This window comes from Sphingomonas ginsenosidimutans (assembly GCF_002374835.1).
In the GTDB taxonomy this organism is placed as follows: Bacteria; Pseudomonadota; Alphaproteobacteria; order Sphingomonadales; family Sphingomonadaceae; genus Sphingomonas; species Sphingomonas ginsenosidimutans.
Window position 1 is genome coordinate 390,673 of the sequence record NZ_NWVD01000003.1, and the last position, 56,482, is coordinate 447,154.

Consider the following 56,482-nt stretch of genomic DNA (forward strand, 5'->3'; position numbering starts at 1 on the left):
CGTCCAGCGCATTCAGCCGGTCGGGACGGTTCATCGTCACCCATTCGGTCGCGCCGCGCCGCTCCACGACGATCGTCTGCCGCTGCGTCATCATCCTCTCCCAAGACTTCTTTGCTGGGCAAGGTGGCATAACTAAAGTTATCCCGCAACGGCGATGGCGGCACGGCGGCGGATCGGGCACAAGCCGGGGCGCATGGACCATGAATTCTCCCGCGCCTTTCCCCATGGCCGAACCGAGCCGCACCGTCGCGCGATCGCGCAGGAGGCGCCGGTCGCGATCGAGGTCAACGGCCTGGGCTATGCGGTGATGATGGCGACCCCCGCCGACCTTGCCGATTTCGCGACCGGATTCGCGCTGTCCGAACGGATCGTCGCCGATGCGGCGGAGCTGGCGGCGATCGACGTGCATGACACGCCGCGCGGGACGATCGTGCGGCTCGCCGTGCCCCCGGCGCGCGCCGCGGCGGTCGCCGACCGCGTGCGGCGGCGCGCCAGCGACAGTTCGTGCGGGCTGTGCGGGATGGACAATCTCGACGCCATCCACCGCCCGCTGCCGCGCGTCCCCGCCGCGACCGCGCCGATGGCGGCGGTGTTCGCCGCGCTGGCGGCGATGCGCGCGCATCAGCCGCTCAACGTCGCGACCGGCGCCGCCCATGCCGCGATGCTGTGCGCCGCCGACGGCACGATCCGCTGCGCGCGCGAGGATGTCGGCCGCCACAATGCCTTCGACAAATTGATCGGCGCGATGGCGCGGGCTGCGATGGCGTGGGACGGCGGCTTCGCGCTGCTGTCGTCGCGCTGTTCATACGAACTGGTGGAAAAGGCGGCGCTGGCCGCGTGCCCGACGCTGGTCACGGTATCGGCGGCGACCAGTCTGGCGCTGTCGCGCGCCGCCGCGGCGGGGTTGACGCTGGTCAGCCTGGCGCGCGACGACGCGGTGCTGATTGCCGATCCCGTGCGTTAGGTGTGCCATGACCCAGCAACATGACGACCGCCCCGATTTCACCCCCTATCCCGGCCCGGCGGGCGGATGGGGATCGCTCCGCTCGCTGGCGGACATCATCCCGCGGGAGGGCAATCCGGTCGTCACCAGTGCCGAGCTGCTGCGCCAGAACAAGCCCGACGGCTTCGCCTGCGTCAGCTGCGCCTGGGCCAAGCCGAACCCGACGCACACCGCCGAATTCTGCGAGAATGGCGCGAAGGCGACGGCGTGGGAAATCACGTCGCAGCGCGTCACCCCGGCGTTCTTCCGCCGGCACACGCTGACCGAGCTGCGCGGGTGGAGCGACTACCGGCTGGAGGAAGCCGGGCGGCTGACCCATCCGATGCGCTACGACCGCGCGACCGACCGCTATGTCGTCGCGCCGTGGGAGGAGGCGTTCGCCGCGATCGCCGCGCGGCTGAAGCCGCTCGATCCGCGTTCGGTGGTCTTCTACGCCTCGGGTCGTGCCAGCCTGGAAACCTCGTTCCTGTGGCAGCTGATGGCGCGGCTGTACGGCAACCAGAACCTGCCCGACAGTTCGAACATGTGCCACGAATCGACCTCGGTGGGGCTGAAGGCGTCGATCGGCGTGCCGGTGGGCACCGTGAAGATCGAGGATTTCGACCACACCGACTGCATCCTGCACTTCGGGCAGAATGTCGCGACCAACAGCCCGCGGATGCTCCACCAGTTGCGCGGCGTGCACAAGCGCGGCGCACCGATCGTGGTGTTCAACCCGCTGCGCGAACGCGGGCTGGAGCGGTTCACCGATCCGCAGAACCCGATCGAGATGGCGACCGGCGGCGAAACCCCGATCGCGACCCAATATCATCAGGTGATCGCCGGCGGCGATATCGCCGCGATGACCGGCATCGCCAAGTGGCTGATCGACAACGACCGCGTCGACCATGACTTCGTCGCGCGCCACACCCATGGCTATGCCGACTTCGCCGCCAGCGTGCAGGCCGCCGACTGGGCGGATATCGAGCGTGAGTCGGGGCTGACGCGCGCCGCGATCGAGACGGTCGCGGCCACCTATGCGCGCGCCAAGGCGGCGATCGCAATCTATGGCATGGGGCTGACCCAGCATGTGAAGGGCGTCGACAACGTCCGCATGCTCGTCAATCTGATGCTGATGCGCGGCAACATCGGCAAGCCGGGCGCCGGGCTGTGCCCGGTGCGCGGCCACAGCAACGTACAGGGGCAGCGCACCGTCGGCATCACCGAGAAGACCGAGCTGGCCCCGGTCGATGCGCTAAAGGAACGCTACGGCTTCACCCCGCCTACCGAAAAGGGACTGGATACGGTGGAGGCGTGCCGCGGGATCATCGACGGCACGGTGAAGGCATTTCTGTCGCTGGGCGGCAATTTCGCGCGCGCGGTGCCGGAAACCGATCTGGTCGAGGACGGGTGGCAGCGGATGGACCTGTCGGTGCAGATCGCCACCAAGCTCAACCGCAGCCACCTGCTGCCCGCCGCGGGCGACACCTGGCTGCTGCCGTGCCTGGGCCGGATCGAGCGCGATCTTCAGGACAGCGGGCCGCAGCGCGTGACGGTGGAGGATTCGACCAGCGTCATCCACGCCTCGCTGGGGAAGGTCGATCCGGCCAGCCCGCACCTGCTGTCCGAACCCGCGATCGTCGCCGGCATCGCCAGGGCGCTGCTGCCCGCCAATCCGGCGGTGAAATGGGACGAATGGGTCGGCGACTATGCGCTGATCCGCGACGAGATCGCCGCGATCTTCCCGCACTTCTTCGCCCGCTTCAACGAGCGCCTCGCCGAGGAGCCGGCGGGCTTCTGGAAGGGTAACAAGGCATCCGGGCGCGAATGGGACACGCCCAGCGGCAAGGCGGAATTCCTGTCGCCCAAGGAGCTGAACGCCACCGGCTTCGCCGCCGCGGACGGGCGCTACCGCCTGCTGACGCTGCGGTCGAACGACCAGTTCAACACCACCGTCTACGGCTATTCGGACCGGTTCCGCGGGATCAACGGCACGCGGCAGGTGGTGCTGATGAACCGCGACGATATCGCGAAGGCGGGGCTGTCGAGCGGGCAGAAGGTGACGCTGGCGAGCGACGCGGGCGACAATCACGACCGGCGCGTCGGCGACCTGATCGTCGTCGAATACAATGTTCCGCCCGGCTGCATCGCGGCCTATTACCCCGAGTGCAACCCGCTGATCCCGCTGGAACATCATGCGGAGGAAAGCCACGTCCCGGCCGCCAAGTCGGTGCCGGTGCGGATCGTCGCGTAACCACGCCAAGCCTCTTGACGCGCGCGTCACCATAACAGACGTTATCCCTCGATAACCCGACAAGAGGGAGAGGGATGGTGCAGCTTGGCCCCGATATAGCGGCGGTCGTCACCGGGGGCGCGTCCGGGCTCGGGCGCGCCACGGCGGAGGCGCTGATCGCCGCGGGCTGCCGCGTCGCGCTGTTCGATCGCAATGCCGATATCGGCCCCGATGTGGCGCGGGCGATCGGCGCGACATTTTGCCATGTCGACGTCACCGACCAGGCGTCGGTCGATGCCGGTTTCGCCGCGGCGCGCGCCGCCAACGGGCAGGAACGGGTGCTGGTCAATTGCGCCGGCGGCAGCGTCGGCGGCCCGAACAAGACGGTGGCCCGGTCGAAGGACAATGGCGCGATCGTCCCCTATCCGATCGACAATTACCGCGCGACGCTCGAACTCAATCTGGTCGGCACGTTCCGCTGCATCGTCGGCGCGGCGGCGGGGATGATGACGCTGCCGCCGACCGCCGACGGCGATCGCGGCGCGATCGTCAACACCGCCAGCGTCGCGGGGGAGGAAGGGCAGGTCGGCCAGATTTCCTATGCCTCCGCCAAGGCCGGGATCATCGGCATGACCCTGGTCGTCGCACGCGATCTGGCGGCGGAGGCGATCCGCTGCAACACGATCCTGCCCGGCATCTTCGACACCCCGCTGCTGGCGCGCGCCAAGCCGCAGGTGAAGGCGGCGCTGGGCGCGATGGTGCCGTTCCCGAAGCGGCTGGGCCGCGCCGACGAATATGCGCGGCTGGCGCTGGAGATGATCCGCAACCCCTATTTCAATGGCGAGGACGTCCGGCTGGACGGCGCCATCCGCATGCAGCCGAGGTAGCGCCGATGAACTTCGACTATTCCGACGAGCAGAAGATGCTGAAGGAGGAGGCGCGCCGCTTCCTGGGCGCCCGCTGCGACACCGCGGTGGTGCGCGGCGTCCTCGACGATGACGACCGGCATCATGACGACGCGCTGTGGCGCGCGATCGCGGCGCAGGGCTGGCTCGGCGCCGCGATTCCGGAGGCCTATGGCGGGCTGGGGCTGGGCCATGTCGAACTGTGCGCGCTGGCGGAGGAACTGGGCCGCGCGCTCGCGCCGGTGCCGTTCGCCTCCACGGTCTATTTCGTCGCCGAGGCGCTGATGCTGCTGGGCAGCGAGGAACAGAAGACGCGCTGGCTGCCGAAGATCGCGGCGGGCGAGGTCATCGGCGCCTTCGCCACGTCGGAAGGGCCGGGCGCGGTCGCGCCGGGGCGGATCGCGACGCGCGTTGCCGACGGCCGGCTGAGCGGCACCAAGATCCCGGTCACCGACGGGCAGATCGCCGACCTGCTGGTCGTGCTGGCCGACGACGGCCTGTACCTGGTCGAGGGGCCGGTCGCCGCCGAGCCGCTCGCGACGCTCGACCCGACGCGCGCCGCCGCGAGGATCGTGTTCGACAGCGTGCCCGCCGAGCGGCTGGGCGACGAGGACGGCTTCGCCGCGATGCAGGCGGTGTTCGACCGCGCGGCGGTGCTGCTGGCGTTCGAGCAGCTGGGCGGCGCCGATCGCGCGCTGGAAATGGCGAAGGACTATGCGCTCCAGCGGCACGCCTTCGGCCGCGCGATCGGCGGCTATCAGGCGATCAAGCACAAGCTGGCCGACATCTACGTCAAGAACGAGATCGCGCGCTCGAACGCTTATTACGGCGCCTGGGCGCTGGGCAGCGGCGCGGCCGAACTGCCGCTCGCCGCCGCGACCGCGCGCGTCGCCGCCAGCGAGGCCTATTGGTTCGCCGCCAAGGAGAATATCCAGACCCACGGCGGCATCGGCTTCACCTGGGAAGCCGATCCGCAGCTCCACTACCGCCGCTCGCGTCAGCTCGCGCTGGTCGCCGGGGCGCCCGCAGTATGGCGCGAGCGGCTGGTCGCGCAGCTCGAACGCCGCAACGCGGCCTGAAGCGAGGAACGGCACGATGGACTTCAACGATACCGCCGACGAAGCCGAATATCGCGCCCGCGCCCGCGACTGGCTGGCCGCGAACGTCGCCGCGCACAAGGCGATTGACCATGGCGACGACATGGCCGCGGCACGCGCGTGGCAGGCGCGCAAGGCCGCGGCCGGCTATGCGCAGATCACCTGGCCGAAGGAATGGGGCGGGGGCGGCGGCACCCCGATCCAGAGCGTCATCTTCGGACAGGAAGAGGCCAGGCACCCGGTCCAGTACGGCTATTTCACGATCGGGCTGGGGATGTGCATCCCCACCGTCATGGCCTTCGCCGACGATGCGACGAAGCAGCGGTTCGTCGGCCCGGCGCTGCGCGGCGAGGAAATCTGGTCGCAGCTGTTTTCCGAACCCGCCGGCGGATCGGACGTCGCGGCGATCCGCACCCGCGCGGTCCGCGACGGCGACGACTGGGTCGTCAACGGGCAGAAGGTGTGGACGTCGGGCGCGCATTATTCCGACTTCGGCATCGTGCTGGTGCGCACCAACCCCGACGTGCCCAAGCACAAGGGGCTGACGATGTTCTGGCTCGACCTGCGCGCGCCGGGGGTGGAGATCAGGCCGATCCACCAGATGTCGGGCGGCTCGAACTTCAACGAAGTCTATTTCACCGACGTGCGCATCCCCGATTCGCAGCGGCTCGGCGCGGTCGATGCCGGGTGGAAGGTCGCGCTGGTGACGCTGATGAACGAGCGGCTGGCGGTCGGCGGCGGCGGCGGCGCGGGGCCGAAGGAGATATTGAAGCTGGCGCGCGAGGTGGACGGCGCGGACGGCGGCAAGCTGCTCCACGATCCCGCCTTCCGCCAGAAACTGGCCGACTGGTGGGTGCAGGCGGAGGGGCTGCGCAACACGCGGATGCGCACGATCACCGCGCTCAGCCGCGGCCAGACGCCGGGGCCGGAAAGCTCGATCGGGAAGATCATCGCCGCCAACCAGTTGCAGGACATCGGCAACTCAGCGGTCGAGGCGGAGGATCAGTACGGCATCATCGCCGACCCCGCGCTGGCGCCGCTGCGCGGGCTGTTCCAGTCGGCGACGCTCAACGCGCCGGGCCTGCGCATCGCCGGCGGCACCGACGAGATCCTGAAGAACATCATCGCCGAGCGCGTGCTGGGCCTGCCCGGCGAAATCCGCACCGACAAGGATGCGGCGTTTCGTGACCTGCCGGCGTAGCGGGGGCGGAGTGGCTCGTTGCGCGCCATCCGCTCTCCATCCGCCGTCCATCCGTTCGTGCTGAGGAGAGGTTCGACAGGCTCAACGGCTCCTCAGGAGGAACGTAAACGCTCCGGCGCTGGCGAGCGCGCCGCGCGTCAGTTCGTCGTGCTGACCGTCCAGGTCGCGCTGACGATCCCCGGCCGCCGCGCGATATGCGCGACGATCCGGTCGAGGTCGGTGGCCTCCGCGCTGGTCGGCAGCAGCGCGGCGGCCAGTTCGACGGCGGCGTCCGATTCGGTCATCACCTCGATCTCGCGCACCGGATAATCGTGGACCTCCAGCTCCTCGTACAGCAGGTCGCGCGCCATCGATACGCGCTCGGGCGCGCAGACCACGTGGACGCGGTACAGCGCCTCGGTATGGCGTTCGGCGATCGGGCGGCGGTTCACGAAATCGACCAGCGGACGCAGCATCGTATTGCCCGCCAGTACGAAGCCGGCGACCACCGCCGCCTCCGCCAGCCGCCCGACCCCGGCGAACGCGCCGACCGCGGCCGACGTCCACAGCGTCGCGGCGGTGTTGAGGCCGCGCACCTGCGTGCCTTCCTTCATGATGACGCCCGCACCCAGGAAGCCGATGCCCGACACGACATAGGCGATCACCCGTGCGCCGCCGTCCTGCCCGGCGGTCTGCACCCCCAGGTCGACGAACGCCGCCGCGCCCACCGCGACCAGCACGTTGGTGCGCAGCCCCGCGGTGCGTTGCCGCCACTGTCGCTCCAGCCCGATCGCGGTGCCCAGCACGAACGCGGTCGCCAGCGCGCACAGCAGCCGCCAGCTGTCGGTCAGGGGGAAGATCGTCTCCACGGCGCGCGCGGTGCGCCGCGAATGTGACGTTCGCGTGACGCCGGACCCGTTCCCGCCGTCACGACGGGCGCCGGATCGTCAGTTCTGCTTCTTCTCGGCCGGCGCCTGTTCGTCGGCGGCATCGCGGTTGGCGCGCGCGGTCATGCCGGTGACGGAGGCGTCGTCCAGCATCTGCTCGTCGGGCGCGGGCGGCGGCGCCTCGGGCAGCGCGGCGACATTCTCGACCGGAGTCGGCGCGGCGGTGGGCATCGGCTCCGGCGTCGGCGTGGCCTCGGCCGGGGCGATCTCCTCGACCGCCATGTTGGTGTCCGCCGGCGGGGTCTCCGGCTCATCATGGCGCGAACAGCCCGCCAGCGCGGTCGCCGCCAGCACGGTCGCCAGGAAAAGCGGGGTCGAACGCTTGGTCACATGGATTCCTTTGCTCATGTCGTCGCCTGTGCCTGTACCTGCGAACGCCGCTCGATCGTAGCCGCCAGTTTCGCATCCCAGCCATAGGGATCATCCCGGAAGCCGACCTGCCCGTCGGCGCTGGCGAAGGCGGTCCAGTAGAGCAGGTACACCGTGACCGGCTCCGCCATGCGCGCGCGCACCGTCTTGCCGGCCGCGACCGCGGCGTCGATCGCGTCGGGCTGCCATTCGGGGGTGGTCCTCAGCAAGAGCTTGGCCAGTTCGTCGGGCTTTTCCAGCCGGACGCAGCCGTGGCTGGCCAGCCGGTCGAACCGCGAAAAGCCCGATTGCGCGGGCGTGTCGTGCAGGTACACCGCGAAATCGTTGGGGAAATCGAACTTGAACCGGCCCAGCGCGCTGCGCTCCGACGCCTGCTGCAATCTCTTGCTGCCGTCGCCATTGTCGATCACGCGGAAGCCGTTGCGCTTCAGATAGCCGGGGTTGGCGCGTTCCTTGGGCCACAATTCCTTGGTCGCGATCGACGTCGGTACGTTCCATGGCGGGTTGATGACGATGCTGTTGATCTTGGAGATCAGCATCGGCGTCTCGTTCCCCGGACGCCCGGTCACCGCCTTCATCGACATCACCGGCGCATCGCCGTCGAACGCGGTCAGCACCGCCGCGGCGATGTTCACCTGCACGCGCTTCTGGTCCAGCCGCGGCGGCAGCCAGCGCCAGCGTTCCAGATTGGCCATGATCTGGCGGATGCGCCGTTCGACCGGCACGTTGAGCGCAGCCATCGTCTGCGACCCGACGGTGCCAACGGGGTTCAGGCCATAGCGCCGCTGCGCGCGCCGCACCGCGTCGAGCAACGCGGCGTCGAACGTGTCGCCGCTCTTCGCAACCTGCGGGTCCTCCGCCGCCAGCCGCGCGCGCAGCGTGGCGACCGCCGGCCCCCGCGAACCGAAGACGGGCGCGGTCGCCACCACCGGCCAGCCGCCGTCCGCGGCGATCCGGTGATAGCGCGCCAGCCCCGCGACCAGCGCGTCATAGCCGACATAGGGCGGGGGCAGCGCGCGCACCCAGGCCGACAGTCGGTCGTTCGCCACCGCCGCGGCGAAATCGGGCAGCGGATCGTAGGCGGGCGGGCGGATGCCCCAGTCGCGCTGGAAATCCTCCGGCATCAACCGCCCGCTGCGGATCGCGCGTGCATGGTCGAGCGCCGCACGCACCAGCGCCGCGCCGTCCAGCCGGTCGAGGTCGGTGCGCCGGGAATAGCGCAGCCCCTGCGCCACTTCGTCGTCGGCGATCAGCGTCGCCAGCTGCCTCGCCTGCGCCGCAGACAGCGTGGGCAGTGTCACCGGCGCGCGCGCGACCGGCGCCAGCGGGCCGGGCTGAGTGGGGGCGGGCGGGGTGATCGTCGGAACGGGCGCGGGCACCTGCGCCGCCGCCTGCCCCGCGATCGCCGCCGCCGTCACCCCGATCATCGCCTGCCGTGCGAGCCGCGCGATCATCGCCTGCCCCGATCCGTCCACCCTGTCGATCTCCCCGGTCGTCGTCGCGCCCCATATGGCGGTGCACACCCTGCTGGCCAATGAACAAGCGAAAAGAAGCTGCGGTTGCACGGTGGATGTGGTGAAGCGACGTGATGCAGATCAGGCCCGCCACCCCCACCGACGCCGATGCGATCGCCGCGATCCTCCTGCCGGTGTTCCGCGCGGGCGATACCTATGCGATCGAATGCGACATCTCGCGCGACGCCGCGCTCGCTTACTGGATGGCGCCCGCGCACGACGTGTCGGTAGCGGTCGGCGACGATGGCGAACTGCTGGGCACCTTCTACCTGCGCGCGAACCAGCGCGGCGGCGGTGCGCATGTCGCCAATGCCGGTTACGTCACCGCCGCCGCGGCGCGCGGGCGCGGGGTGGCGCGCGCGATGTGCGCGCATTCGCTGGACCGGGCGCGCGCCGCCGGGTTCCGCGCGATGCAGTTCAACTTCGTCGTCGCCACCAACGAACGCGCCGTCGCGCTGTGGCGCGGGTCGGGCTTCGCGGTCGTGGGCACCCTGCCGCGCGCGTTCGACCACCCGCAGCACGGGCTGGTCGATGCGCTGGTGATGTACCGCGATCTGGCACAATAGTTGCCGCGCGCGCGGCCGCGTTCTACGGCTGGGCGATGACCGATACGCTGACCGCCCCCGCTGCCGATTCCGCCCGCGAAACCACCACCGGCGCCGCGCGCCTTGCGCGCCGCATGGAACGCGGCGCGGCGTTCCTGGGCGCGGACGTCGCGATCATGGCGGGCGCGATGTCGTGGGTGTCGGAACGCCATCTGGTCGCGGCGATGTCGAACGCGGGCGGGTTCGGCGTGATCGCGTGCGGCGCGATGACCCCCGAACTGCTCGATGCCGAGATCGCGGGGACGAAGGCGCTGACGACCCGCGCGTTCGGCGTCAACCTCATCACCATGCACCCGCAGCTGACCGATCTGATCGCGGTATGCGCGCGCCACGGCGTCGGGCATGTCGTGCTGGCCGGCGGGCTGCCGCCCAAGGGCTCGCTGGAGGCGATCAAGGCATCGGGCGCGAAGGTCATCTGCTTCGCCCCCACGCTGGCGCTGGCCAAGAAGCTGATCCGGTCGGGCGTCGACGCGCTGGTGATCGAGGGGATGGAGGCCGGCGGCCATATCGGCCCCGTGTCCACCAGCGTGCTGGCGCAGGAAATGCTGCCCGAGATCGCCGATCAGGTGCCGGTGTTCGTCGCCGGCGGGATCGGCCGGGGGGAGGCGATCGCCGGCTATCTCGACATGGGCGCGGCGGGCGTCCAGCTGGGCACGCGCTTCGTCTGCGCGACCGAGAGCATCGCGCACCCCAATTTCAAGAAGGCGTTCATCCGCGCCAGCGCGCGCGACGCGGTCGCCAGCGTGCAGATCGACCCGCGCCTGCCGGTGATCCCGGTGCGCGCGCTCAAGAATGCCGGGTCGGAGCTGTTCACCGCGAAGCAGCGCGAGGTCGCGCAGTCGCTCGACGAGGGCGCGGTCGCGATGGCCGAGGCGCAGTTGCAGATCGAACATTACTGGGCCGGCGCGCTGCGCCGCGCGGTGATCGACGGCGATGTCGAACATGGCAGCGTGATGGCCGGCCAGTCGGTCGGCATGGTGACGAAGGAAGAACCCGTCGCCGACATCATCGCCGCGTTGATGGCGGAGGCCGCCGAGGCGCTGGACCGCCGCACGCGCTGAGCGTCGCGATCCCGGCGTCGAGCCTTCAGTCCATCCTGCAAACCGTCATCCCAGCGAAGGCTGGGATCTCATGCCGGCAGGGCGCCGCAGGAGCCGCGAAAGGCCCCGGCCTTCGCTGGGGCGACGATTCTGGCGACATGCCGGGCGGAAGCACGATCCAACCGCGCGGCATCTCCTTTCCGCATTGCACCATCGGCCGTCGCGGGCCACCTAGGCGCGCATGAGCGCCTCCCTTCCGCCCCCGCCCGCCGATCTGCTGGCCGGCGCCAGCCTGTTCCTCGATTTCGACGGTACGCTGGTCGAGCTGGCCGCCACCCCCGATGCGGTGGCGGTCGCGCCCGAACTGCCCGGTCTGCTCGAACGGCTGGCGGCGCGTCTGCCCGGCGGGGTCGCGATCGTCAGCGGGCGTCCGGTGCATGAGGTGCGCGCGCTGATCGCGCCCGCCGCGCTGGTGATCGCGGGCAGCCACGGGCTGGAGATCGCCGACTCCGACGGCACCGTCCACGCGCCCGATCGCCCCGCCGCGCTAGACGCCGCGCTGGCCGCCGCGCACGACTTGGCCGCTGCGCACGACGGCATGCTGGTGGAGGACAAGCCATTCGGCGTCGGCCTCCACTATCGCCGCGCGCCGCATGCCGGCGATGCCGCCGCCGCGTTTGCCGATAGGCTGGCCGCGCGCCACGGGCTGGTCGTCCAGCATGGCAAGATGGTGGTGGAACTGCGCCTGCCCGGCCGGGACAAGGGCGCGGCGGTCGATCTGTTGATGACGGAACCGGAACGGCGCCACGCGCGTCCTGTGTTCATGGGGGACGACGTGACCGACGAGGCGGGCTTCCATGCCGCGCGTGCGCTGGGTGGCGCCGGCGTGCTGGTCGGTGCGCCGCGCGCGACCGCCGCGTCCTACCGCCTTGCCGGCGTTGCCGACGCGCTCGCCTTTCTTGACGCCGCCACCGCACGGGGGGATGCATGACGACGACGCTGGATCTGTGGCCGATCGGCAATTGCCAGGTCAGCGCGCTGGTCGATCGTGCCGGCCGCTTCGTATGGGGCTGCGTGCCGCGCGTCGATGGCGATCCGTTGTTCTCCGCGCTGCTGGGCGGCGAGGCGCCCGACACCGGCTTCTGGGGGATCGGCCTGGAGGATTCGGTGTCGGTGGAGCAGGAATATATCCGCAACACCCCGATCCTGGTCACCACCCATCGCGACGCGCACGGCGGCGCGATCGAGGTGATCGATTTCTGCCCGCGATTCCAGCGGGAGGGGCGCACCTACCGCCCGGTCGCCTTCGCGCGGATCGTCCGCCCGGTGGCGGGCAGTCCGCGCGTGCGGGTGCAGCTGCGCCCGACCTGCGGCTGGGGCGGGGGGTGCCGCGAACAGATCGGCGGATCGAACCATTTGCGGCTGCTGATGGATACGATCGCGCTGCGGCTGACCACCACCGCGCCGATCGCGATGGTGCAGGGCGAACGCGCGTTCCGCGTCGAACGCCCGCTGCACTTCTTCCTCGGGCCGGACGAAAGCTTCCAGGGCGATCTGGCCGCGACGGTCGACCTGATGCTGTATCGCACGACGCACGAATGGCAGTCGTGGGTGCGCGGGCTGGCCGTCCCGCTGGAATGGCAGGATGTCGTCATCCGCTGCGCGATCACGCTGAAACTGTGCCAGCATGAGGAAACCGGCGCGATCGTCGCGGCGCTGACCACCTCGATCCCCGAACATGCCGGGTCGCAGCGCAACTGGGACTATCGCTTCTGCTGGATCCGCGACGCCTATTACACGGTGCAGGCGCTCAACCGCCTCGGCGCGCTCGACGTGCTGGAGGGCTATCTGGGCTATCTGCGCAACATCGTCGATGCCGCCAGCCATGACGAGCAGCGCGGCGGGCACATCCAGCCGCTGTACGGCGTGCTGGGCGAGGCGCACCTGCCCGAACGGATCGAGACGACGCTGCCCGGCTATCGCGGCATGGGGCCGGTGCGCGTCGGCAACCAGGCGGCCGAACAGATCCAGCACGATGCCTATGGCCAGATCGTGCTGTGTTCGGTCCACGCCTTCTTCGACCAGCGGCTGTTCCGCATCGCGGGGCAGGAGGATTTCGAATCGCTCGAACATGTCGGCGACCGCGCCTGGGCCTATTACGATCAGCCCGACGCCGGCCTGTGGGAGCTGCGCACGCGCCAGAGCGTCCACACCTATTCCTCGGCGATGTGCTGGGCGGCGTGCGACCGGCTGGCAAACGCTGCCGAACGGCTCGGCCTGCCCGAGCGGCGGGCGCTGTGGGCCGGGCGCGCCGACACGATCCGCACGCGCATCGAGGAGGCGGCGTGGCGCGAGGGGACGCGGCGCATGTCCGCGACCTTCGGCGGCGACGACCTGGATGCCAGCGTGCTGCAATTGCTCGACCTGCGCTTCTTCGCCGCCGACGATCCGCGCTTCATCGACACGCTGACCGCGATCGAAACCGGGCTGCGGCGCGGCTCGACGATGCTGCGCTACGATACCGAGGATGATTTCGGCCTGCCCGAAACCGCGTTCAATTTCTGCACCTTCTGGCTGATCGAGGCACTGTTCCTAACCGGGCGCAGCGACGAGGCGCGCGTTTTGTTCGAAGAGATGCTGTCCCGCCGCACCGCCGCGGGGCTGCTGTCGGAGGATATCGATCCGACGACGGGCGAATTGTGGGGCAATTACCCGCAGACCTACTCGCTGGTCGGCATGATCAATTGCGCCGCGATGTTGAGCAAACCATGGAGTAGTATCCGTTGAGCCGCCTGATCGTCATCTCCAACCGGGTCAGCGCCCCCACCGGCTCCACGTCGGGCGCACAGGGCGGGCTGGCGGTGGCGATGGCGGCGGCGCTGCGCGCCAACGGCGGGCTGTGGTTCGGCTGGTCGGGGGAACAGACCGACCAGTTCACCGGCCATATCAACTTCCAGCGCGCGCACGGCGTTACCACCGCGACCGTCGATCTGGAGGAACAGGACGTCCAGGAATATTACGACGGCTACGCCAACCGGACGTTGTGGCCGCTGTTCCACTATCGCATCGACCTGGCCGAATATGAGCGCGATTTCGCCGGCGGCTACCAACGCACGAACCAGCGGTTCGCCGACACGGTGCGTCCGCTGATCGAGGCGGACGATCTGGTGTGGATCCAGGATTACCACATGTTCCCGCTGGGGGCGGAGCTGCGCCAGCGCGGCTGCGACAACCGCATGGGCTTCTTCCTCCACATTCCCTGGCCGCCGCGCCGCCTGCTGGGGACGCTGCCGGGTGCGCGGGCGCTGGTCGAATCGATGTTCGCCTACGACCTGATCGGTTTCCATACCGAGGAATGGCTGGAATCCTTCTGCGACTATGCGCGGCAGGATATGGGCGCGGTGATCGAGGACGGCGTCGCGCGGCTGGGCGACCGTAGCGTCGAATTGATCGCCTGCCCGATCGGGATCGACGCGTCGGCGTTCGCCGACATGTCGAAAAGCGTCAACGCCCGGCTCGCCTATCGCCGGATGCGCGATTCGGCGGACGGGCGCGACATGATCGTCGGGGTCGACCGGCTCGACTATTCGAAGGGGCTGGAGGAGCGATTCCTCGGCTACGAACGCTTCCTGATCGAGCATCCGGAGGAGCGCAAGGAAGTGTTCCTGCTCCAGATCGCGCCGCCCAGCCGCGTCTCGGTCGAAAGCTACCAGCGCATCCGCCAGTCGCTGGAGGGGCTGTCGGGGCGGATCAACGGCGAATATGCCGATGTCGACTGGGTGCCGATCCGCTACGTCAACCAGGGCTATCCGCGCGATCAGCTGGCCGGCATCTACCGCGCGGCGAAGATCGGGCTGGTGACGCCCCTGCGCGACGGCATGAACCTGGTGGCGAAGGAATATGTCGCTGCGCAGGATCCGGAGGATCCCGGCGTGCTGGTGCTGTCGCGCTTCGCCGGTGCGGCGGAACAGATGGGCGATGCGCTGCTGGTCAATCCGTACAGTGCGGAGGAGATGGCCGACGCGATCTGCCAGGCGCTCCGGATGCCGCGCGACGAACGGGTGCGGCGCTGGGAAAAGCTGATGGCCGGGGTGCAGGAACGCGACGTGACGTGGTGGGCGGACCGTTTCCTGGCCGCGCTGCGGCGCGCGGAAGTGGACGCCTGACACCGCCGCGATGACCCGGTCTGCGTCCCCGCATGCACGAGGGGCCGTGCAGGGACGCAGTGGGGGTACCGGCCTTCCCGCCCCCGCTGGAAGGCCGGTGTCTCTAGAGCGCTAGAAGTCGAACCGCGCGGTCACCGACACCGCGCGCCCGTTGAGCAGCCGCCCGCGCACGATCCCGCTCGCGGGGATGCGATCCTCGTCGATCCCGGTCAGCGCCAGCGTGTCGAACAGGTTGGTGGCGTTAAGCGACAGGAGCAGCCGTTCGGCCGGGCGCACCTGGACGAAGGCGTTGGTGGTCACGTAGCCCGGGATCTTCAGCAGGTTGGTGTCCTGCGCATAGGTATCCGTGGTGCCGATGAACACCGCGCCGACCGCGAACCGGTCGGTGCTGACCTGCGGCGTCGCCTGGAAGATCACGCTCGCCTGGTGACGCGGCGTGTTGCCGTTGATGGCCGGGTCCACCCGGTCGCGCACGATCGTGGCGTCGGTGAACGTCGCGCCCGCGGTCAGGCTGAACGCGCCGCGGCGCACGCCCCCTTCGAACTCCAGCCCCTTGGCCTTGTAGTCGCGCGCGATCACCGCGCCGGTGGAGGTGTTGATGTTCGAATCCTGCGCCTCGACATGGAAGCCGGTCAGATTCAGCGTCACGCCCTGGTGGCGGTATTTCACGCCGATCTCGGCCTGCCTGACCGGGTCGTACGCGGCCTGCGGGATCGCCAGCGCGCCGGTGGCATTGTCGATCACGCTGCCGAAGGTGATGCGGTCGGCATTGGCGCGCGCGCCGCGGCTGTAGCGCGCGAACACCGCCAGCGGCTCGGCCACGCGATAGACGACGCCCCCCGAATAGGACAGGTAGCGGTAGCTGTAGTCGACGTATCCCGGCGCGCCCGGGGTCACGCCGACGCGCTGTTCGGGCGGTGAGATGACGCCGTCGCCGTCGATGTCGCGCGCCACCTGCCCGATCCGTCCGCCGCCCAGCTCGACGCCGTAGACGGTGCCCTTCGCGCTGCCGACATCGTAGCGCAGGCTGCCGCCGATCGACACGCGCCCGATCTTGTAATTGGCCGACGCGAACGGCGCGTTGATCGCATAGGCGAGCCGCAGCGTGCGCCGCTGCGTCCCCGACAGCGGGTTGTAGGCATAGATGCCGCCCGCGGTGCGCGCATTGCCGCCCGCATCGACGACGTTGAGCAACGCGGCATCGCCGCCGCCCTTCACCTCGGTCACCGCGACGCCGTACAGGATCGACGTGTCGATCTGCTGGCGCCCGGTGTACAGGCCCGCGGTGGTGGTCAGCACGCCGTCGCCCACGTTCCACACGCGGCTCGCGCGGATGTCGTTGGTGATGCTGCCGACATCCTGCTGCCGGCGGTCGCGGATGTTGTAGATCGCGATCAGTCCGTTGCCGTTGAGCGCGGCGGGATCGGCGATCGCCTGCCCGGCATGGGCGCCGGTGGCATAGCGGAACGACCCGCCCGTCGCGCCCAGCCGGGTCAGCGCGGCGGCGGGGGTCAGATACTGGCTGCTGAACGGCCCGATCAGCCCGCCGGAGCGGCCCGCGGCGCGAAAGCGTTCGGTGATCGTCCAGTCACCCAGCGCGAACTGGCTTTCGACGCCGAACGCGCGTTCCTTGACGTGCTGCCCGTTGCGGATGTCCTCGCGGATCGGCTGGTTGTTCTCGTCCAGCACCAGCACCGATTGCAGGTAGCGGGTCGACAGCGTGTCCTTCGTCGGATCGAACCCGGGCACCGCGGCCAGCGTCGGCGCGTCGTTCGTGCCCGTCACGCGCAGCGGGACCGAATCGTAGAAGGGCGAACGATCGTCCAGATACTTTCCGTAGAGGCGGATATAGCCGCCCGCGAACTGGCGCGTGACATTGGCCTTGATCTGCCCGCCGCGCTGGCCGTCGAAACCGATCCGCCGCGGCCCTTCGCCCTGGCGGTAATAGCCGCCGATGTGGAAGCGCAGCGTCTCGCTCAGCCGGCCGCCGTAATCCACGTCGGCGCGATACTGGTCGAAATCGACCCCGGCGGTCAGCGCGATCGCGCCGCCTTCCTGTTCGCCGGTCTTGCTGATGAAGTTGATGATCCCGCCCGGTGCGTTGCTGGCGAAGGTCGATGCCGAACCGCCGCGGATCGCCTCGACCTGCGCCAGGTTGAGATCCAGGCGCAGGAAGCTGTCGGCGCTGGCGCCGACCACGTCGCCGAATTCCATCACCGGCAGGCCGTCTTCCTGCAGCTGGACGAACTTGGCGCCCGACGATGACAGCGGCAGCCCGCGGATGGTGATGTTGGCGATGCTTTCGCCGTTCGGTGCCTCGGCCAGGATGCCGGGGATGTCGCGCAGCAGCTCGCCGACCGATCGCGGCGCCAGCTTGGCGATCTCCGCCTCGCGCAGGACGCTGGTGGATGTGGCGCTGTCCAGCCGGTCGCGCCCCTTGGCGACGCCGGTGGTGACATTGTCCTGGTCGGCGGCCGGCGCCGGCGCCGCGGTGTCGGCCAGCGCCGGCGTGGCGAGCGCGATAAGCGATACCGCCGCCAGGGCCCGATAGCGGGACATGAGATCCTCCCCCAAAAAGTGCCGGCTCACATCCCGCGGTGAGCCATGGCCGCTGCTTGAGGGCGCATCGATGGAGAATTGTTTAATTGGATGAGGGTGTTAGCCTAAAGTCGTAGGTGCCGGGCCACTTGGGGAGGGCGCCCCCAGCGCGACATCGGCACGCCGCCGGAACAACGCCTGCGGCATTTCCGCCGCGATATACGCCAGCAACCCCTCGCGCACGTCGCAGCGCAGGTCGAACGCGGTCGAGGCATCGCGCGCGGTCATCAACCCGCGCAGCTCGATCGACCCGTCGGGCTTGGTATCGGTCACCTGCAGATTCCAGAACCGCCCGTCCCAGCGCGGATTGGCGGTGACGATCCGCCCCAGCGCCTCGCGCAGCCGCGGCACGTCGGCGGCCGGATCGACATACCAGAACACGCTGCCCAGCAGCGCGCTCGACTGGCGGGTCCAGTTCTGGAAGCTCTGCTCCAGGAATTTCGACACCGGCACCACCAAGCGTCGTTCGTCCCAGATCTTGACGACGACATAGGTCAGCCGGATTTCCTCGATCCGCCCCCATTCGCCGTCGATGATGACGACGTCGTCGATGCGGATCGGCTCGGTGAAGATCATCTGGAACCCGGCGATCAGGTTCTTCAGCGCCGGTTGCGCCGCCGCGCCCACCGCAAGGCCCGCCAGGCCCGCCGACGCCACCAGGGTGACGCCCAGCGTGCGCACCGCCGGGATCGTCATCAGCATCGCGCAGATCGTCACCAGCAGGATCATCGACACGATGATGCGTTGCAGGATGCCCAGCCGCGTGCGCCGCCGCCGCGCGCGCAGATTGTCGGCGACGGTGATGTCGGCGTGGCGGATCATCGCGTCGATCACCGTCCCCGCGCCGACGATCGCCGCCCAGCCCAGCAGCCCCGGCACGATCAGCGCGGCGGCGCGCGCCCACAAGGTCGCGGTCGCGCGGTCGAGGTCGAGCGCGGGCTGCACCGCCGCCAGCGCCACGACGATCATCAGCCAGCGCAACAGCTTGCGGATGCGCTCGACGAACAGCGCCGCGCTGCTCTCCGGCCGTCCGAGCGTCGCGCGACGCGCGGCCCAGACGACGATCCGGTGCGCCACCAGCGCCAGCGCCACCGCGCCCGCCACGTATAGGAAGCCCGAAAGCCAGCCGGGTACGTCGTGCCACCATGCCTGCACGGTCCTGTTCCACCCCGTCATCGCCGCTCCGTCGTTTCGTGGTGCACTGCCGCAAACGTGGCGCGGGGCGGGCGCGTTCCCCATTGACGCTCCCCATACGGTATCATAAGATACCATATCGTTTGAAACCACCTGCCGGGATACGCGCGATGGAGCATATGGACGTCAATCCGATGGGCCTGGACGGGTTCGAATTCTGCGAATTCACCGCCCCCGATACCGCCGCGCTGCGGCGGCAGTTCGAGGCGCTGGGCTTTGTCGCCGCCGCCACCCACCCGACGCGCCGCGTCACCCGCTATGTCCAGGGGCGCACCAACCTGCTGGTGAACGAGGAACCGGGCGGGCAGGCGGCGGCGTTCGCGGCCGAACACGGCCCATCCGCCAACGGCATGGCGTTCCGCGTCGCGGATGCGCAGGCGGCGTTCGACGCGGCGCTGGCGCGCGGCGCGAAGCCGGCCGATGCGGCCACCAGTGCGCTGGGGGAGGGGGCGTATGTCCTCCAGGGGATCGGCGGCTCGCTGCTGTATCTGGTCGATCGCCACGGCGCGGCGGGCAGCGTCTATGACGATTGGGACGAGGTGCCCGGCTGGCGCGCGGCGGCAGCGCGCGAGGGCGTCGGGCTGGACCTGCTCGACCACCTCACCCACAATGTCCGGCGCGGGCAGATGCGCGTCTGGGCCGAATTCTACGGCCAGATCTTCGGGTTCGAGGAACAGAAGTACTTCGATATCAAGGGCAAGGCGACCGGGCTGTTCAGCCAGGCGATGATCGCCCCCGATCGCGCGATCCGCATCCCGCTCAACGAAAGCCAGGACGACAAGAGCCAGATCGAGGAATTCATCCGCGATTACAATGGTGAGGGGATCCAGCACCTCGCCATGACCACCGACGATATCTACGCCACCGTGGAGGCGCTGCGCGCGCGCGGCGTGCGGTTGCAGGACACGATCGAGACCTATTACGAACTGGTCGACAAGCGCGTCCCCGGCCATGGCGAGGATCTGGAGCGGCTGCGCCGCAACCGCATCCTGATCGACGGCGACGTGGAGGAGGAGGGCATCCTGCTCCAGATCTTCACCGAGCCGATGGTCGGCCCGATCTTCTTCGAGATCATCCAGCGCAAGGGCAACGAAGGGTTCGGCAACGGCAATTTCCAGGCGCTGTACGAATCGATCGAGCTGGACCAGATCCGCCGCGGCGTCATCACCGTCGACGCATGATGGGGGGTAACGGGGCAGGTGGAAACGGCCCGCGTCATTTTCGACCAGGGCGTATCCACCTTCTGCTCCGTTCGCCCCGAGGAGCCGTTGAGCTTGTCGAAACGGCATCGCTTCGAGACGAGGCTTCGGCAGGTTCAGCCTCTCCTCAGCACGAACGGGTCGAGGGTGAAGGGAGATCGATACTGGTTCCTGCATGACGGCAACCCGCCGCCGCCGGCGCCCGACGCCATGTCCTACACCGCCGTATCCCGCTATCGTCGCGGCGATGAAAGGGGGCAGGGACGAGGTAGCGAACAGGGCGCGCCGGTGTCGCCCCGGTGTCGCCCCGGTGTCGCGTCCCCGTCGCGTCGCGGTCGCGTTCCGGTCGCATGGCGCGCGAAAACGCGCCGGCGGCTCAACATTGACAACATTCGCGCCGCGCGGCGCGGGCCGATGTCCGCCGCGGGGTGGTGGAAAGGAGAGGAAGCCACAATGACCGTCCACCACCCCGATCCCGATGCCGCGGGCTATATCCCCGGCTTCGGCAATCATGTCTCGACCGAGGCGGTCGCCGGCGCGTTGCCGGTCGGGCGCAACTCGCCGCAACGCCCTGCCTTCGGCCTCTATGCCGAGCAGCTTTCCGGCACCGCCTTCACCGCGCCGCGGCATGAGAACCGTCGTTCGTGGCTGTACCGGACGCGTCCCACCGCCGAACATCCGCCCTATGCCGCCTATTCCGGCGCGGCGCTGTTCGCCCCCGGCGCCGGCCATGCGCCGCTCGCGCCCAACCGGCTGCGCTGGGATCCGCTGCCGCTGCCCGATGCGGGCGTCGACTGGGTCGACGGGATGACGACGATGCTGGTCAACCGCGACCCGGCTGACCTGACGGGCGTGGCGCTCCACATCTATGCCGCGAACCGCGACATGACCGACCGGGTGTTCATGGATGCCGACGGCGAATTGCTGTTCATCCCCGAACAGGGGCGGCTGGAACTGCTGACCGAAATGGGGCGCCTGTCAGTCGCGCCGGGGCAGGTCGCCGGCGTGCCGCGTGGGGTGCGCTTCCGCGTGCTGTTGCCCGATGGCGCGGCGCGCGGCTATGTCGCGGAAAACCACGGCAGCCTGTTCCGCCTGCCCGATCTCGGCCCGATCGGCGCCAATGGCCTGGCCAATCCGCGCGACTTCGAAACCCCGGTGGCGTGGTTCGAGGATCGCGACGAACCCGTCCAGGTGGTCCAGAAGTTCATGGGCGCGCTGTGGACGATGACGCTCGACCACTCACCGCTCGACGTCGTGGCGTGGCACGGCAATCTCGCGCCGTGGCGCTACGACCTGTCGCGCTTCATGGCGATCAACACCGTCAGCTTCGACCATCCCGATCCGTCGATCTTCACCGTGCTGACCTCGCCCAGCGACGTGCCGGGGCGCGCGAACGCCGATTTCGTGATCTTCCCGCCGCGCTGGATGGTGGCGGAAGGGACGTTCCGTCCTCCATGGTTCCACCGCAACGTCATGTCGGAGGCGATGGGCCTCATCACCGGCGAATATGACGCCAAGGCGGACGGCTTCCGCCCGGGCGGGCTGTCGCTCCACAACATGATGAGCGGCCACGGCCCCGACGTCGCGTCGTGGCGCGGCGCGAGCGAGGCGGAACTGAAGCCGGTGAAGCTCGACGGCACGATGGCGTTCATGGTCGAAAGCTGCTGGGCCTATCGCCCCACCGCCACCGCGCTGGACCGCGCACAGCTCGATTACGATGCGGTGTGGAACGATTTCCCGAAGGCGCAGCTGCCCTGAGCGCCGTGGGAAATGAGCGGGTCTTCGCCACACCGGCGGGCGTCGCCCTCGGCCCGCTGGCGCAGATCGCCGACGGCGCGGCGCGCAATTTCGTCCTGCAAATGCGCGCCGGGCGCTTCCACGGTTTCGTGGTGCGGCGCGGCGCGGAGGCGTTCGGCTATGTCGATCGCTGCCCGCACGCCGGCCTGCCGCTGGCGCAGGAACTGGATGATTACGTCGCGGCGGGGCACATCCGCTGCACCTGGCACGGCGCGCTGTTCCGCATCGACGACGGCGCGTGCGTCGCCGGCCCCTGCATCGGCCAGCGGCTGACGCCATGGCCGGTGACGGTGGCCGACGGCACGATCGTCACCGCATGACGACCCGGTCGACACCACGTCGCCCCAGCAAAGGCTCGGGCCTCCGCGTGGTCAGCGCGCCGTCGCCTTCGCCTCCGCCCGGTACCGGTGCAGCAACGGCTCGGTATAGCCGTTGGGCTGCGCGACCCCCTCGAACACCAGCGCCCGCGCCGCGGCAAGCGCGATGCTGTCCCCGGTCAGCGGGCGGTACAGCGGATCGCCGGCATTCTGCGCATCGACCTTCGCCGCCATCCGCCGCAGCGCCGCCTCCGCCTCGTCCGCGCTGGCGACGCCGTGGAGCAGCCAGTTGGCCATGTGCTGCGACGAAATGCGCAGCGTCGCGCGGTCCTCCATCAACCCCACGTCATGGATGTCCGGCACCTTGGAACAGCCGATTCCCTGGTCGATCCACCGCACGACATAGCCCAGGATTCCCTGCGCATTGTTGTCCAGTTCCTCCCGTATGTCCTCGGCCGACCAGTTGCGCCCGCCGGCGACCGGCACGTCGAGCAGCGCGTCGAGCGCCGCAACCGGTTCGGCCCGCCGCGCCGCCTGCCGCGCGAACACGTCGACGCGGTGGTAATGGGTGGCGTGCAGCGTCGCCGCGGTCGGGCTGGGCACCCAGGCGGTGGTCGCGCCGGTCATCGGATGCGCGATCTTCTGCGCCAGCATGTCCGCCATCATGTCGGGCGCCGCCCACATCCCCTTGCCGATCTGCGCCTTGCCTGACAGGCCGCAGGCGAGCCCGATCTGGACGTTGCGGTTCTCGTACGCCTTGATCCAGGCGGCGTTCTTCATCTCGCCCTTGCGGATCATCGCGCCGGCGCGCATCGACGTGTGCATCTCGTCCCCGGTGCGATCCAGGAAACCGGTGTTGATGAACACGATCCGGTCCTTCACCGCATGGATGCACGCCGCCAGATTGGCGGAGGTGCGCCGCTCCTCGTCCATCACCCCCACCTTGATGGTGTGGCGCGGCAGGCCCAGCAAATCCTCGACCCGGTCGAACAGCGTGTTCGTGAACGCCGCCTCTTCGGGGCCGTGCATCTTGGGCTTGACGATATAGATCGACCCCGTCCGGCTGTTGGCGCGCGCGCCGTTCAGGTCGTGCAGCGCGATCAGGCTGGTGACGATCGCGTCGAGGATGCCCTCCGGCGCCTCGCCGCCATCGGCCAGCCGGATCGCCGGATTGGTCATCAGATGCCCGACGTTGCGCACGAACAACAGGCTGCGCCCCGGCAGCGTCAGCGGCGTGCCGTCGGGCGCGACATAGTCGCGATCCGCGTTCAGCCGCCGCGTCATCGTCGCCCCGCCCTTCTCGAACGTTTCGGTCAGATCGCCCTTCATCAGCCCCAGCCAGTTGGCATAGGCCGCGACCTTGTCCACCGCGTCTACCGCCGCGACCGAATCCTCCAGGTCGCAGATCGTGGTCAGCGCCGCTTCGAGGACCACGTCGGCGATCCCGGCCGGATCGTCGCGCCCGATGGGGTGCGCGTGGTCGATCACCACCTCGATATGCAGGCCGTGGTGACGCAGCAGCAGGTTGTCGCCGGCGCGCCCGACCAGCTGCGCCGGATCGGCCAGCACGGGCGTCCCGCCGGTCCAGTCGGCCCAGCTACCCTCGGCCAGCGGCGCCGCTTCGTCCAGGAACGCCTTCGCCCAAGCGATCACCTGCTGGCCGCGCGCCGCATCATAGCCCTTGCCGGCGGGCGTGCCGGGGATCGCATCGGTGCCGTACAGCGCATCGTACAGGCTCCCCCAGCGCGCATTGGCCGCGTTGAGCAGGAAGCGCGCGTTGAGGATCGGCACCACCAGCTGCGGCCCGGCACGACGCGCGACCTCTTCGTCGACATTCTCGGGGGCGACCGCGAAGGGCGCGGGTTCGGGGACGAGATAGCCGATGTCGCGCAGGAACGCCTGATAGGCGGACTGGTCGATCGGCTGGCCCGCGCGCTCGATGTGCCAGGCGTCGATCTGCGCCTGCATCCGGTCGCGCGTTGCCAGCAGCTCGCGGTTGTGCGGGGCCAGATCGGCGAAGATCGCCGCGGTACCGCGCCAGAAGGCGTCGGCGGTGATGCCCGTGCCGGGCAGCGCGCGCTCCTCGACAAAGGCGGCCAGCGCCGCGTCCACCTGCAATCCGGCCCGGTCGATCATCATGTCCTGCTCCTTCGCTCCCGATCTAGACCGATCGGCAGCGGTTCGGTAGAGGCGCGAAATGCCCAGCAGCTTTTCCTTGTAGGAAAAGATCGATGCTCGATCCCGATTACGAACTGTTCGTCCATGTCGCCGCCGCGGGCAGCCTGTCGGCGGCGGCGCGGGCGCTGCGGCTGTCGCCGGCGATGGTCAGCAAGCGGCTGGCGCGGCTGGAGCAGCGGCTGGGCGTCCGGCTGCTCCACCGCACCACGCGGCGGCTGGCGATGACCGCCGCGGGGGAGCAATTCCACGCCGACCTGACCGCGATCCTTGCCGCGACCGCGGCGGCGGAGGCGCGCGTCACCGGGGCGGCGGCGGCGCCCGCGGGGCCGCTGCGGGTATCGGCGCCGACCTCGTTCGGGCGGCTGCACGTCGCGCCGCATCTCCACCGCTTCATCGTCGACCATCCCGCGGTGGCGTTGGCGATCGACCTGTCGGACGGGTTCGTCGACCTCCTGGCCGGCGGCGTGGACGTCGCGATCCGCATCGCCCCCGATGTTCCCGCCGATGTCGTCGCGCACCGGCTGGCGGACAGCCGCCGCGTGCTGTGCGCCGCGCCGGCCTATCTGGCGGCGCACGGCGCGCCCGCGACGATCGCCGATCTGGCGACGCATCGCCTGCTCGCCGCGCAGGGGCAGTTGCCGTGGCAGTTGATGGCGCGCGGCCGCGCCCGGACGGTCGAGGGCGACAGCATCGTCGCGACCAATTCCAGCGAGTTGGTGCGCGAACTGGCGCTGACCGGCGCGGGCATCGCATTGCGATCGTTATGGGACGTGCACGACTTGCTGGCGCGCGGCACGCTGGTGCGCGTGCTGCCTGAGTGGGAGGGGTCGGCGCGCGTCGGCATCTGGGCGGTGCATCCGCGTGGGCAACCGGTGGCGCCCGCGGTCACCGCGTTCGTCGCGTTCCTGCGCACCGTGATCGACCCCGCCGCGTGGGAAAGCGGTCAGCCCGCCAGCACCACCACGCCGTCGCCAGGCGGATCGGCGTAGAGCGCGTCCACCGTCGCCGCGCGCGCGGCCAGCGCGGCGCGCTGGTTGACATAACCCTTGTCGGTGATCTCGCCCGCGTCGACCGACGGCGGGTCGCGCAGCAGGACGAAACGGGCGACGCGCCGCGAACTGCCCCCTGCCGCGTCATTGTGCGTGCGCAGCCGCTCCGCGACCAGTCCCGCCAGCGTGTCGAACGGATCGCTGCCGGGCGTCGCCTGCGCCAGCGTCTGGAGCGCGGCGGCGGAGGGCCAAGCGAGCAGCGCGACGAACGGCCGGTCCTGCCCCGCGATCACCGCATCCTGCAGATAGGGGGAGCAGGCCGCGACCAGATCCGGGCGCAGCGTGCCGACCGACACCCAGGTGCCCGAATCCAGTTTGAAATCCTCCGTGACACGCCCGTCGAACACCAGCCCCTGCGCCGGATCGTCCGGGTCCAGGAACCGTGCCGCATCGCCCAGCCGGTAGAAACCTTCCTCGTCGAAGGCGGCGGCGGTGCGTTCGGGGTCGCGGTGATAGCCGGTGGTGACGGTCGGCCCCTTGACCCGGACCTCCAGCTTGCCGCCCGCCGGCACCAGTTTCAGCGTGATTCCCGGCAGCGGCAGGCCGATCAGCCCGACCCGTTCGGTCAGCCAGTGGACCACCGTCACCCCTTGCGTCTCGGTCGCGCCGTACATGGTGGTCAGCGGGATGCGATGCCCCGTCTCCGCAACCGCCAGCGCCTGGATCCGGTCGGCGACGTCGCTGGACAGCGTGGCGCCGCCATAGGCCATGTGCGTCAGGTTGCGGAAGAAGCTGGCGCGCAGCTTCGGGTCGCGCTCCATCGCCTCGGCCAGCATCGCGAAGGCGATCGGTGCGGAGCCGAACACCATCGGCGACACGTCGTACAGGTTACGGATCGTCGTATCGAACAGCCCCGGCACCGGCTTACCTTCGTCGAGATAGAGCGTGCCGCCGGCGGCGATATTGTTGTTGAACGCGATGTTGCCAGCGGAGATGTGGCTCCACGGCATCCATTCCAGCGACAGCGGAACCGGGCGGTCGTCGGGATGATCATCGCGCAACCCTTCCTGCGCGGCGACGACATGCACCATCATGCCGTGCGTTTGCGGCACCCCCTTGGGCATTCCGGTCGAGCCGGAGGTGAACAGGAACTTGCCGATGGTCGCATGGCCGATCGCCTCGCGCGCCGTTGCCACCGCCGCGCCGGGCGTGGTCGCGGTCAGTGTCGCGAGGGGAACGGTGCCCATGGCGCCGTCGGCGGTGACGATCGTCAGATCGGGTTCCAGCGTGCGCAGCGTGTCGAACGCCCGCGCGAAGGGGGCGGCCGCCTGCGCGAACACCACCCGCGGCGTCACCGTCGCGGCGGCATGGCGCAGCTTGGCATGGTCCGTGGAGATCAGGCTGTACGCCGGGCTGACCGGGGCAGCGGGCACCCCCGCGGCATAGCAGCCCAGCGTCACCAGCGCATGTTCGACCGAATTGGCCGACAGGATCATCACCGTATCATCGCCGCCCAGTCCGCGATCCAGCAGCCATTGCGCGATCCCCTCCACCGCGCGCAGTGCCTCGCCATAGGTGACGCCTTCCCATCCGCCACCATCGGCGGTGCGTTGCAGGATGAACGGGCGTTCGGGATGCGCCGCCGCGCGTTCGGCCAGTAGGTGGACGATCGATCGCGCCGGCGGCGCCATGGCGTGGCGCTGCCGGATCAGGATCGCGCCGTCGTCGCGCCGCTCGACCTCGACGTCGGGTGCCTTCTGCGGCAGCGGCTTGAACGGCACGGCGTGAATCGGGTCGGCGCGCGACATCCGGCATTCCTCTCGCTTGACGGCCGCGCTTGCTGCGCGGTCCGGGCGGCAGCCTAAGCCGGGCGGCTTACCCGGGCAAGCCGCTGCGACACGCCGACGCGGCCGTGTCGGCGCGTCGCGCGCATCACGCCGCCAAGCCGGGCAGCCGGTAACCGGCCATCTGCTGGCGGATCAGCTTCTTGTCGATCTTGCCGGTCGCACCCAGCGGGATGGCGTCGACCACCACCACGTCGTCGGGCATCCACCATTTGGCGATCTTCCCGTCCAGGAACCCGAGCAATTCGTCCTTCGCGCAGGTCGCACCGGGCGCCGGCTGTACCAGCAGGATCGGGCGCTCGTCCCATTTGGGGTGCGCGACGCCGATGACCGCCGCGATCGCCACCGCCGGATGGCCGGTGGCGATGTTCTCGATTTCGATCGAACTGATCCATTCGCCGCCGGACTTGACGATGTCCTTGGCGCGGTCGGTGATCTGCATATAGCCGGACGGGTCGATCGTGGAAACGTCGCCGGTATCGAAGAACCCTTCCTCGTCCAGCACGTTGCCGCCCTCGCCGCCGAAATAGCCGGAGGTGATCGTCGGCCCCTTGATCTTCAGGTGCCCGGCGGTCTTCCCGTCATGCGGCAGGCGATTGCCCGCGTCGTCGGTCAGCTTCAGCTCCAGCCCGCACACCAGCCGCCCCTGCATCCCCTTGCGCCGCACCTGTTCGTCGTACGGCTGCGCCAGCACTTCCTGCGTCGGGGTGGACAGCGTGGCGAGCGGTGACGTCTCGGTCATGCCCCAGCCCTGGATCACCTCCACCCCGTAATCGTCCTGGAAGGCGCGGATCAGCGATTCGGGCGGGGCGGAGCCGCCGATGACGACGCGCTTCAACGTCGTGAACGTTTGCCCCGTGGCGCGCAGGTGCTGGAGCAGCCCCTGCCACACGGTAGGCACCGCGGCGGAGAAGGTGACGCCTTCCTCCTCGATCTGGTCGAAGATCGACTGGCCGTCCATCCGCGCGCCCGGCAGGACCAGCTTGGCGCCTGCGGCGGGGGCGGAATAGACCACGCCCCACGCATTGGCATGATACATCGGCACGACCAGCAGGATCGAATCGCGCTGCGTCAGCGCCAGCGCATCGGCCTGCAGCGTCATCAGCGTGTGCAGGAAGTTGGAGCGGTGCGAATAGAGCACGCCCTTGGGATTGCCCGTCGTGCCCGAGGTATAGCACAGCCCGCAGGCCAGCCGTTCGTCGAACCCGCCCCAGACATATTCGGCGGGCTGGCCGGCCACCCAGGAATCGAAATCGGTCGCCGCGAACGGCACCTCGGGCATCTCCTGCGGACCGCACAGGAAGATGACCTGCTCGATCGAGGGCGCTTCCTTCAGCAGCGGTGCGATCAGCCCCGCGCACGCCGGGTCGGCCAGCAGGATACGGTCGCCAGCGTGGCGAGCGATATAGGCGATCTGTTCGGGAAAGAGCCGCGGGTTCAGCGTGTGCAGCACCGCGCCCATGTTCGTCGCGCCGTACCAGGCGGCCAGATGGCGCGCGCCGTTCCACCCCATGGTCGCCACACGGTCGCCGCGGACGATGCCCGCAGCGGCCAGCGCGCTCGACACCTGCTTGGCGGTGCGGTGCAGCCCGGCATAATCGGTGTGCGACACGGACCCGCCGGCATCGCGCGATACGATCTCGCGCGCGCCGTGCCATGTCGCCGCATGATCGAGGATCCGATCCACCGTCAGCGGCACGTCCTGCATCAACCCGAACAGATCCGACATCAGCTCTCCTTCGTGTGTTTCCAGTCGCGCTTCACCTTCTTGGCGAGGCTCCATTTGTGGACTTCGGTAGGGCCGTCGTAGATGCGGAACGCGCGCACCTCGCGGAACACCTGCTCCACGATCGTGTCGCCGGTCACGCCGGTGCCGCCCATCACCTGGACGCAGCGGTCGGCGATGCGCATCAGCGCCTCGGATACCGCCACCTTCGCCATGCTGCTTTCCGCCGTGCCCAGATGGCCGTCGTCCAGCACTGCGGCACACCAATCGATCATCAGTTCGGCCTGTTTCAGGTCGATCAGGTTTTCCGCCAGCATGAAGCCGACGCCCTCGTGATCGACCAGCGGCTTGCCGAAGGCGTGGCGGCGGCAGGCGTAATCGGTCGCGATCTCGTTCGCGCGGATGCACGCGCCCAGCCAGCGCATGCAATGGGTCAGCCGCGCGGGCGCCAGGCGCACCTGTGCCAGCTGGAACCCCTCGCCCGGATTGCCGAGCATCTGGTCGGCGGGGATGCGCAAATTCTCGATCGCGACCACCGCGTGGCCGCCGGGCATCGAGCTGTCGATGGTGTCGAGCACACGCTCGATACGGATCGCCGAATCGGGCAGGTCGACCAGGAACATCGTCGCGCCTTCGTCGGCCTTGGCCATGACGATGCCGACCTGCGCCCCCTCGGCACCGGTGATGAACGCCTTGCGCCCGTTGACGACCCAGTGGTTGCCGTCGCGCACCGCGGTGGTCTGCATCATCGACGGGTCGGACCCGGCGCCCCCGTCGGCGGCCGGCTCGGTCATGAAGAAGGCCGATCGCGCCTCGCCCCTGACCATCGGGTCCAGGAACCGTGCCTTCTGCTCGGCGCTGGCGCGCTGGCCCAGCAGGTACATGTTGCCTTCGTCCGGGGCGGCGACGTTGACCGCCACCGGTCCCAGCGGCGACAGGCCCGCGGCGCGCAGCACGACCGCGACGTCGCGATGATGCAGGTGGGTGCCGTCGGCCAGGATATGCGGCGTCAGCACGCCGGCGTCGCGCGCCAGCCCGCGCAGTTCGACGACCAGATCATCCGACGGGCCGTGCGCACCGCAGCGCGGATCGCGCTCGTAGGGCGCCACCGTGTCCCGTACGAAACGTTCCACGCGCGCGGCGATCGTTGTAGCTTCGGTCATCATCCTCTCGCATCCGATAGTGTCAGATGCCGGTCGCTTTGTCCTGTTTCGTTTCGTGTCGCCAGCCCCTGCCGTAACTTTTGTTCTGTCGTCACGCGATCCAGCGCCAGACGCCTGCCGCCCATCCGGCCAGCGGGATATGCGCCCAAGTCGCCGCCAGCCAGACGACCACCCCGCCGCCCAGCGCGTGGCCGCCCAGCCCGCGGATCGAGCGTCGCGCGGCGAAGGGCAGGAAGCTGGTTCGCGCCATCCACTGCGGCCAGCTGTCGGGCTGATGGCGTGCCTTCTTGCGGTCCTGAAGGTGCGCGCCGACCAGCGCCAGCACGACGATGGCGCCGGCCAGGACGATATTGGCCGGCTGCGGGTAGACCAGGATATGCGCGGCGCCCCACAGCGCGAAGGACCACATCATCGGGTGGCGCGTGATCGCGAACACGCCGCGCGGCTCGACCGGCGGGCGCTGCTGTCCGCCCGGGTCGGGCAGTGCAGGGTTGCCGACCAGCGAGCCCATGAACAGCACGCTCGCCAGCAGCATCATCGCCGTGGCGACCGCCCACAGCGTATCGCCGACCGGCCAGAGCGGCGCGGCGAGCGGTGCGGCGCGATAGGCGAAGACCAGCCAGCCGAGTGTCACCGCCGCGACCAGCGAGTAGACGCCCAGGAAACCCCGCTCCCCCAGACGCGACACGATCGGCGCGCGCAGCGGGTGCGACAGGAGAAAGTGCGTTCCGACGAACGCGGCGGCGGCAATCGGCACCTCTCCCATGGCGTTTCCTTCGTTACTGGACGCCGTGCATCCATTTCTTGATGAGCGGCGACAGCGCCAGCAATGCCACGCCGATCAGCGCCGCGGCAATGCCGATCGTCCAGAAGACGTTGTTATAGGTGTCCAGGCTGACCTTCAGGTTGGTCACCTGTCCGCCGACCGTCTCGACGCTGGCGACCTGCGCCACCACGCCGGCGACATATTGCGCGACCGAGATCGACAGGAACCACACGCCCATCATCAGCCCGACGATCCGCGCGATCGACAGCTTGGTGATCATCGACAGCCCGACCGGTGAAATGCACAGTTCGGCCAGCGAATGGATCAGGTACAGGCCCGCCAGCCACCAGATGCCGACCTTGAAATCCGGCCCGACGAAGCGGCTGCCGAAGACCAGGAACAGGAACCCCGCGCCGACGCCGATCAGGGCAATACCGAACTTGATCGGGATCGACGGTTCGCGGCCCGCGGCGGCCAGCTTCGTCCACATCGCCGCCATGACGGGGGCAAAGGCGACGATGAAGAAGGCGTTGAAGAACTGCGTCTGTCCTGCCGAGATTGAGAACAGCCCGAAGATCGACAGGTTGGTGTTGCGATCCGCGAACAGCGTCAGCGACGATCCGGCCTGTTCGAACAGCGTCCAGAAGACGACATTGAAGACGATCAGCACCATCGCGGCCAGCATCATCTGGAATTCGGTGCGGCTGCCCTTGGCCCATGACCACGCCAGGATCGCAGGGACGCCGACCAGGAAGGTGCCGAACAGCAATTTGCCCATCAGCGGCAGCGCGAGAATGTAGCCGAGTATCCCCGATCCGGCGACCGGTTCGGGCGCGTTCATGAGGTTGGTGAACAGCAGGTAGAAGATGGGCACGCCGATCAGCGAGGCGGCATAGATGCCCAGCGCGCGATCCGGCTGTCCGGCGTTCCGCGCCGGCGGCTCGCCATAGCCGGACAGGCGCCCGCCGTCGAACTGGATCAGAAACCAACTGAACAGCATCCCGAATGCGGCGAGGCCGAATCCGGCCCACCAGCCGACGGTGGTCGCCAGCAGCGGGCACAGCAGTTGCGAGAACAGCGAGCCGAGGTTGATGCCCATGTAGAAGATCGTGAAGCCGGTATCGCGGCGCCGGTCCCCCGGCGCGTACAATTCGCCCACCATGGTCGAGATGTTCGGCTTGAAGAAACCGTTGCCCACCGACACCATGCACAGCGCCAGCAGCATCAGCGCGACGTGGAGCGGGCTGCGGTCACCCTCCGATTGGAACGCGCCGGGCGCGACGGTGCGTGCGACCGCACCGGCCGGGTCGAGCAGCGAGACGGTGCCGTCGTCGTTCCCGCGGATCGCCAGTTTCTGCGCGCCGTCGACGACGTAGCGGGTCTCCACGCCCGCGCGCTCGTCGATCGCGACCGCATAACGCTGCCCGTCGACCATCGCATAGGGGGTGGCGGTCTGCCCGCCGAAGCAGAGCGTGAAATAGCCCAGCGCCATCAGCAGCGCACCAAACTTCACCGCGCGCTTCGATCCCAGATACTGGTCGGCCAGATAGCCGCCGATCAGCGGGGTCAGATAGACCAGGGCGGTGAAGCCCCCGTACAGCCCCGTGGCCGCACGATCGCCGAACAGGAAATGCTTCGTCAGGTACAGCGTCAGCAGCGCTCGCATGCCGTAAAAGCCGAACCGTTCCCACATTTCGGTGGTGAACAGCCGGGCCAGCTGGCGGGGATGCCCGAACCATGTGGCCTCGCTGGCCGGATTGACGTGGCTGATATCCGGCTCGCGCGGGGTGTCCGCGGTCGGGGTTTCCACCATAGGGAATGACGCTCCTGAACTGGTCGCGCCGCGGCGGAGGGGCGCGAAACTGATTGCAGGCGAAACTAGCGGCAAAGCGGCGGCTGTAAATATCCCGCTTGCCGCGATAGATGCCGGGCATGTTCAACGATCTTTCCACACCCCTGTCGCTGCTCGCCACCCGCCGGTCGGGCAAGCCGCGCGATCTGGTCGCCCCCGGCCCCTCGCAGGACGAACTGGTCGCGATGATCGGCATGGCGGGGCGCACGCCCGATCACGGGAAACTGACGCCGTGGCGGTTCGTGATCGTGCCGGACGACCGGCGCGACGCGCTGGCCGCGCTGCTGGTCGATGCCTATCGCGCCGAACGCCCCGCCGCGAAACAGGTCGAGCTGGACGCGATGGTGCAGTTCGCACGACAGGCGCCGGCGCTGGTGGTCGCGCTGTTTTCCCCGCGTACCGACAGCCACATTCCGATGTGGGAACAGGAATTGTCGGCGGGCGCAGCGTGCATGAACCTGCTCCACGCAGTGCACGCGCACGGCTATGCCGGCGGATGGTTGACGGGGTGGCCGGCGTTTTCGGACGCGGTGCGCGACGCCTTCGGCGCGGCGCCGGAACGGATCGCGGGCTTCATGTTCATCGGCACGCCCGGCCGTCCGCTGGAGGAGCGGCCGCGTCCCGATCCGGCACGATTGTGGTCGATGTGGCGGGGGTAGCGGCACGCGCGACTCGACTTGGGCGCCCCATAGTGTATTAGAACAGCATGGCAGTTCTGAGCAGCGACGACTCCCCCGTCTATCTCCGCCTGCGCGCGACGATCGCGGCGGGGATATTGCGCGGGGATTATGGCGCGGGGGATCAGCTTCCCTCGGTTCGCGCGCTGGCTGCCGAACATGGCGCCAATCCGCTGACGGTGGCCAAAGCGTATCAGAGTTTCCAGGATGACGGCTATGTCGAGGTGCGGCGCGGCGTCGGCATGTTCGTGCTGGCCGGCGCGGCGGAGCGGCTGCGGGCGGCGGAGCGGGCGGATTTCGTCGCGCATCAATGGCCGCGCATCCACACCTGGATCGACCTTCTGGGGCTGGACGCGGCCGACCTGCTGGAACCGACGGCGCGATGACGCTATCCCCGCGCGGATGATCCGCCGCCTTGCCCCCGTTCTGATGGTCGCGCTGGCCGCCTGCCAGCAGCAGTCCGAACCCGCCACGAATGCCGTCACGCCTGTTCCCGTTGCGACCCCGTCACCCGCGGGCAGTCCGAGCCCCCCCGGACCGATGACGCGCTATGTCGGCAGCTATCCGACCGACGCCGTGAGCGGAACGAACTTCCTGGCCGATCCCATGGTCGGGGCGGCCGTCGCCGCGGCCGTGCCGGACAAAGCGATACGTGACCGGGTGCTGGACCGCGCGGTCACCGCGTCGCCGATCGTGATGTTCGACGGACGGGTGCTGTCATGGGGATGCGAGCCGCACAATTGCGGCCCGCACAATTGGTCGATCGCGATCACGCCCGACGGCAAGCGCACGGCGGTCTGCTATTACGATCAGGACGCCAAGGTCGCGCGCTGGTATCCCAAGGGGGCTGGGCCGAACCCGGACAGCGGCTGCCCCTCCGGCGACTGACCGTCAGAACGCGTCGGCCGGCAGCGCGTAGAGCACCGCCGCCGGCGCGTTGGCCGCGGCTTCCAGCCCGAACGCCTCGGGCAGGATCTGGTCGAGATAGAAGGCGGCGGCGGTCGTCCTCACCGCATCCCCCGCCGCGGCGCCCGCCTGCCGCTCCATCAGCCAGCCGCACGCAGCGACCGACAGCATCGTCAGGAACGGATAGCTGGCCGCCTGCCGGTCATCGGCCTCGACCGTCTGTAGCCGGCGGCCGACCGCCTCGCAGCTGTCGATCAGCCGGACCAGTTGCGGATGGCGTGCCTCGCCCCGCATGTCGGCGATCAGATCGGCGAAGGTGCCGCCATTGGCCATCGCCAGCTTGCGGCCAACCAGATCGGCGGCCTGGATGCCGTTGGTCCCTTCATAGATCGGCGTGATCCGCGCGTCGCGGAAGAACTGCGCCGCGCCCGTCTCCTCGACATAGCCCATGCCGCCGTGGACCTGTACGCCGATGCTGGCGACTTCGTTGCCGATGTCGGTCGCATGCGCCTTGGCCAGCGGGGTCATGATTTCCAGCCGCTCCTTGGCCTTGGCATCGCCCAGCCCGGCGCGGTCGACCATCCCGCAGGCGTAATAGACCAACGCACGCGCGGCCATCGTCTGAGCCTTCATACGCAGCAGCATGCGGCGCACGTCGGGATGCTCGACGATCGCGGCGGGGCGTCCGTCGCGCACGCCCTGGATGCGTTCGCGCGCATAGGCGGCGGCCTTCTGCGTCGCGCCCTCCGCCACCTGCACGCCCTGAAGCCCGACGTTGAGGCGGGCGTTGTTCATCATTGTGAACATCGCCCGCATCCCGCCCAGCTCCGGGCCGATCAGCTCGCCGATGCAATCGTCATGGTCGCCGAACGACAGGACGCAGGTGGGGGAGGCGTGCAGTCCCATCTTGTGTTCGATCGACACCACCCGCACGTCGTTGGGCGTGCCGTCCAGCCGCACCTTGGGGACGAGGAACAGCGAGATGCCCTTGGTACCCTCCGGCGCGCCCGGCGTGCGCGCCAGTACGAGGTGCACGATATTGTCGGTCAGGTCATGATCGCCGAACGAGATGTAGATCTTCGTCCCCTTGATCGCGAAGGTGCCGTCGCCGCGCGGGGTGGCGGTGGCGCGCAGCGCGCCGACGTCACTACCCGCCTGCGGCTCGGTGAGGTTCATCGTGCCGGACCATTCGCCGGTCGCCAGTTTCGGCAGGTAGGTCGCTTGCTGTTCGGGGGTGCCATGGTGCTGCAACGCCTCGATCGCGCCGACCGACAGGATCGGGGCAAGCGCGAAGCCCATGTTGGCGGTGCCCAGCGTTTCCAGCACCGCGGCCTGCACAGCGAACGGCAGCCCCTGCCCCCCGAACGCCTCCGGCACGCCGATCGTCCCCCAGCCGCCGTCGACATAGGCGCGATAGGCGGCGGGATAGCCATCCGGCATGACCACGCCGTCGGGGGTCCATTTCGCCCCAACGGTATCGCCCGCGCGCGCCAGCGGCGCCCATTCTCCCTCCGCGAACTGCGCGATCCCTTCGAGCACCGCGTCGATCACGTCGGGGGTGGCGGCGGCGAAGCGATCGGTTGCGGCCAGTTCGTCGAGGCGAACGACGTGATCGAGGACGAAACGCTGGTCGGCGACGGGGGCGGTGAAGGTCATTTCGGTCTCCTGGCCGGCAACGCTATACCGACCGGCGATGACCGCTCAACACCCTCGTATCCGACGCTACGGCATGGCCGCCATCCATGAGGCGGCGGCGCTGATTCGCGGCGGTGGTATCGTCGCGATCCCGACCGAGACGGTCTATGGCCTCGCCGCCGACGCGCGCGATTCGGCGGCGGTGGCGCGCATCTATGCCGCCAAGGGGCGGCCGTCGTTCAATCCGCTGATCGTGCACGTGCCGGACGCGGCGGCGGCGGAGCGGATCGCGGTGTTCGACGATGACGCGCGCGCGCTGGCCGCCGCCTTCTGGCCCGGCCCGCTGACATTGGTGCTGCCGATCCGCGCTGGCGCCGGCATCGCATCGCTGGCGACCGCCGGGCTGGACACGGTGGCGGTCCGCGTGCCCGCGCACCGCGCGATGCAGGCGCTGCTCGCGGCCAGCGCCGCGCCGCTCGCCGCGCCGTCCGCCAATGCCAGCAATGCGATCAGCCCGACGCGCGCCGCGCATGTCGCGGCCAGCCTGGGCGCAAGCGTACCGCTGATCGTCGATGACGGTTCGACGACCGCGGGGGTCGAATCGACGATCGTGGCAGGCCGCACGATCCTGCGCCCCGGCCCCGTCACGGCGGAAATGCTGCGTGAAATTCTACCGGTGGCGCCAGGGACGAGCGCGCACATCAGCGCGCCGGGGCAGCTGGCGACGCATTATGCGCCGCGCAAGCCGCTGCGTCTCGACGCGGTGGCAGCAGACGACGACGAGTGGCTGATCGGTTTCGGCAGCGTCGCCGGCGACGACATGCTGTCGGCGACCGGCGACATGGTGGAAGCGGCCGCGCGGCTGTTCGACGCGCTTCACCGCGCCGATGCGAGCGACCGGTCGCGGATCGCGGTGGCGCCGGTGCCCGAACAGGACATCGGCGCCGCGATCAACGACCGGCTGCGCCGCGCCGCGGCCCGGTGATCCGTCAGGCCGTGACGGCGCGACTGCGCGCTGCGAAGCTCTTGCGCAGTTTCTGCAGCTTGGGCGGGATCACTGCCAGGCAATAGGGATTGCGCTGTCCTTCGCCTTCCCAGTAATCCTGATGATAGCCCTCGGCGGGATACCATTCGGCCATGGGTTCGATCGTGGTGACGATCGGCTTGGGCCAATCCTCCTGCGCGCGCGCGATCGCCTGGTTGGCCTGTTCTTCCTGCATCACCGTCGCGGGGAAGATCGCCGAGCGATATTGCGTGCCCACGTCATTGCCCTGGCGGTTGAGCTGCGTCGGGTCGTGCGTGGCGAAGAAGATGTCGAGCAGGTCGGCGTAGCTGACCTGCGCCGGATCGAAGCCGACGCGGATCGCCTCCGCATGGCCGGTGTCGCCGCCGCACACCTGCTTGTAGGTCGGGTTGGGAACGTGCCCGCCGATATAGCCGCTTTCGACGCTTTCCACGCCGATCACATCCTTGAACACCGCCTCCGTGCACCAGAAGCAGCCGCCGGCCAGCGTCGCATATTCGGTCATTTCCGGGTCTCCTTTGCCTCCCATGTAGGAACGCGCTACCGCCGCGGCAAAGGGAGCGCGCGGCGATGATCGACGGCAAGGTGATGGTGACGGGCGGGGCAGGCTATATCGGTAGCCATGCCGTGCTGGCGCTGCTGGATGCGGGCTATCGGGTGGTCGTGGTCGACAATCTGGTCACCGGTTTCGCCTGGGCGGTCGATCCGCGCGCGACGCTGGTGGAGATGGCGGTGGAGGATCCGTCGATCCGCGACGTGATGGCCGAACATCGCGTGCGCGCGGTGATGCATTTCGCCGGATCGGTGGTGGTGCCTGAATCGGTTGCCGACCCGCTCAAATATTATCGCAACAACACCGCAGCGACGCGCACGCTGATCGAAAGCGCGGTCGCGGCGGGCGTGCCGCATTTTATCTTCTCCTCGACCGCCGCGACCTATGGCACGCCGGACAAGGTGCCGGTGGCGGAGGGCGATCCGACCCGCCCGATCAACCCCTATGGCATGTCCAAGCTGATGACCGAGGCGATGCTGCGCGACGTCGCGGCGGCACATCCGCTCAATTACGCGTGCCTACGCTATTTCAACGTCGCCGGCGCCGATCCGCAGGGGCGCAGCGGGCAATCGACGGTGGGGGCGACGCATCTCATCAAGATCGCGGTGGAGGCGGCGACCGGCAAGCGCGCGGCGGTATCGGTGTTCGGCACCGATTTCCCGACCCGCGACGGCACGGGGGTGCGCGACTATATCCACGTCAGCGACCTCGCCGAGGCGCATGTCGCGGCACTGAAACTGCTGGTCGAGCGGCCGGGCGACAGCCACATCCTCAACGCCGGCTATGGTCGCGGCTTTTCGGTGCTGGAAGTTCTCGACGCGGTCGACCGGGTCACCAATCTTTCGATCGAACGCCGACTGGAGGGGCGCCGCGCGGGCGACCCCGCCGAACTGGTCGCCGACAATGGCGCGATCCTGCGCACGCTCGACTGGACGCCGCGGCGGGACGATCTCGACGGAATCGTGCGCGATGCGCTGGCATGGGAGCGCGCGCTGGCGGAGCGCGGCCGGTGAGGCTGCGCTCGCTGCTGTTCGTGCCCGGCGACCGGCCGGAGCGGATGGAAAAGGCGCTGGGGCTGGGCGCCGATGCGCTGATCCTCGATCTGGAGGATGCGGTCGCCGCCCCCGCCAAGCCCGCGGCGCGCAGAGCGGTGCGGGCCTTCCTGGATGGGCACGCCAGCACGAGCGGGCCGGCGCTGTTCGTGCGCGTCAATCCGCTCGATTCAGCGTTCGTCGCCGATGACCTCGCCGTGATCGCCGGTGCCGGAATGGTGGGCGTCGTCCTGCCGAAGGCGGAGGGGCGCGGGTCGGTGGAGACGCTGCGCGCGATGTTGCCGGGCGACTATCGCATCCTGCCGATCGCCAGCGAGACCGCGCGCGCGGTGTTCACGCTGGGCGATTATCACGGTGACGGCCTGGCGGGGCTGACCTGGGGGGCGGAGGATCTGCCCGCCGCTATCGGCGCGGTGACCGCGCGGGAGGCGGACGGCAGCTACACCGATCCGTATCGCGTGGTCCGCGCGCTGACGCTGTTCGGCGCGCACGCCGCGGGCGTGCCGGCGATCGAGACCGTCTATCCCGATTTCCGCGATCTGGACGGTCTGGCCGGCTATGCCGCGCGCGGGCAGCGCGATGGCTTCACGGGCATGATGGCGATCCACCCGGCGCAGGTACCGGTCATCAACGCCGCATTCTCGCCGTCCGAACAGGAGATCAACCACGCGCGGCGGATCGTTGCGCTGTTCGATGCCAACCCCGGCGCGGGCGCGCTGCAGCTCGATGGGCGAATGGTCGATGCGCCGCACCTGAAGGCGGCGCGGCGGCTACTGGCGGCGGCGGGCGAATAAGGCGCGGCGCCACCACGCGCCGATCCACCACCACAGGGCCGCCCAGGCCGTCCCCGCGCACCAGCCGGCCAGCACGTCGGACGGCCAGTGGACGCCCAGATAGACGCGGCTGATCCCGATGATCCCGACCAGCAGCACCGCCACCACGATCGTGTAGCTGCGCGCGGCGCGGCTGCGTTCGACCTGCGCGACCAGCCCGGCGAGCGTCAGATAGACGATCGCGCTGTTCGTCGCATGACCGCTGGGGAAACTCAGCCCGCCGACCTGGACCAGATGATCGACCAGTTCAGGGCGCGGGCGGCCGACCCAATGCTTCGCCAGTCCCGACACGATCGACCCGGCGATCGTTGCGGCGGCGACCAGCCCCGCGGTCAGCCACAGCCGGCGGACCAGCAGCAGGCCGATCGCGGCCGCGGTCACCGTCGTCAGCACCGTCACCCCACCCAGCGCGGTCAGGTCGACCATCGCCTCGTGCAGCGAGGCGGGGCCGACCGGTTGCGCGGGATCGTCGGCGCGGCGCAGCGCCAGCATGATCGCGCGATCCCAGGCGAACGGAACCTGATCGATCACGAGGAAGGCGAGCAGCATCACCGCCACAAGCCCGCCGATCGCCATTGCCGCCCATAACGCGCGGGGCGCCGGTGGCGCTTGCGCCGGTTCGCGGTCGGGGAACAGGGGCTGTGGATCGGTCGCGTGGGAAGACATGATGGTGCCAACCCTCTTTCCGGCCGTCCGATCCCCCGCGTGGTGGGTCCGCCGGGGCTCGAACCCGGGACCTCTCGATTAAAAGTCGCTTGCTCTACCGACTGAGCTACGGACCCTCACGCAGGGTTAGCGGCGGGCGTTAGGGACGGCGCGCGCGCGGGTCAACCGGGCATGAAGCTGGCGGACCGTCCGCGCGGTGCGCGGATCGCGCCAGCGCGGGGCGATCGCCGCCATCGGGCGCAGCACGAAGTCGCGCATTCGGAACGCCGGGTGCGGGATCGTCAGCGTCGGCGACCGCCACGTGCCGCCCGACCACAGGACGATGTCGAGATCGATCACCCGTTCCCCCCAGCGCCGCCCGCGCCGCCGGCCGAAATCGCGCTCGATCGCCTTGAGCCGATCGAGCAGCGCAGGGGGCGGTACGGTGCTGCGGATCAGCACCGCGGCATTGGCGAAGGTCCGCGTCGACGGGCCGAGCGGCGCGCTGGCGATGATCGGGGAGGCGGTGCCGTCCAGCAGCGTGATCGCCGCGGCGACCTCCGCACGGGGCGGGCCGTGTCGGCCGCGCCGATTGGAGCCGATCGCCACGACATAGGTTGAGGGATGGGACGTTGAGTGACGCACCCGTTCGCGCCTAACGAAAGACGATGGACTTCGCACCCTCTCCGCTGCCCGAAACCGAGCCGCCCCGCGACTGCCCGCGCTGCCCGCGGCTGGTGGCGGTGCGCGCGGCATTGCGGATCGAGCATCCCGACTGGTGGAACGCCCCGGTCCGCGCGTTCGGCGATCCCGATGCATGGCTGGCGATCGTCGGGCTGGCACCGGGCAAGCAGGGCGCGAACCGCACCGGCCGTCCGTTCACCGGCGATTATTCGGGCGACCTGCTGTTCAACACGCTGGCGCGATACGGGCTGGCGACGGGCCAGTACGAGGGTAGTCCCGCCGATACGCTGGCGCTGACCGGGGCGGTCATCATCAATGCGGTGAAGTGCCTGCCCCCGGAGAACAAGCCGACGCCGGAGGAAATCCGCACCTGCCGCCCGTTCCTGGAGGGGCAGGCGGGCGCGCTGCCCAATGCCCGCGTGTTCGTCGCGCTGGGGCAGATCGCGCATCAATCGATCGTCAAGGTGCTGGGCGGCAAGCTGCCCAAGGCGCGGTTCGGACATCTGGCCGAACATCGCATGCCCGACGGGCGCATCCTGATCGATAGCTACCATTGCAGCCGCTACAACCAGAACACCGGCCGGCTGACGCCCGAGATGTTCGCGGCGGTGTTCGAACGCGCGCTGGCGGTGCGCGATCAGGCGGTGCCGCGCGCTTCTTGAAAAACGGCCGCAGACCGATAGGGAAGGTCGAAAGATCGGGAGAGACGCATGCCGCAGCAAACGGCCGCCCATCAGGGCCATTCCCCGCGGCGGGCAGGATAGCGCGGCGTGTACGATCTGCTTGTCGGACTGAGCGTGATCGAGGCGTCCTCGTTCGTCGCTTCCCCCACCGCGGGCCTGTATTGCGCGCAGTTCGGGGCGGAGGTGATCCGCGTCGATCCGATCGGCGGCGGGCCGGATTATCGCCGCTGGCCGGTCACCGCGGCGGGCGACTCGCTCTATTGGGAGAATCTCAACCGCGCGAAGAAATCGGTCGCGCTCGATCTGGCGCGGGACGAGGGGCGCGAGCTGCTGCAGGCGCTGGTGCGCGCGACCGGTCAGTTCGTCACCAATTTCCCCGTCGACGGCTTCCTGTCGCACGATACGCTGGCCACCGGCCGGGCCGATCTGGTGACCCTCCGCGTGATGGGCTGGGCGGACGGCAGCCCGGCACTGGATTATACCGTCAATAATGCGGTCGGTTATCCGATGCTGACGGGCGAAGGGCCGGCCCCGGTCAACCACGTCCTCCCCGCCTGGGATCTGCTGACGGGTGCCTATGCCGCGTTTGCGCTGCTCGCCGCGATCCGGCGGCGTGCGGCAACGGGGCAGGGCGGGGAGGTGCGCGTGCCGCTGTCCGACGTCGCGATCGGCACCGTCGCCAATCTGGGCGGGATCGCCGAGGTGCTTTACGCCGATGCCGACCGGCCGCGGCTGGGCAACACCGTCTACGGCCTGTTCGGGCGCGATTTCACGACCCGCGACGGCATGCGTACGATGATCGTGGTGGTGACGCACCGCCAATGGTCGCGGTTGTTGGCGGTGCTGGCACTGGAGGAGGCGGTCGCGGCGGTGGAAGCGGCGCGTGGTGCCGCCTTCGCGCAGGATGACGGCGCGCGGTTCGTCCATCGCGATGCGCTGATGCCGCTGTTCGAGGCAGCGATCGGGAACCGCGACCACGCCGATCTGGCGGCGGCGTTCGACGCGGCCGGGATCGTCCATTCCGCCTATCGCACGATGCGCGAGGCGGCGCGCGACCCTCGGCTCGTCGCCGATAACCCGATCTTCGCCGCGCGCGACGACAATCCCAGCGGCTTTGCCTATCCCGCCGCGGGCGCGTTCGCGACAATGCCGCAGCTCGATCGTGCGCCGCCCGTTCCCGCGCCGCGCAACGGCCAGCATAGCGAACGCGTGCTGGCCGAGCGGCTGGGCCTTTCCTCCGGCGCGATCGCGCGCCTGATCGACGCCGGCGTGGTCGGCATATCCTGAAGGAACCCATCCTATGACCCTGCGTCGCGCCGCCATCGTCGCCCCGATCCGCACCGCTGTCGGCAAGTTCGGCGGGGTTCTGTCCACGCTGACCGCCGGCCAGCTGGGCGCGACGGTGCTGACGGCCTTGATCGAGCGGACCGGGATCGATCCGGCGCGGGTCGACGACGTCGTCTTCGCGCAAGGCTATGGCAATGGCGAGGCGCCGGCGATCGGGCATTGGGCATGGCTGGCGGCGGGGTTGCCGATCGAGGTGCCGGGCTATCAGCTCGACCGGCGCTGCGGTTCGGGGCTGCAGGCGGTGATCGACGCGGCGATGATGGTGCAGACCGGCGCCAGCGACGTCGTGGTGGCCGGCGGGTGCGAGAGCATGTCGAACGTCGAACATTATACCACCGACCTGCGCGGCGGGGTGCGGATGGGCAATGTCACGCTCCACGACCGGCTGACGCGCGGGCGGTTGATGAGCCAGCCGGTCGAGCGGTTCGGGGTCATCAGCGGGATGATCGAGACCGCCGAGAATTTGGCGAAGGACTATCACATCACGCGCGAGGCGGCGGATGCCTATGCCGTGCGCTCGCACCAGCGCGCGGCGACCGCGTGGGAGAAGGGGCTGTTCGCGGACGAACTGGTCCCGGTGTCGATCCCGCAGCGCAAGGGCGATCCGGTCGTCTTCGCGCAGGACGAAGGCTATCGCGCCGATGCCAGCATGGAGACGCTGGGCCGGCTGCGTCCAATCGAGGGCGGGGTGGTGACCGCGGGCAACGCCAGCCAGCAGAATGACGCCGCCGCCGCCTGTCTGGTGGTCGCCGAGGACAAGCTGGACGAACTGAGGCTGGAGCCGATCGCGTGGTTCCACGGCTGGGCGGCGGCCGGTTGCGATCCGTCACGGATGGGGATCGGGCCGGTGCCGGCGGTGGAGCGGCTGTTCCGGCGCACCGGGCTGGGCTGGGGCGATATCGACCTGGTCGAGCTGAACGAGGCGTTCGCGCCGCAGGTGCTGGCGGTGCTCAAAGGCTGGGGCTGGAGCGAGGACGACGGGCGGCACGACATCCTCAACGTCAACGGATCGGGGATTTCGCTGGGCCATCCGATCGGCGCGACCGGCGGGCGGATTCTGGCGAACCTGACGCGCGAGTTGCAGCGGCGCGGCGGTCGTTACGGGCTGGAGACGATGTGCATCGGCGGCGGGCAGGGGATCGCCGCGGTGTTCGAGCGCGCGGCGTGAGCGCGGACCATGCCGAGATCCGCGCCGAGGTGGCGCGGCTGTGCCAGCAATTCCCCGGCGCCTATTGGCGCGCGAAGGATCGGGAGCGCGCCTATCCGACCGAATTCGTCGCCGCACTGGCGCAGGGCGGGTGGCTGGCGGCGCTGATCCCGGAGGAATATGGCGGCGCCGGGCTGCCGCTGTCGGCGGCCGCGGCGATCTTGGAAGAGGTGCAGCGGCAGGGGTGCAACGGCGCGGCGTGCCATGCGCAGATGTACATCATGGGCACACTGCTGCGCCACGGATCGGACGAGCAGAAGCGCCGCTACCTGCCGCGGATCGCGACCGGGGAGCTGCGGTTGCAGGCGTTCGGGGTGACCGAGCCGACCAGCGGCACCGACACGCTGGCGCTGAAGACGACTGCGCGGCGAGAGGGCGACGAATATGTCGTCAACGGGCAGAAGATCTGGACCAGCCGCGCCGAACATTCCGACCTGATGCTGCTGCTGGCGCGGACCACCCCGCGCGCGGAAGCGGCGTCGAAGACCGATGGGCTGTCGGTGCTGCTGGTCGACATGACGTCGCCGGGGATCACGATCCGCCCGATCGAGACGATGATGAACCACGCCACTACGGAGGTGTTCTTCGACAATCTGCGCGTTCCGGCGGCCAATCTGGTGGGCGAGGAGGGCAAGGGTTTCCGCTACATCCTGTCCGGCATGAACGCCGAGCGGCTGCTGATCGCGGCGGAATGTATCGGCGATGCTAAGTGGTTCATCGACAAGGCGCGCGATTACGCGCGCGAACGGGTGCTGTTCGGGCGGCCGATCGGGCAGAACCAGGGCGTCCAGTTCCCGATCGCGCGCGCCTACGCCCAGATGCGCGCCGCCGAACTGATGGTGCGGGAGGGGCTGCGGCGGTACGAAGCGGGCGACAACGCCGGTGAGGAAGCGAATATCGCCAAGATGCTGGCCGCCGAGGCGAGTTGGGCTGCAGGGGAAGCATGCATCCAGACGCATGGCGGGTTCGGTTTCGCGGCCGAATATGACGTCGAACGCAAGTTCCGCGAGACGCGATTGTACCAGGTGGCGCCGATCAGCACGAACATGATCCTGAGTTACGTCGCGGAGCATGTGCTGAATTTGCCGCGGAGTTACTGACATGCGCGACGTCCGCCACGCGCTGGAAGCGGCCGGAACCTACGGTGCGGCGACGGTCGAGGCGGTCAGGAAGCGCGTTGCGGATGCGTCGATCGACACCGAACAGCGCGCTGCGCACGGGCTGGCGTGGGTCGCGACGGGTGTTGCGGCGCTGGAGGCGCTGTCGGATTGGCACGGCCGGTGCGCCCCCGATGCGGTCAATGACGCCGTTTTGCGCATCGGTGTCGCCGAAACGGTCGCACAGCTGACCGGCGGGCTGCCGATGGGGCAGAACGAGATCGTCCGCCCCGCCGATCTGGGGACGCAAGGTGCGGCGCGCGCGCTGGCGGAGGCGGCCGCGCCGCTGCTGGATGCCGACCAGCGCGACGAGCGCGCGGCGCTGGCGGCGGCACTGGCGGCGGGACAGTGGCCGGCGGAGACGCTGGACGACCCCGACCTGGATGCGATCCGCGACCAGTTCCGCCGCTTCACCGAGACGCGGATCGTGCCGCATGCGCACCGCTGGCACCTGGACGATGCGCTGATCCCCGATGCGGTGATCGCGGAGATGGCGGCGCTGGGCACGTTCGGCGTGTGCATTCCGGAGGCCTATGGCGGGCTGGGCCTGTCGAAGCTGGTGATGTGCGTCGTCACCGAGGAATTGTCGCGCGGGTGGATCGGCGCGGGATCGCTGGGCACGCGATCCGAGATCGCCGGCGAGCTGATCGCGGCGGCGGGGACGGAGGCGCAGAAGGCGCGCTGGCTGCCCGCGATCGCGAGCGGCGCGGTGCTGCCGACCGCGGTGTTCACCGAACCCGATGTCGGATCGGACCTGGGCGCGATCGCCACCCGCGCGCGGCCTGCCCCCGACGGCGGCTGGCAGATCGACGGGGCCAAGACGTGGATCACCCATGCCAGCCGGTCGGACCTGATGACGTTGCTGGCGCGGACCCGCGACGACGTGCCGGGCCATGCCGGGCTGTCGATGCTGCTGGTACCCAAGCCGCGCGGGACCGATGCCGATCCGTTCCCGGTCGCGGGGATGGCAGGCAGCGAGATCGCGGTGCTGGGCTATCGCGGGATGCGCGAATATGCGCTGGCGTTCGACGGCATGGCCGCCCCCGCCGACGCACTGCTGGGCGATGAGGAAGGGCGCGGGTTCAAGCAGTTGATGCGCACGTTCGAGGGCGCGCGGATCCAGACCGCGGCGCGCGCGGTCGGCGTGGCGCGGCGCGCGATCGAGCTGGCGCTGGGCTATGCCCGGGAGCGCCGCCAGTTCGGGCGCGCGATCATCACCTTCCCGCGCGTCGCCGACAAGATCGCCGCCAGCGTGGTCGACATGGTGATGGCGCGCGAGCTGACCTATGCCGCGGCGCGCGCGAAGGATTCGGGCCGCCGTTGCGATATCGAGGCGGGAATGGCCAAGTTGCTGGCGGCGCGCGCGGCGTGGAGCAATGCCGATGCGGCGCTGCAGATTCACGGCGGCAACGGTTATGCGCTGGAATATGAGATCAGCCGCGTGCTGTGCGACGCGCGTATCCTGAACATCTTCGAAGGGGCGGCGGAGATCCAGGCGCAGGTGATCGCGCGCGGAATGATCGCGATGCGCTGAACGGGGATACCCGGAATGCATCAGCAAACGTTTGCACGAGCGCATGGGCGGTGGCATGGCCGGCGTGACGAGAGGATAACGCGGCGATGGCGAAGGGCGACGGGATCAGCAGGCGCGGGGTGATGGCGGCGGCCGGGGGAATGGCGGCGGGCGCCGCGCTGACGCGCGCCGGGCCGGCGGTGGCGGCAACGGGGGCGGCCCCCGTGGCCCCGCCGTTGCCGCCGCTGCCGGTCGTCTGGGGGCAGGCGCGGTCGATCCCGCTATGGCCGAAGGGCGTGCCCGGATCGGGCTTCACCCGCCAGCCGGCCGAGCCGGGCGACACCATCTATATCCGCAATGTCGCCGCGCCCGACCTGCGCGTGTTCCGCCCGCGCGAATCGAACGGGCGCGCGCTGCTGTCGATTCCCGGCGGCGCATACCGGCTGGTGTCGATCGTCAACGAGGGCGTCGACGTCGCGGCGCGGATGACGGCGAAGGGCTATACCGTGTTCGTCCTCACCTATCGCCTGCCGGGCGAGGGCTGGGCCGACCGCGCCGACGTGCCGTTGCAGGACGCGCAGCGCGCGATGCGCGTGATCCGATCGGTCGCGGGCGAATATGGGTTCGACCCGGCGCAGGTATCGGTGGTCGGCTTTTCGGCGGGCGGGCATCTGGCCGCGTCGCTGGCGACCGGTTTCGCCGAGCCGCTGGCGCCGGGCGTCGACGCGATCGACCGGCTGGACGCGCGTCCGGCGACCGCGGCGCTGATCTATCCCGTGATCTCGCACGCGGCGGGGATCGGCCATGCGCTGTCGACGCAATTGCTGCTGGGCGATGCGCCGGGCGCGGCGCTGGTCGAGCGGCGCTCACCCGCGCTGCACGTGACGGCGCAGACGCCGCCGACCTTCCTGGTCCATTCGCTCGACGATCCGGCGGTGCCGCCGGAGAACAGCCGGATCATGATGCGCGCGCTGGAAGCCGCCAAGCGCCCGGTGGAGGCGCATTTCTTCCAGGAGGGCGGGCACGGCTACGGCACCGGCGACCCGGCGCTGCCCGCGCATTACTGGCCCGACCTGCTGGCCGCCTGGATCGCGCGTCAGCCGCGCTGAGCGCGCGCCGGTGCGCGGGCGCGCGCAGGTGCCGGCGCGGGGCGGGGGCGGCTGAGCAGCCAGCGCACCGGCGCCAGCACGCGCGCGGCGTCGAACGACAGCGCCAGCACCACCGCGATCCCGGCGATCGACCCGCCGACCAGGAACCGGACGATCCGTTCCCCCGCGAGCGGCCCGGCGGCGCGCGTGAACGCGACCAGCAGCAGCGCGGTCGCCGCGAGGCGCAAGGCGCGGACCTGGCCGTGGGTGGCGACCCCGGCGTCGCGGCGATGGCGATGCGCGGTCGCGGCGAGCAGGACGAAGGCGAGCGCGGCGGTCAGGATCGTATCAGGCATGGGCGACCTTTCGGGCGGAACGGCGGACGGGGGCGGCGGGGATGCGCGCTGCGCGGCGGCCGGCGAAGGCGAGCGCGACGGCCATCGCCGCCATCGCGGAATCGAAGGCGAGGAACAGCGGATCGCCCGCCGCCAGCCGCGGGGTGGCGAGCGCATCGACGATCGGGATCGCGGCGAAGGCGACCGCGCCGAGCGCGAACAGATCGCGCCACGCCAGCCGCGGCGCGCGCGCGCATTGCAGCAGTGCGGCGGCGCCCCAGGTCCAGAACATCGCCGCCACCTCCGCATCGGCGCGCCCCGGCATGCCGGCGGGCAGCAGCCGGTTGGCGAGCAGGAACGCCGCCATCCCCAGCGGCAAGCCGGCGATGGTGGCGATGTTGAGCCGCTCGACCAGCCGCAGCCCGAAGAAGGGCGTCGCGCCCGGCCGGCGGCGCGCCGCGGTCCACAGCAGCAGCCCGGTGCCGACCATCGCCACGCCGCTCAGCCCCAGCACGAACAGCGTCCAGCGCAGCGCCGGGCCGGCGAACTGCGCCATGTGCAGCCCCAGCAGCACGTTGGCGGTGGTGATCGCAGCGCCGGGGGGCGCCGAGGCCGACAGCAGCCGGCCGGTCGTGCCCGAATAGGTCGCGCTGACGCCGCGGGCGGCGACCGACGCGCCGTTGCCGCGCGTGACGGTGACGGTCGCCGCGGCGTCATTGGGGTGGCTGACGACGAGACGCCCCGCCGCGCCGCCCAGCCGCCGTTCGGCGTCGCGCACCAGCGGCGCGATGGCGACCAGCGGCGCGGGGCGCCCGGTCGGCTCGACATCGGCGGCCAGGCCATAGGCTTCCTGAGCGAAGCGCGCCGGCTGCGGGTAATTGGCGACGATCGGCCAGGGCATGTACATCACCACCAGCGTGACAAGGCCGGTGTAGGTGATGACCGCATGGTACGGCAGCGCCAGCACCGCGCTGACATTGTGCGCGTCGAGCCAGCTGCGCTGCCCCTTGTTCCAGCGCAGCGTGAAGAAATCGGCGAAGATGCGCTTGTGCGTGACCACGCCGGAGATGATCGCGCCGAGCATGAACATCGCGCAGACACCCGCCAGCCAGCGGCCCCAGGGGTAGGGCAGCTGGAGCTGGAAGTGGAAGCGGTAGAAATGCTCGCCCCCGCGCGTGTCGCGCGCGGCGACCGGATCGCCGGTGGCGGGATCGAGCACCAGTTCCTCGGCACGGGGGCGGCGGGGGCGGGGGGCGCCCTCGGCCGCGGGTTTCGGCTGTTCGAACACCCGCGTCACCGCGGTGCGTTCGTCGGGGAGCGCGATGAACCATTGCACGTCATCGGCGCCGACGCGCTGGAGATGGCGGACCGCGGCGGCGGCGGCGTCCGCCGGGGCGGTGCGGTTGGCGGCGATCTCCGGCTGCATCCAGCGCGTGATCTCCGGGCGGAAATAGCTGGCGGTGCCGGTGGCGAACATCGCGAACAGCAGCCAGCCGGCGACCAGCCCCAGCCAGCCGTGGATCCACGCCATCGACTGACGCAGCGCGCGAATCACGGGCGCACCCCGATCAGCCACACCGCCGCGCCCATCAGCAGCGCGCCGCCCCACACGATGGCCGCGACGCGCGCCAGCGAGGCTTCGGCGAAACACCACAGGCCGACGATCGCATAGAGGAGGAACGACAGGATCATGGCCCAGACGGTTGCCTCCACCCGCGCGATCGGCAGCAGCCGGGCGGTCAGCGACGTGGCGGTGGCGGCGAAGGCGTAATTGCCCAGGAACGCGGTGATGCAACGCGCGGTCATCGCCCAGGCGGCGGGGCGGATGCGCCAGCGTGGCCGCGCTGGCGGCACGGCCCCCGATCCGGCGCGTCGCATCAACATTACCGACAACCCCCTTGCCCATTGATCGCAACCCCCTTAGCAGCGTCTGCGAGTCACTATCAATAGCGGAAAGAACAATCATGCGGGGACGAAGGGGCTGGGCGATCGCGGCGCTGCTGCTGGGCGGTGCGCCGGCGACGGGATGGGCGATGCCGGGTGCGACGGAGGATGCCGTCGCCGCCGACCCGCAGGTGCGCGACAATGACGACGTGATCGTCAACGGCGTGCGCGAGCGGGCGACCGGCGATGCGGGCGCCAAGACGCCGACCCCGCTGATCGCGCTGCCGCAGGCGGTGGCGGTGATCGACGAGACCGAGCTGCTGCGCCGCAACGTGCAGTCGATCAACCAGGCGCTCGGCTATGTCGCGGGGGTCGCGCCCAACCAGCGCGGCAATGTCGCCACGCGCTACGACCAGCTGTACATCCGCGGGTTCACGCCGGGCATCTACATGGACGGGATGCGGCTGCTGGGCGGTATCTATGCCAGCCCGCAGATCGATTTCCACCTGGTCGACCGCGTCGACATCATCAAGGGGCCGGCATCGGTCCTGTATGGCAATTCCACCCCCGGCGGGCTGGTCAACCTGACCAGCAAGGTGCCGTACCGCGAGGCGGGCGGGCGGATCGAGCTGGCGGCGGGCAATTTCGACCTGCTGCGCTCGTCGATCGACGTGAACCAGCCGCTCGACCGCGACGGCAAGCTGCTGTTCCGCGTGATCGCGGGGGCGGAGCGGTCCGACGGCTTCATCGCGCTGACCCGCAACCGGCGCTATTATGCGCGCCCGATGCTGACCTTCGCGCCCGACGACGCGACCAGCGTCACGCTGATCCTCAACTACCAGCGCGATCCCGAAGCGGCGTCGTACAGCGGCGTGCCGGTGTACGGCTCGGCGCTGCCCAGCCCGCTGGGGGCGCTGCCGGTGAACCTCAACGTCTCCGAACCGGCCTATGAGGCGTTCGACCGGACGCAGAAGTCGGCCACCGTGCTGCTGCGCCATCAGCTGAACGACGCGCTGACCTGGACCACCAATGCACGCTACTTGGATATCGACCTGCACTATCGGCAGATCTATCTGTCGTTCAACGCCAACACCAACCTGGACGCCAGCGGCAACACCGATCTGTCGCGGATCACGCGCGGCGGCGGCGGCGCGGACGAGGCGTTCCGCACGATCACGCTCGACAACCGGCTGGCGGCGGACCTTGCGACCGGGCCGGTGCGCCACACGCTGCTGGCGGGGCTGGACTGGCAGAACAACCGTGGCAGCAACGACCAGGCGTTCGCGATCGGCACCAGCGCCAACCCGGCGATCAGCATGCCCAACCTGGACCTTTACGCCCCCGTCTATGGCCGCAACCTGCCGTCGAGCAACCTGCTGCTGTTCCCCGGCGTGACGCGCAATTTCCGCAAGATCGACCAGGTCGGCGTCTATGCGCAGGACCAGATCGCGATCGGCGGGTTGAACGTAATCGCGAGCGGGCGGTACGACTGGTATTCGACGCTGACCCGAAATCGCATCAGCGGGGCCGTCACCCGGCTGTCGCAGACCGCCTTCACCGGGCGGGTCGGCGCGCTGTACGAGACCAAACTGGGACTGTCGCCGTTCGTCAGCTATTCCGAAAGCTTCGAGCCGCAGACCGGGACGACGTTCGACGGGACGCCGTTCGTCCCCGTCACCGGGCGGCAGTACGAGGCGGGGCTGAAATACCAGCCGCGCGGCACCAGCGCGCTGTTCACGCTGTCGGCCTACGACCTGCGCCGCCAGAACGCGACCGTGCCCGACCCGGTCAACATCGGCTTTTCGATCCAGGCGGGCGAGGTGAAGGTGCGCGGCATCGAGCTGGACGGGCGCGGCGATATCGCCCCCGGCCTGTCGGTGACGGTCGCGGGCAGCTATACCGATGCGCTGACGGTGCGCGGCAATCCGCCGACCGGCACCGGCGACCAGCTGGCCGGGGTGACCGGCACCCGCCCGCTGGGCATCCCCAAGTGGAGCGCGTCGAGCTTCGTCGCATGGGACCTGAAACATGCCGCGGCGGGCGCGCTGGGCGGGCTGAACCTGGGCGCGGGCGTCCGCTACGTCGGCGAATCGGACGGGACGGCGCAGATCACGCGCAACCGGCAGCTGGTCACGACGCGCTTCGCCTCGCCCGGTTTCGTGCTAGCCGATGCGCTGATCGGCTACGACATCGGCGTGCTCGACCCATCGCTGGCGGGGCTGAGCCTTAGCGTCAATGCGCAGAACCTGTTCGACAAGCGGCATATCGCCAGCTGCTTCTTCAACAACAGCTGCTATTTCGGCGCGTCGCGCACCGTCGTGGGGACGCTGCGCTACAATTGGTGACGGCTGGATAAGGCGGGCATGTTCTGCCACGGGGGAGCGATGAGTGCGCTCCCCCTGTTGCTGTCGCTTGCCGCCGCCGCCGCTGCCGCCCCCGCCCCCGCCGCCCCTGCGCAGGAACCGCCGCCGATCGTCGTGCGCGCGCCGGAGCCCGCGCAGCCGCAGACCCCCGCGACGATGGTGGTCGAGCCGGTGGCGATGATGATCGCGACGTTCGACGCCAATGGCGATGCGCTGGTCGACCGGTCGGAGATGATCGACGGCGTGCGCGCGTCGTTCGAGGCGATCGACACCGCGCATACCGGCGCGCTGCGCTACATCGCCTATTCCGACTGGGCGGCGAAGTTCCTGGGCGATGCCAATGCGCTGCCCAGCCCGTATGAGGTGGATCGCAACAACGACGGGAAGGTCACGCTGGACGAGCTGCTCGACCAGTTCAGCCGCCTGTTCGCGCGCTACGACAAGGACGGCAGCAAGACGATCAGCCGCGCCGAGCTGCTGACGTTCCGCACCATGCCGATCGGCGCGGACGGCCCGACGATGGGGCGCGGCGCGCCGCGCGGGAAGGGCAAGCCCGATGCCGGGGCGGTGCCGCGCGGCGGGCACGACCCGCGCGCGCCCGAGCCGGACGACAAGTCGGACGGCGACAGGGAAGGCGGCAACAGAGCCGGCGGGCGATGAGCGCGCCGCGCTTCGCCTTCACGATCGCCGCGACCGACGGCGCGGCGCGCACCGGCGCGATCGCGATGGAGCGCGGCACGATCCGCACGCCCGCGTTCATGCCGGTCGGCACCGCCGCGACGGTGAAGGCGATGAAGCCCGCCGACGTCGCGCGCGCGGGCGCGGACATCATCCTGGGCAACACCTATCACCTGATGCTGCGCCCCGGCGCGGAGCGGGTGGCGCGGCTGGGTGGGCTGCACGCCTTCATGGGGTGGGAACGGCCGATCCTGACCGATTCGGGCGGCTATCAGGTGATGAGCCTGTCCGAACTGACCAAACGATCGGAGGAGGGCGTCGCCTTCGCCAGCCATCTGGACGGCACCCGGCACCTCATCACCCCCGAACGCTCGATCGAGATCCAGCGGCTGCTGGGCAGCAACATCACGATGGCGTTCGACGAACTGGTGCCGACCACCTCCACCCGCGAGGTGCAGGCCGCGGCGATGGAGCGATCGATGCGCTGGGCGAAGCGCAGCCGCGACGCCTTCCACGACGCGGACGGCGGTGTCCATGCGGCGCATAACGCGATCTTCGGCATCCAGCAGGGCGCGCTGGACGAAGGGTTGCGCAAGGCGAGCGCCGATGCGCTGATCGACATCGGCTTCGACGGCTATGCGATCGGCGGGCTGGCGGTGGGCGAGGGACAGGAGGCGATGTTCGCGTGCCTTGACTACGCGCCCGGCCAGCTGCCCGCCGACCGCCCGCGCTATCTGATGGGGGTGGGCAAGCCCGACGATATCGTCGGCGCGGTGGAGCGCGGGGTCGACATGTTCGATTGCGTGATGCCGACGCGATCGGGGCGCACTGGCCAGGCGTTCACGCGCAGCGGGCCGATCAACATCCGCAACGCGCGCTTCAACGAGGATCAGGGGCCGCTGGACCCCGAATGCGGCTGCGCGGTGTGCGCGACGTGGAGCCGTGCCTATCTCCACCATCTGGTCCGCAGTGGCGAGATTCTGGGTGCGATGTTGATGACCGAACACAATATCGCCTTTTACGAGGCGTTGATGGCGGACCTGCGCGCCGCCATCGCCGAGCAGCGGCTGGCGGCGTTCGCCAGCGGTTTCCGCGCGCGTTACGGCGCGGGCAAAGGAGGACAAGGATGACCGACGCAACCGACCCGACCGAGCCGAACGAGATCCTGGCGACCGTCGCCGCCGCCAAGGCGCATGAGGAAGCCGGCGTGGGCAAGGATGCAGCGATGCATCGCGGCGGGCGCTGGCAGATCGGCAAGACGTGGCTGGGCGTGGGCATCGGTTCCGCCGCGGTCGCCGCGGCGGTGCTGTTCGCCAATTCGCAGCGCGACAGCCGCCGGGGCGATAAGAAAAAGTAAGGGCCGGCGCGCTAGGCGATAGCGACGCGCCCGGCGGGCGGGCGCGTGCGAGGAGCCGGGCCGTGCGCGCCTTCTTCCCCACCGGTCAGCGATCGCAGCGCGCCGCCCTGTTCTGGGCGCGCCGGCTGCTGGCGGTGATCGGGGCGCTGATCGTGGTCGGCGCCGGGGCGCTGGCGGCGCAGGCCGCGATGCTGATGCTGGCATCGCCGCGCATCCTGGTGAGCCGTGCGCTGCCCGCCCCGGTCGCCGCCGAGGCGGCCCCGGGGGGCGCCGACCCCGCCACCTTCGCCTCACCCGCGCGCGGCACGACGGGAACCGCCCCGCTGCCCGCCGCCCCCGCCTTTGCCGCGCGGATCGCGGGCGATGCGAAGGTGACGCCGGCGCGCCCGTTCACGCTGGCGGGAATCGCGCCGATCGACCGCGCGCGCGCGCTGCAATGCCTGACCGCCGCGATCTATTACGAGGCGGCGTCGGAATCGGACGAGGGCGAGCGCGCGGTGGCGCAGGTGGTGCTGAACCGCGTGCGGCATCCGGCATTCCCCGCCAGCGTGTGCGGCGTCGTCTATCAGGGCGTCGGTGCCGCCGGGGGCGGGTGCCAGTTCAGCTTCGCCTGCGACGGTGCGAGCGCGCGGATGCCGAGCCGGCAGGGCTGGGCGCGCGCGGCGCGGATCGCGGCGGCGGCGCTCAACGGCTCGGTCTACGCCCCCGTCGGCCTTGCCACCCATTACCATACGTTCGCGGTGACCCCGGCGTGGAACCGCACCTTGGTGATGACCGATGCGGTGGGGGCGCATTTCTTCCACCGCTGGAAAGGCTTCTGGGGGACGGCGGCGGCGTTCGTGCAGCGCTATCGCGGCGGCGAGCTGTTGCCCGCGGGGCCGGTGGCGGCGCCGGGCGTGGCCGGGGCAGGGGCAGGGGCAGGGGCAGGGGCAGGGGCGATGCCGGTCGGGGTGTCGACCCCCGCGCTTGTTCCCGCGGCCCCGGGCGGGGTGATGGGCGGGGCGCTGGTGCCTGCGCCCGCGCCGTCACCCGCTGCGCGGGGCGCGGGCGATCACTTGCCCGAATCCCCGATCCTCGACCGGTGGAAGGATTCGGGCAAGCCGCTGCGCTGAGGGTCATGTCGCCGCACGCTCGCGCTCGGCGATCCGGGCGAGGATCGCGCGCTTTTCCGCCGTGTCGGCGCTGCTCCACCCGGCGATCTCGCCGATCGTGCGGTAACAGCCCAGGCAAAGCCCGGACACGGGATCCATGGTGCAGACGAGGTTGCACGGCGACGCCGGAACGTCGTCGGCCTGTTCGGTCATGACGTGAGGGCGACCCCGAGGAAGTCCGGGATCGGGCCGTTCCAGCCGCCATCGTCGGGACCGTCCTGGAACGTATCGCGGCGTTGCGGGCGCTGGTGACGGGGTTCGGCGGTGTCCGCCATGCGCGGCGCGGGCGGGGCGCGATCCGGGCGGGCCGGGCGCTCGCGGCGCTCGGCGGGCGCGGGACGTTCGGCGCGTTCGGTCCGCTCGGCACGTTCGGGGCGCTCGGTCCGTTCGGGGCGCTCGCGGGTGCGGCGGCGGGCGGGACGGGCGTCGTCTTCCGCCTCCGCCGTCTCCGGCAGCGCGTCGAGCCGCGGGATCGCCTGTCCGGTCAGCTTCTCGATATTCTCGACATTTTCCTGATCGTCCGGCCCCATCAGCGTATAGGACACGCCGGTCGCGCCGCCGCGCCCGGTACGGCCGATGCGGTGGACGTAATCGTCCGGGTGCCACGGCGCGTCGAAATTGACGACATGGCTGACGCCCTTGATGTCCAGCCCGCGCGCGGCCACGTCGCTGGCGACCAGGATGTTGACGTCGCCCTTCTTGAACCGGTCCAGTTCGGCGAGGCGCGCGGGCTGGTCCATGTCGCCATGGATCTCGCCCGAGGCGAAGCCGTGCTGTTTCAGGTTCTTGTTGAGCTCGCGCACCGTCGTCTTGCGGTTGCAGAAGATGATCGCAGTGCGCACGTCGTCCTGGCGCAGCAGGGTGCGCAGGCTGCGGCGCTTCTCGAACGCGCTGCCCTTCACCGGCACCACCCACTGGGTGATGTTGATGTTGGTGCTGGCGGGGCGTGCGACCTCGATCGTCTTGGGATTGCTGAGGAAGCGGTCGGCCAGCTTCTTGATCGGCGCGGGCATCGTCGCGCTGAACAGCAGGGTCTGGCGCTGTGCCGG

The 56,482-nt window shown here is 69.8% G+C and carries 52 protein-coding genes and 1 tRNA gene (2 of these 53 running past the window's edge); 31 read left to right on the forward strand and 22 right to left on the reverse strand.

Annotated features, from left to right (window positions below; translation table 11 throughout):
* Positions 1-94, reverse strand: the 5' end (the start) of a protein-coding gene (locus tag COA17_RS10280) for an enoyl-CoA hydratase/isomerase family protein (protein WP_425442696.1). 710 nt of this gene lie to the left of the window's left edge; only the first 94 of its 804 coding nucleotides appear in the window; it begins with the start codon at positions 92-94; the stop codon falls past the left edge of the window.
* Positions 95-193: 99 nt separating this feature from the next.
* On the opposite strand from COA17_RS10280, the gene fdhD reads away from it, so the two are divergent.
* From fdhD to COA17_RS10305, 5 genes are all read left to right on the forward strand, one after another.
* A complete protein-coding gene (gene fdhD, locus COA17_RS10285; RefSeq protein ID WP_096612284.1) occupies positions 194-964 on the forward strand; it encodes a formate dehydrogenase accessory sulfurtransferase FdhD in 771 nt (256 codons plus the stop codon).
* A gap of 7 nt (positions 965-971) precedes the next feature.
* Positions 972-3,236, forward strand: a complete 2,265-nt coding sequence (locus COA17_RS10290) for an FdhF/YdeP family oxidoreductase (RefSeq protein ID WP_096612134.1) — start codon at positions 972-974, stop codon at positions 3,234-3,236.
* A gap of 74 nt (positions 3,237-3,310) precedes the next feature.
* Positions 3,311-4,102 carry an SDR family NAD(P)-dependent oxidoreductase gene (locus COA17_RS10295; protein WP_425442698.1) on the forward strand — a complete coding sequence of 264 codons (792 nt, stop codon included), beginning with the start codon at positions 3,311-3,313 and terminating at the stop codon, positions 4,100-4,102.
* Between the two features lie 5 nt (positions 4,103-4,107).
* Positions 4,108-5,199, forward strand: coding sequence for an acyl-CoA dehydrogenase family protein (locus COA17_RS10300; RefSeq protein WP_096612136.1), 1,092 nt, complete (start codon positions 4,108-4,110; stop codon positions 5,197-5,199).
* Positions 5,200-5,215: 16 nt separating this feature from the next.
* On the forward strand, positions 5,216-6,418 hold the full coding sequence (locus COA17_RS10305; protein WP_066484209.1) for an acyl-CoA dehydrogenase family protein: 1,203 nt from the start codon (positions 5,216-5,218) through the stop codon (positions 6,416-6,418).
* Positions 6,419-6,555: 137 nt separating this feature from the next.
* On the opposite strand, the gene COA17_RS10310 is transcribed toward COA17_RS10305, so the two are convergent.
* The 3 genes from COA17_RS10310 to COA17_RS10320 all read right to left on the reverse strand — a co-directional run bounded on the left by COA17_RS10310 (position 6,556) and on the right by COA17_RS10320 (position 9,167).
* Complete coding sequence (locus COA17_RS10310; protein WP_066484207.1) at positions 6,556-7,266, reverse strand: MgtC/SapB family protein; 711 nt, start codon at positions 7,264-7,266, stop codon at positions 6,556-6,558.
* A 78-nt stretch (positions 7,267-7,344) separates the two neighbouring features.
* A complete protein-coding gene (locus COA17_RS10315) occupies positions 7,345-7,674 on the reverse strand; it encodes a hypothetical protein (RefSeq protein ID WP_245857636.1) in 330 nt (109 codons plus the stop codon).
* Positions 7,675-7,688: 14 nt separating this feature from the next.
* The gene (locus tag COA17_RS10320) at positions 7,689-9,167 is read right to left on the reverse strand and encodes a L,D-transpeptidase family protein (RefSeq protein WP_096612290.1); all 1,479 of its coding nucleotides are present in this window, start codon (positions 9,165-9,167) and stop codon (positions 7,689-7,691) included.
* A gap of 134 nt (positions 9,168-9,301) precedes the next feature.
* Here COA17_RS10320 and COA17_RS10325 point away from each other — a divergent pair, with 134 nt between their 5' ends.
* The 5 genes from COA17_RS10325 (at position 9,302) to COA17_RS10345 (ending at position 15,038) form a co-directional block, all read left to right on the forward strand.
* Positions 9,302-9,793 (forward strand): GNAT family N-acetyltransferase, encoded by a 492-nt coding sequence (locus tag COA17_RS10325; RefSeq protein ID WP_096612138.1) that lies wholly within the window; start codon positions 9,302-9,304, stop codon positions 9,791-9,793.
* Positions 9,794-9,828: 35 nt separating this feature from the next.
* Positions 9,829-10,893, forward strand: coding sequence for an NAD(P)H-dependent flavin oxidoreductase (locus tag COA17_RS10330; RefSeq protein ID WP_066490813.1), 1,065 nt, complete (start codon positions 9,829-9,831; stop codon positions 10,891-10,893).
* 220 nt (positions 10,894-11,113) lie between these two features.
* On the forward strand, positions 11,114-11,863 hold the full coding sequence (gene otsB, locus COA17_RS10335) for a trehalose-phosphatase (RefSeq protein WP_066490816.1): 750 nt from the start codon (positions 11,114-11,116) through the stop codon (positions 11,861-11,863).
* Complete coding sequence (locus COA17_RS10340; RefSeq protein WP_096612140.1) at positions 11,860-13,659, forward strand: glycoside hydrolase family 15 protein; 1,800 nt, start codon at positions 11,860-11,862, stop codon at positions 13,657-13,659. Before otsB ends, COA17_RS10340 begins: the two co-directional genes overlap by 4 nt.
* Positions 13,656-15,038 carry an alpha,alpha-trehalose-phosphate synthase (UDP-forming) gene (locus COA17_RS10345; protein ID WP_066490818.1) on the forward strand — a complete coding sequence of 461 codons (1,383 nt, stop codon included), beginning with the start codon at positions 13,656-13,658 and terminating at the stop codon, positions 15,036-15,038. Before COA17_RS10340 ends, COA17_RS10345 begins: the two co-directional genes overlap by 4 nt.
* Before the next feature lie 111 nt (positions 15,039-15,149).
* Here the strand turns inward: COA17_RS10345 and COA17_RS10350 are convergent, their stop codons facing one another.
* Together COA17_RS10350 and COA17_RS10355 are read right to left on the reverse strand one after the other, a co-directional pair.
* The gene (locus COA17_RS10350; protein WP_096612142.1) at positions 15,150-17,597 is read right to left on the reverse strand and encodes a TonB-dependent receptor domain-containing protein; all 2,448 of its coding nucleotides are present in this window, start codon (positions 17,595-17,597) and stop codon (positions 15,150-15,152) included.
* A gap of 99 nt (positions 17,598-17,696) precedes the next feature.
* A complete protein-coding gene (locus COA17_RS10355) occupies positions 17,697-18,812 on the reverse strand; it encodes a mechanosensitive ion channel family protein (protein WP_096612144.1) in 1,116 nt (371 codons plus the stop codon).
* Positions 18,813-18,940: 128 nt separating this feature from the next.
* Here COA17_RS10355 and hppD point away from each other — a divergent pair, with 128 nt between their 5' ends.
* From hppD to COA17_RS10370, 3 genes are all read left to right on the forward strand, one after another.
* The gene (gene hppD, locus COA17_RS10360; protein WP_096612146.1) at positions 18,941-20,011 is read left to right on the forward strand and encodes a 4-hydroxyphenylpyruvate dioxygenase; all 1,071 of its coding nucleotides are present in this window, start codon (positions 18,941-18,943) and stop codon (positions 20,009-20,011) included.
* Between the two features lie 471 nt (positions 20,012-20,482).
* Positions 20,483-21,787, forward strand: a complete 1,305-nt coding sequence (hmgA, locus tag COA17_RS10365) for a homogentisate 1,2-dioxygenase (protein ID WP_096612148.1) — start codon at positions 20,483-20,485, stop codon at positions 21,785-21,787.
* A 5-nt stretch (positions 21,788-21,792) separates the two neighbouring features.
* Positions 21,793-22,146 (forward strand): Rieske (2Fe-2S) protein, encoded by a 354-nt coding sequence (locus COA17_RS10370; RefSeq protein ID WP_245857638.1) that lies wholly within the window; start codon positions 21,793-21,795, stop codon positions 22,144-22,146.
* 51 nt (positions 22,147-22,197) lie between these two features.
* Here COA17_RS10370 and COA17_RS10375 read toward each other — a convergent pair whose 3' ends face one another.
* Positions 22,198-24,279, reverse strand: coding sequence for a malate synthase G (locus tag COA17_RS10375; protein WP_096612296.1), 2,082 nt, complete (start codon positions 24,277-24,279; stop codon positions 22,198-22,200).
* 95 nt (positions 24,280-24,374) lie between these two features.
* On the opposite strand from COA17_RS10375, the gene COA17_RS10380 reads away from it, so the two are divergent.
* Positions 24,375-25,310, forward strand: coding sequence for a LysR family transcriptional regulator (locus COA17_RS10380; protein WP_096612150.1), 936 nt, complete (start codon positions 24,375-24,377; stop codon positions 25,308-25,310).
* Here COA17_RS10380 and COA17_RS10385 read toward each other — a convergent pair.
* From COA17_RS10385 to COA17_RS10405, 5 genes are all read right to left on the reverse strand, one after another.
* Positions 25,265-27,118 carry an AMP-binding protein gene (locus tag COA17_RS10385; RefSeq protein WP_096612152.1) on the reverse strand — a complete coding sequence of 618 codons (1,854 nt, stop codon included), beginning with the start codon at positions 27,116-27,118 and terminating at the stop codon, positions 25,265-25,267. The genes COA17_RS10380 and COA17_RS10385 overlap by 46 nt on opposite strands.
* Before the next feature lie 124 nt (positions 27,119-27,242).
* The gene (locus COA17_RS10390; RefSeq protein ID WP_245857642.1) at positions 27,243-28,883 is read right to left on the reverse strand and encodes a long-chain-fatty-acid--CoA ligase; all 1,641 of its coding nucleotides are present in this window, start codon (positions 28,881-28,883) and stop codon (positions 27,243-27,245) included.
* On the reverse strand, positions 28,883-30,043 hold the full coding sequence (locus COA17_RS10395) for an acyl-CoA dehydrogenase family protein (RefSeq protein ID WP_096612300.1): 1,161 nt from the start codon (positions 30,041-30,043) through the stop codon (positions 28,883-28,885). The genes COA17_RS10390 and COA17_RS10395 overlap by 1 nt, the downstream gene beginning before the upstream one ends.
* A gap of 91 nt (positions 30,044-30,134) precedes the next feature.
* Positions 30,135-30,809 (reverse strand): NnrU family protein, encoded by a 675-nt coding sequence (locus COA17_RS10400; RefSeq protein ID WP_096612154.1) that lies wholly within the window; start codon positions 30,807-30,809, stop codon positions 30,135-30,137.
* Positions 30,810-30,822: 13 nt separating this feature from the next.
* Positions 30,823-32,622, reverse strand: a complete 1,800-nt coding sequence (locus tag COA17_RS10405) for a peptide MFS transporter (RefSeq protein WP_096612156.1) — start codon at positions 32,620-32,622, stop codon at positions 30,823-30,825.
* Positions 32,623-32,741: 119 nt separating this feature from the next.
* On the opposite strand from COA17_RS10405, the gene COA17_RS10410 reads away from it, so the two are divergent.
* The 3 genes from COA17_RS10410 to COA17_RS10420 are packed head-to-tail and all read left to right on the forward strand — an operon-like array spanning position 32,742 to position 34,226.
* Positions 32,742-33,320, forward strand: coding sequence for a nitroreductase family protein (locus COA17_RS10410; RefSeq protein WP_070321774.1), 579 nt, complete (start codon positions 32,742-32,744; stop codon positions 33,318-33,320).
* Positions 33,321-33,367: 47 nt separating this feature from the next.
* Entirely contained in the window at positions 33,368-33,724 is a 357-nt protein-coding gene (locus tag COA17_RS10415) for a GntR family transcriptional regulator (protein WP_066486224.1), read from the forward strand.
* 16 nt (positions 33,725-33,740) lie between these two features.
* Positions 33,741-34,226 (forward strand): hypothetical protein, encoded by a 486-nt coding sequence (locus tag COA17_RS10420; protein WP_070321775.1) that lies wholly within the window; start codon positions 33,741-33,743, stop codon positions 34,224-34,226.
* 3 nt (positions 34,227-34,229) lie between these two features.
* Here COA17_RS10420 and COA17_RS10425 read toward each other — a convergent pair whose 3' ends face one another.
* On the reverse strand, positions 34,230-35,900 hold the full coding sequence (locus COA17_RS10425; protein ID WP_096612158.1) for an acyl-CoA dehydrogenase: 1,671 nt from the start codon (positions 35,898-35,900) through the stop codon (positions 34,230-34,232).
* A 73-nt stretch (positions 35,901-35,973) separates the two neighbouring features.
* Here COA17_RS10425 and COA17_RS10430 point away from each other — a divergent pair, with 73 nt between their 5' ends.
* Positions 35,974-36,864 (forward strand): L-threonylcarbamoyladenylate synthase, encoded by an 891-nt coding sequence (locus COA17_RS10430; protein WP_096612160.1) that lies wholly within the window; start codon positions 35,974-35,976, stop codon positions 36,862-36,864.
* A gap of 4 nt (positions 36,865-36,868) precedes the next feature.
* Here COA17_RS10430 and msrA read toward each other — a convergent pair whose 3' ends face one another.
* Complete coding sequence (gene msrA / locus COA17_RS10435) at positions 36,869-37,408, reverse strand: peptide-methionine (S)-S-oxide reductase MsrA (RefSeq protein WP_066487731.1); 540 nt, start codon at positions 37,406-37,408, stop codon at positions 36,869-36,871.
* Between the two features lie 65 nt (positions 37,409-37,473).
* On the opposite strand from msrA, the gene galE reads away from it, so the two are divergent.
* Together galE and COA17_RS10445 are read left to right on the forward strand one after the other, a co-directional pair.
* Complete coding sequence (galE, locus tag COA17_RS10440) at positions 37,474-38,469, forward strand: UDP-glucose 4-epimerase GalE (protein WP_096612162.1); 996 nt, start codon at positions 37,474-37,476, stop codon at positions 38,467-38,469.
* On the forward strand, positions 38,466-39,302 hold the full coding sequence (locus COA17_RS10445; protein ID WP_096612302.1) for an HpcH/HpaI aldolase/citrate lyase family protein: 837 nt from the start codon (positions 38,466-38,468) through the stop codon (positions 39,300-39,302). The genes galE and COA17_RS10445 overlap by 4 nt, the downstream gene beginning before the upstream one ends.
* On the opposite strand, the gene COA17_RS10450 is transcribed toward COA17_RS10445, so the two are convergent.
* The 3 genes from COA17_RS10450 to folK form a co-directional block, all read right to left on the reverse strand.
* A complete protein-coding gene (locus COA17_RS10450; protein ID WP_082740751.1) occupies positions 39,279-40,007 on the reverse strand; it encodes a phosphatase PAP2 family protein in 729 nt (242 codons plus the stop codon). The genes COA17_RS10445 and COA17_RS10450 overlap by 24 nt on opposite strands.
* A gap of 40 nt (positions 40,008-40,047) precedes the next feature.
* Positions 40,048-40,123, reverse strand: a tRNA-Lys gene (locus tag COA17_RS10455).
* Between the two features lie 10 nt (positions 40,124-40,133).
* On the reverse strand, positions 40,134-40,631 hold the full coding sequence (folK, locus tag COA17_RS10460) for a 2-amino-4-hydroxy-6-hydroxymethyldihydropteridine diphosphokinase (protein WP_096612164.1): 498 nt from the start codon (positions 40,629-40,631) through the stop codon (positions 40,134-40,136).
* A gap of 23 nt (positions 40,632-40,654) precedes the next feature.
* On the opposite strand from folK, the gene COA17_RS10465 reads away from it, so the two are divergent.
* From COA17_RS10465 to COA17_RS10490, 6 genes are all read left to right on the forward strand, one after another.
* Positions 40,655-41,332, forward strand: coding sequence for a uracil-DNA glycosylase (locus COA17_RS10465; RefSeq protein ID WP_096612166.1), 678 nt, complete (start codon positions 40,655-40,657; stop codon positions 41,330-41,332).
* 108 nt (positions 41,333-41,440) lie between these two features.
* Positions 41,441-42,640, forward strand: coding sequence for a CoA transferase (locus COA17_RS10470; RefSeq protein ID WP_096612168.1), 1,200 nt, complete (start codon positions 41,441-41,443; stop codon positions 42,638-42,640).
* A gap of 13 nt (positions 42,641-42,653) precedes the next feature.
* A complete protein-coding gene (locus COA17_RS10475; RefSeq protein WP_096612170.1) occupies positions 42,654-43,868 on the forward strand; it encodes an acetyl-CoA C-acetyltransferase in 1,215 nt (404 codons plus the stop codon).
* On the forward strand, positions 43,865-45,007 hold the full coding sequence (locus tag COA17_RS10480) for an acyl-CoA dehydrogenase family protein (protein ID WP_066487715.1): 1,143 nt from the start codon (positions 43,865-43,867) through the stop codon (positions 45,005-45,007). The genes COA17_RS10475 and COA17_RS10480 overlap by 4 nt, the downstream gene beginning before the upstream one ends.
* Position 45,008: 1 nt before the next feature.
* On the forward strand, positions 45,009-46,598 hold the full coding sequence (locus tag COA17_RS10485; protein WP_096612172.1) for an acyl-CoA dehydrogenase family protein: 1,590 nt from the start codon (positions 45,009-45,011) through the stop codon (positions 46,596-46,598).
* A gap of 86 nt (positions 46,599-46,684) precedes the next feature.
* Positions 46,685-47,686, forward strand: coding sequence for an alpha/beta hydrolase (locus COA17_RS10490; RefSeq protein WP_176484857.1), 1,002 nt, complete (start codon positions 46,685-46,687; stop codon positions 47,684-47,686).
* Here the strand turns inward: COA17_RS10490 and COA17_RS10495 are convergent.
* Genes COA17_RS10495 through COA17_RS10505 form a run of 3 tightly spaced genes read right to left on the reverse strand, consistent with a single transcriptional unit; the run spans position 47,674 to position 49,884 of the window.
* Positions 47,674-48,021, reverse strand: coding sequence for a hypothetical protein (locus tag COA17_RS10495; RefSeq protein ID WP_096612174.1), 348 nt, complete (start codon positions 48,019-48,021; stop codon positions 47,674-47,676). The two genes, COA17_RS10490 and COA17_RS10495, sit on opposite strands and share 13 nt — an antisense overlap.
* Positions 48,014-49,555 carry a PepSY-associated TM helix domain-containing protein gene (locus COA17_RS10500; protein WP_245857646.1) on the reverse strand — a complete coding sequence of 514 codons (1,542 nt, stop codon included), beginning with the start codon at positions 49,553-49,555 and terminating at the stop codon, positions 48,014-48,016. The genes COA17_RS10495 and COA17_RS10500 overlap by 8 nt, the downstream gene beginning before the upstream one ends.
* The gene (locus tag COA17_RS10505; RefSeq protein WP_141397071.1) at positions 49,552-49,884 is read right to left on the reverse strand and encodes a hypothetical protein; all 333 of its coding nucleotides are present in this window, start codon (positions 49,882-49,884) and stop codon (positions 49,552-49,554) included. The genes COA17_RS10500 and COA17_RS10505 overlap by 4 nt, the downstream gene beginning before the upstream one ends.
* Positions 49,885-49,964: 80 nt before the next feature.
* Here COA17_RS10505 and COA17_RS10510 point away from each other — a divergent pair, with 80 nt between their 5' ends.
* From COA17_RS10510 to COA17_RS10530, 5 genes are all read left to right on the forward strand, one after another.
* Positions 49,965-52,229 (forward strand): TonB-dependent siderophore receptor, encoded by a 2,265-nt coding sequence (locus COA17_RS10510; protein WP_096612178.1) that lies wholly within the window; start codon positions 49,965-49,967, stop codon positions 52,227-52,229.
* Between the two features lie 39 nt (positions 52,230-52,268).
* Positions 52,269-52,907, forward strand: a complete 639-nt coding sequence (locus COA17_RS18790) for an EF-hand domain-containing protein (RefSeq protein ID WP_141397072.1) — start codon at positions 52,269-52,271, stop codon at positions 52,905-52,907.
* Complete coding sequence (gene tgt / locus COA17_RS10520) at positions 52,904-54,055, forward strand: tRNA guanosine(34) transglycosylase Tgt (protein WP_096612180.1); 1,152 nt, start codon at positions 52,904-52,906, stop codon at positions 54,053-54,055. Before COA17_RS18790 ends, tgt begins: the two co-directional genes overlap by 4 nt.
* Positions 54,052-54,282, forward strand: a complete 231-nt coding sequence (locus COA17_RS10525) for a hypothetical protein (protein ID WP_096612182.1) — start codon at positions 54,052-54,054, stop codon at positions 54,280-54,282. The genes tgt and COA17_RS10525 overlap by 4 nt, the downstream gene beginning before the upstream one ends.
* Before the next feature lie 62 nt (positions 54,283-54,344).
* Entirely contained in the window at positions 54,345-55,394 is a 1,050-nt protein-coding gene (locus tag COA17_RS10530; RefSeq protein WP_245857649.1) for a cell wall hydrolase, read from the forward strand.
* A 3-nt stretch (positions 55,395-55,397) separates the two neighbouring features.
* Here the strand turns inward: COA17_RS10530 and COA17_RS10535 are convergent, their stop codons facing one another.
* Together COA17_RS10535 and COA17_RS10540 are read right to left on the reverse strand one after the other, a co-directional pair.
* Positions 55,398-55,586, reverse strand: a complete 189-nt coding sequence (locus COA17_RS10535; RefSeq protein ID WP_066488987.1) for a DUF1289 domain-containing protein — start codon at positions 55,584-55,586, stop codon at positions 55,398-55,400.
* Positions 55,583-56,482, reverse strand: partial view of a DEAD/DEAH box helicase gene (locus COA17_RS10540; protein ID WP_096612184.1) — the 3' portion only. The gene runs 522 nt beyond the window's last position; only the last 900 of its 1,422 coding nucleotides appear in the window; its start codon lies beyond the right edge, outside the window; it ends in the stop codon at positions 55,583-55,585. The genes COA17_RS10535 and COA17_RS10540 overlap by 4 nt, the downstream gene beginning before the upstream one ends.

Bases quoted from the DNA above. Each gene is read 5' to 3' on its own strand.
- fdhD (WP_096612284.1), top strand. From the start codon at position 194: ATGGACCATGAATTCTCCCGCGCCTTTCCCCATGGCCGAACCGAGCCG.
- COA17_RS10290 (WP_096612134.1), top strand. From the start codon at position 972: ATGACCCAGCAACATGACGACCGCCCCGATTTCACCCCCTATCCCGGC.
- COA17_RS10295 (WP_425442698.1), top strand. From the start codon at position 3,311: ATGGTGCAGCTTGGCCCCGATATAGCGGCGGTCGTCACCGGGGGCGCG.
- COA17_RS10300 (WP_096612136.1), top strand. From the start codon at position 4,108: ATGAACTTCGACTATTCCGACGAGCAGAAGATGCTGAAGGAGGAGGCG.
- COA17_RS10305 (WP_066484209.1), top strand. From the start codon at position 5,216: ATGGACTTCAACGATACCGCCGACGAAGCCGAATATCGCGCCCGCGCC.
- COA17_RS10320 (WP_096612290.1), bottom strand. From the start codon at position 9,167: ATGATCGCGCGGCTCGCACGGCAGGCGATGATCGGGGTGACGGCGGCG.
- COA17_RS10325 (WP_096612138.1), top strand. From the start codon at position 9,302: ATGCAGATCAGGCCCGCCACCCCCACCGACGCCGATGCGATCGCCGCG.
- COA17_RS10330 (WP_066490813.1), top strand. From the start codon at position 9,829: ATGACCGATACGCTGACCGCCCCCGCTGCCGATTCCGCCCGCGAAACC.
- otsB (WP_066490816.1), top strand. From the start codon at position 11,114: ATGAGCGCCTCCCTTCCGCCCCCGCCCGCCGATCTGCTGGCCGGCGCC.
- COA17_RS10340 (WP_096612140.1), top strand. From the start codon at position 11,860: ATGACGACGACGCTGGATCTGTGGCCGATCGGCAATTGCCAGGTCAGC.
- COA17_RS10350 (WP_096612142.1), bottom strand. From the start codon at position 17,597: ATGTCCCGCTATCGGGCCCTGGCGGCGGTATCGCTTATCGCGCTCGCC.
- COA17_RS10355 (WP_096612144.1), bottom strand. From the start codon at position 18,812: ATGACGGGGTGGAACAGGACCGTGCAGGCATGGTGGCACGACGTACCC.
- hppD (WP_096612146.1), top strand. From the start codon at position 18,941: ATGGAGCATATGGACGTCAATCCGATGGGCCTGGACGGGTTCGAATTC.
- hmgA (WP_096612148.1), top strand. From the start codon at position 20,483: ATGACCGTCCACCACCCCGATCCCGATGCCGCGGGCTATATCCCCGGC.
- COA17_RS10375 (WP_096612296.1), bottom strand. From the start codon at position 24,279: ATGATCGACCGGGCCGGATTGCAGGTGGACGCGGCGCTGGCCGCCTTT.
- COA17_RS10380 (WP_096612150.1), top strand. From the start codon at position 24,375: ATGCTCGATCCCGATTACGAACTGTTCGTCCATGTCGCCGCCGCGGGC.
- COA17_RS10385 (WP_096612152.1), bottom strand. From the start codon at position 27,118: ATGTCGCGCGCCGACCCGATTCACGCCGTGCCGTTCAAGCCGCTGCCG.
- COA17_RS10390 (WP_245857642.1), bottom strand. From the start codon at position 28,883: ATGTCGGATCTGTTCGGGTTGATGCAGGACGTGCCGCTGACGGTGGAT.
- COA17_RS10395 (WP_096612300.1), bottom strand. From the start codon at position 30,043: ATGACCGAAGCTACAACGATCGCCGCGCGCGTGGAACGTTTCGTACGG.
- COA17_RS10400 (WP_096612154.1), bottom strand. From the start codon at position 30,809: ATGGGAGAGGTGCCGATTGCCGCCGCCGCGTTCGTCGGAACGCACTTT.
- COA17_RS10405 (WP_096612156.1), bottom strand. From the start codon at position 32,622: ATGGTGGAAACCCCGACCGCGGACACCCCGCGCGAGCCGGATATCAGC.
- COA17_RS10410 (WP_070321774.1), top strand. From the start codon at position 32,742: ATGTTCAACGATCTTTCCACACCCCTGTCGCTGCTCGCCACCCGCCGG.
- COA17_RS10415 (WP_066486224.1), top strand. From the start codon at position 33,368: ATGGCAGTTCTGAGCAGCGACGACTCCCCCGTCTATCTCCGCCTGCGC.
- COA17_RS10420 (WP_070321775.1), top strand. From the start codon at position 33,741: ATGATCCGCCGCCTTGCCCCCGTTCTGATGGTCGCGCTGGCCGCCTGC.
- COA17_RS10425 (WP_096612158.1), bottom strand. From the start codon at position 35,900: ATGACCTTCACCGCCCCCGTCGCCGACCAGCGTTTCGTCCTCGATCAC.
- COA17_RS10430 (WP_096612160.1), top strand. From the start codon at position 35,974: ATGGCCGCCATCCATGAGGCGGCGGCGCTGATTCGCGGCGGTGGTATC.
- msrA (WP_066487731.1), bottom strand. From the start codon at position 37,408: ATGACCGAATATGCGACGCTGGCCGGCGGCTGCTTCTGGTGCACGGAG.
- galE (WP_096612162.1), top strand. From the start codon at position 37,474: ATGATCGACGGCAAGGTGATGGTGACGGGCGGGGCAGGCTATATCGGT.
- COA17_RS10450 (WP_082740751.1), bottom strand. From the start codon at position 40,007: ATGTCTTCCCACGCGACCGATCCACAGCCCCTGTTCCCCGACCGCGAA.
- COA17_RS10465 (WP_096612166.1), top strand. From the start codon at position 40,655: ATGGACTTCGCACCCTCTCCGCTGCCCGAAACCGAGCCGCCCCGCGAC.
- COA17_RS10475 (WP_096612170.1), top strand. From the start codon at position 42,654: ATGACCCTGCGTCGCGCCGCCATCGTCGCCCCGATCCGCACCGCTGTC.
- COA17_RS10485 (WP_096612172.1), top strand. From the start codon at position 45,009: ATGCGCGACGTCCGCCACGCGCTGGAAGCGGCCGGAACCTACGGTGCG.
- COA17_RS10490 (WP_176484857.1), top strand. From the start codon at position 46,685: ATGGCGAAGGGCGACGGGATCAGCAGGCGCGGGGTGATGGCGGCGGCC.
- COA17_RS10495 (WP_096612174.1), bottom strand. From the start codon at position 48,021: ATGCCTGATACGATCCTGACCGCCGCGCTCGCCTTCGTCCTGCTCGCC.
- COA17_RS10505 (WP_141397071.1), bottom strand. From the start codon at position 49,884: ATGTTGATGCGACGCGCCGGATCGGGGGCCGTGCCGCCAGCGCGGCCA.
- COA17_RS10510 (WP_096612178.1), top strand. From the start codon at position 49,965: ATGCGGGGACGAAGGGGCTGGGCGATCGCGGCGCTGCTGCTGGGCGGT.
- COA17_RS18790 (WP_141397072.1), top strand. From the start codon at position 52,269: ATGAGTGCGCTCCCCCTGTTGCTGTCGCTTGCCGCCGCCGCCGCTGCC.
- tgt (WP_096612180.1), top strand. From the start codon at position 52,904: ATGAGCGCGCCGCGCTTCGCCTTCACGATCGCCGCGACCGACGGCGCG.
- COA17_RS10525 (WP_096612182.1), top strand. From the start codon at position 54,052: ATGACCGACGCAACCGACCCGACCGAGCCGAACGAGATCCTGGCGACC.
- COA17_RS10535 (WP_066488987.1), bottom strand. From the start codon at position 55,586: ATGACCGAACAGGCCGACGACGTTCCGGCGTCGCCGTGCAACCTCGTC.